The organism is Streptomyces sp. NPDC126497, from assembly GCF_040302425.1.
In the GTDB taxonomy this organism is placed as follows: Bacteria; Actinomycetota; Actinomycetes; order Streptomycetales; family Streptomycetaceae; genus Streptomyces.
On record NZ_JBEORT010000052.1, the window covers coordinates 1 to 46,709 of the forward strand.

The window sequence follows — 46,709 nt, forward strand, 5'->3', positions numbered from 1 at the left end:
CCCGCCGCGCGCCCGCGCCCGCGGTCCGGCGCGTCTGCGGCGACTCCAGCCGCTCCGCCGTGCGCTCGGCGGTCCCGCGGGCCCAGCGGCCCGAGGTCAGGGCGCCCACGACCAGCACCGTGAGCCCGCACCCCGCGAGGATCCACCACCCCGGCCGCGCCGCCGTCACGAACGCGTCCGCGTACGACGACGAGCCCACCCCCGCCGCCAGCACCGCGCCGATCACCGCGACGCCCAGCGCCTGGCCCAGCTGACGGCTGGTGGACGCGACCGCCGAGGCCACCCCCGCCTGCGCGGTCGGCATGCCGGAGACGGCCGTGTTCGTGATCGGGGCGTTCACGAAGCCGAAGCCGACGCCGAACAGGACGTAGCCGAGGAAGAGGGTCGCGTTCGACGTCTCGGCCTCGAAGAGGGCGAAGAGGAGCCCGCTCACCGTCATCACGGTCCCCGCGACCAGCAGCGGCAGGCGCGGGCCCCGGCTGCCGACCAGCCGTCCGGAGAGCGGGGCGCACAGGAAGGTCGGGACGGCCATCGGGAGCATCCACAGACCCGCGTCCAGGGCGCTCAGGCCCCGTACGTTCTGCAGGTACAGCGTGGACAGGAACAGGAAGCCGCCGAGCGCGGCGAACGCGCCCACGGCCGTCACGGTGGCCCCGCTGAACGGGGCGGAGCGGAAGAAGCGCAGGTCGATGAGGGGCTCGCGACGGCGCGGCTCGTACCACAGCAGGGCGAGCAGGGCGATCAGCGCGACGGCGGCGAAGGGGGCGGTCCCCGGGAGGGAGGCGTGCGGGGCTTCGATGATCGCGTACGTCAGGGAGCCGAACAGGACGATCACCAGGAACTGGCCGACCGGGTCCGGGCGGCGGGCCCTCGGGGCGCGGGACTCCGGGACGAAGCGCCAGGTGAGCAGCAGCGCGGCCAGCCCCACCGGCAGGTTGACCCAGAAGATGGAGCGCCAGCCGACCGACTCCACCAGCAGCCCGCCGACCAGCGGTCCCGCGGCCATCGAGATGCCGACGACCGCGCCCCACGCGCCGATCGCGCGGGCCCGCTCGCGGGGGTCGGTGAAGGTGTTGGTGATGATCGACATGGCGACCGGGTTGAGCATCGAGCCGCCCACCGCCTGCACCATCCGGAACACGACCAGCCACGACAGGTCCGGCGCCAGCGAACACAGCACCGAGCCGAGGGTGAAGACCACCAGGCCCGTCATGAACACCCGTCTGCGGCCGGTCCGGTCGGCGGTGGAGCCCGCGAGCATCAGCAGGGAGGCCAGGACGAGCGTGTACGCGTCGACGGTCCACTGCAGTCCCGAGGTGCTCGCGTCGAACTCCCTCTGCAGGGCGGGCAGGGCGACGTTGAGGACCGTGTTGTCCAGGCTCACGATCAACAGGCTCATGCAGCAGATCGAGAGCACCAGCAGGCGTCGGCCGTGGCTGAGCTCGGGCATGGGTGCCATCGTACGGGTGTTTCTGTAGTGCGGTTAACTAATGACCGTTACACGGTCTTCGGGTCCCGGCGTGCCGGGTACCCCTCGGCGTGCGGGACAATGGGGGAATGCCCATGCCCACGACCACGCCGGACACGGCCTCGGACACGGCCCCGGACACGACCCTGCGCATCGGCCCGCACGCGGTGCGGCCGCCCGTGGTGCTCGCCCCCATGGCCGGGATCACCAACGCCCCCTTCCGCACCCTGTGCCGGGAGTTCAGCGGCGGCAAGGGCCTGTTCGTCAGCGAGATGATCACCACCCGGGCGCTGGTCGAGCGCAACGACAAGACCATGCAGCTGATCCGGTTCGACGCGAGCGAGGAGCCGCGCTCCATCCAGCTGTACGGCGTCGACCCGGCGACCGTCGGCAAGGCCGTCCGCATGATCGTGGAGGAGGACCTCGCCGACCACATCGACCTCAACTTCGGCTGCCCGGTCCCCAAGGTGACCCGCAAGGGCGGCGGCTCGGCCCTCCCGTACAAGCGGAACCTGCTGCGGTCCATCCTGCGCGAGGCGGTCGGCGGGGCCGGGGACCTGCCGGTGACGATGAAGATGCGCAAGGGCATCGACGACGACCACCTGACCTACCTGGACGCCGGCCGGATCGCCGTCGAGGAGGGCGTCACCGCCATCGCGCTGCACGGCCGCACCACCGCCCAGCACTACGGCGGCACCGCCGACTGGGACGCCATCGCCCGGCTGAAGGAGCACGTCCCGGAGATCCCGGTGCTCGGCAACGGCGACATCTGGTCGGCCGGGGACGCGCTGCGCATGGTGCGCGAGACCGGCTGCGACGGCGTGGTCGTGGGCCGGGGCTGCCTGGGGCGGCCGTGGCTGTTCGCGGACCTGGTCGCCGCCTTCGAGGGACGCGCCGACTCCTTCGTGCGGCCCACCCTGCGCGAGGTCGCCGACGTCATGGTCCGGCACGCCACGCTGCTGGGGGAGTGGATCGGCGACGAGTCGCGCGGGGTGATCGACTTCCGCAAGCACGTCGCCTGGTACCTGAAGGGCTTCGCGGTCGGCTCGGAGATGCGCAAGCGGCTCGCGGTCACCTCCTCGCTGGAGGAGCTGCGGTCCGGGCTCGACGAGCTGGACCTCGACCAGCCCTGGCCCGCCGGCGCCGACGGCCCCCGCGGCCGTACGTCCGGCAACAACCGGGTGGTGCTGCCGGACGGCTGGCTGAAGGACCCGTACGACTGCGCGGGCGTCGGCGAGGACGCCGAACTGGACACCTCCGGGGGCTGACCGGCCCTCCGTGGGGCGGGGCGTGGAGCCGTAGGCCGTCAGGGAGCGGTCGCGGAAGGAGCTCATCCTCCGCACCGGCGCCTCCCGTGCCGGACGGAGGCCCTCCGTCCGGTTCCAGTCGTCGATCTTCTCCGGCACCTCCGGGTCCCTGGCGACGAGCGGCACCGGCACGTCCCGGCTCGTGCGGTCGCCGCTCACCCGGGCGATGGGCCGGTGGTCGCCGAGGAGGGCGAGGACGGCGTCGTCGGTGCCGTAGCGCTCCAGCCACCGGGTGAGGCCGGTGACCGAGTAGGCGATCGACCTGCCGCACTCCCGTCGGGACGCGGTGGAGTCGGCGATGACGTCGCAGGACTCCTTCCCCGCCTTCCGCACCGCGTCGAAGACCGAGCCCTCGCCGAGCTCGTCCCGGCCGACCGGCTCCGGCAGGGGCGCCCGGGGCCGGCGGCCGGAGGTGAGGATGATCTCCGCCATCGGCGGCCGGTCGCGCCCCCTGCCGTGCTCCAGGCGCCGGAAGGCCTCCAGGGCGTACTGGTCCGGCACGGTCGACCAGCCGGACCTCGGCCCCGCGTAGCCGAGGTCGAAGGCGTCGTAGACCTTGTCGAGGCCGTACCACTCGGCCTCCGGCCAGGTCTTCCGCACGCCCGGCATGACGCCGACGGTGTCCCGGGCGCCGGCCTCGCGGAACGCCCTGGTGGGGACGAGGCGGGCGGCGGCGGTGCGGGAGTCGCGCAGGCGGGCGGGGACAGGCGCCCCGGAGGTTCCTTCCGGGCAGGGCCGGTGGGAGGCGGACCCGGCGTGGGGGTCCGGGTCCGCCGTCGTTCCCTACGGGGAGTACGGGGGAAGGGGACCGCGCGTTCATCCGACCGGGATTTCCGGTGCCGGGCGACGGGGGACGGGGGGCCGGGCGCGGTCCGCATGGTGAAATCCGGCCCGCTGTGGCAGCGTGATTCTCGCCACCCTTGATAAGGGTTGCGCTCAGATGAGCGGATCATGGATGGCTGCACTTCTCAAAGGGTGGCACTCGGTGCCATCCCTTGATCGTTCATCGAGCGAAATCAGACGTGGCTATCACTGCTCATCTGAGCGGTCACGGGGCGAAGGAAAAACTGATGCGTTCAAGAGGTGAAAACATTCGGCCACCCGGGCTTGCCAAGCCTTGACTTTCGATCCGCTGGCGGGGGGCTGGTTACAGGCACATGACACGCAAGTGGACGTACCCAGAAGCCTTTGATCTGGGTACATTCCTCGCCGTCAGGGCAGCCACCGCGTCCTCGAGGAGTCGAGACCCGTGTCGGAAAACAAAGATCCCCAGGTAGCTCAGTCGGGCACGAGCGTTGAGGGCGTGAAGTTCGTCTACGACTTCACCGAGGGCAACAAGGACCTGAAGGACCTGCTGGGCGGCAAGGGGGCCAACCTCGCCGAGATGACCAACCTGGGCCTTCCCGTCCCGCCCGGCTTCACCATCACCACCGAGGCCTGCAAGACCTACCTCGACAGCGGCGAGGAGCCGGCGGCACTGCGTGACGAGGTGAGTGCGCACCTCGACGCCCTCGAGGAGAAGATGGGCAAGAAGCTCGGCCAGACCGACGACCCCCTCCTCGTGTCGGTCCGCTCCGGCGCCAAGTTCTCCATGCCGGGCATGATGGACACCGTCCTCAACATCGGCCTCTCCGACAAGTCCGTGCAGGGCCTGGCCGAGCAGGCCGGCGACGAGCGGTTCGCGTGGGACTCCTACCGGCGCCTCATCCAGATGTTCGGCAAGACCGTCCTCGGCGTCGACGGCGAGCTCTTCGAGGACGCGCTGGACGCGGCGAAGACGGCCAAGAAGGTCACCGTCGACACCGAGCTGGAGGCCGCCGACCTCAAGAAGCTCGTCACCAGGTTCAAGAAGATCGTCAAGGCCGAGGCCGGCCGGGACTTCCCGCAGGACCCGCGCGAGCAGATGGACCTCGCCATCAAGGCCGTCTTCGACTCCTGGAACGGCGACCGCGCCAAGCTCTACCGCCGTCAGGAGCGCATCCCGCACGACCTGGGCACCGCCGTCAACGTCTGCTCCATGGTCTTCGGCAACCTCGGCCCCGACTCCGGCACCGGCGTCGCCTTCACCCGCGACCCCGCCTCCGGACACCAGGGCGTCTACGGCGACTACCTGCAGAACGCGCAGGGCGAGGACGTCGTCGCGGGCATCCGCAACACCGTGCCGCTCGCCGAGCTGGAGTCGATCGACAAGAAGTCGTACGACCAGCTGATGCAGATCATGGAGACCCTGGAGAACCACTACAAGGATCTCTGCGACATCGAGTTCACCATCGAGCGCGGCCGGCTGTGGATGCTCCAGACCCGCGTCGGCAAGCGCACCGCGGGCGCCGCCTTCCGCATCGCCACCCAGCTCGTCGACCAGGGCCTGATCGACGAGGCCGAGGCGCTGACCCGGGTCAACGGCGCCCAGCTCGCCCAGCTGATGTTCCCCCGCTTCGACGACGAGTACGCCCGCCGCGGGGAAGGGGTCGAGCAGGTCGGACGCGGCATCGCCGCCTCCCCGGGCGCGGCGGTCGGCAAGGCGGTCTTCGACTCCTACACCGCCGTCAAGTGGTCGCGTTCCGGCGAGAAGGTCATCCTGATCCGCCGCGAGACCAACCCCGACGACCTGGACGGCATGATCGCGGCCGAGGGCATCCTCACCTCGCGCGGCGGCAAGACCTCCCACGCGGCCGTCGTCGCCCGCGGCATGGGCAAGACCTGTGTCTGCGGCGCCGAGGAGCTCGAGGTCGACACCAAGCGCCGCCGGATGACCGTCCCCGGCGGGCACGTGGTGGAGGAGGGCGACGTCGTCTCCATCGACGGCTCCACCGGCAAGGTCTACCTCGGCGAGGTCCCGGTCGTGCCCTCCCCGGTCGTCGAGTACTTCGAGGGACGGATGCACCCGGGCGCCGACGACGCCGACGAACTGGTCGAGGCCGTGCACCGGATGATGGCCTTCGCCGACCGCAAGCGCCGGCTGCGCGTGCGCGCCAACGCCGACAACGCCGAGGACGCGCTGCGCGCCCGCCGCTTCGGAGCCCAGGGCATCGGTCTGTGCCGCACCGAGCACATGTTCCTCGGTGACCGGCGCGAACTGGTCGAACGCCTGATCCTGGCCGACACCGAGGCCGAGCGCGAGGAGTCCCTCAAGGCGCTGCTGCCGCTGCAGAAGAAGGACTTCGTCGAGCTGTTCGAGGCGATGGACGGTCTCCCGGTCACCATCCGCCTGCTCGACCCGCCGCTGCACGAGTTCCTGCCCGACATCACCGAGCTGTCGGTCCGCGTCGCCCTCGCCGAGTCCCGGCAGGAGCCGCACGAGAACGAGCTGCGCCTGCTGCAGGCCGTGCACCGGCTGCACGAGCAGAACCCGATGCTGGGTCTGCGCGGCGTCCGCCTCGGCCTCGTCATCCCCGGCCTGTTCACCATGCAGGTGCGGGCCATCGCGGAGGCCGCGGCCGAGCGCCGGGCGGCCAAGTGCGACCCGCGCGCGGAGATCATGATCCCGCTGGTCGGCACGGTCCAGGAGCTGGAGATCGTCCGCGAGGAGGCCGACCGGGTCATCGCCGAGGTCGAGCAGACCACCGGCACCCGGCTGAAGCTCGCCATCGGCACGATGATCGAGCTGCCGCGCGCCGCGCTGACCGCCGGCCAGATCGCCGAGGCGGCGGAGTTCTTCTCCTTCGGCACCAACGACCTCACCCAGACGGTGTGGGGCTTCTCCCGGGACGACGTGGAGGCCTCCTTCTTCACGGCGTACCTGGAGAAGGGCATCTTCGGGGTGTCGCCGTTCGAGACGATCGACAAGGACGGCGTCGGCTCCCTGGTGAAGCTCGCCGCCAAGGCCGGCCGGGAGACCCGTCCCGACCTCAAGCTCGGCGTCTGCGGCGAGCACGGCGGCGACCCGGAGTCGGTCCACTTCTTCCACGAGGTCGGCCTGGACTACGTCTCCTGCTCCCCGTTCCGCATCCCGGTCGCCCGTCTGGAGGCCGGCCGCGCGGCCGTCACCTCCGCGGGCAGCGACCACCGCTGAGCCCTCCGGGGCGAGTGGACCCCGGAGCCGTCGTCTGTCACCCGACCACCCTCACCGATCGGCGACGGCTCCGGAGCACGAAGGAGGGGCGGCACCCGTGCGGGGGTGCCGCCCCTTCCCGCGTGCGTGCGGCGGCGGCCCGCCGTCGCGCCCGGTGGGGCGCGCGGTCAGCCGCCGTTGCGGCGCAGCCGGGAGACGAGGAGCAGGGCGCCCCCGGCGAGGACGACGGCGCAGACGCCGATCGTCAGGTACGTCGTGACGTCGTTGCCCGTCTCGGCGAGGTCGTCGCCCCGGGCGGTGGTGCCGGTGTCGGCCGTGGGGGTGGGGTCCCCGCCGATCTCCGTGTGGTCGCGCGGGGTGAAGTCCGCGGGCGGTTCGTCGCAGGCGACGCCGTCGCCGTCGGGGTCGAGCTGCGGATCGTAGTGGTCGTCCCCGCTGGAGATCCCGGAGTACCCGTTTCCGTAGGCCTCCGAGCAGCTCGTGAAGGGGTGGTCCCCGTCGTGGGCCACGGCGGTGGCGGGGAGGGCGGCCAGGGCGAGGGCGGCGAGGACCGTGGTGAAGGAACGCATCGGGTGCATGGCAAGAGCCCCCCAAGTCCGAGTGTGGTGCCGGTGAACGGGCTGTGGCGAGATGAAGTTACTGGGGGGTCGGTACTGCTGCAGAGGGGGAGGAGAGACCTGTGATGTGAACGTGATGTGACGGCCCCGTGGCGGAACGCCACGAACGGAAGGAACCCTTCATCGCGGCGCCCTCTCCGGAGCCCTCGATTCCGCGGGGATCGCCGCCCGGATCCGTCCGGCACGGACCGTCGGGGACCCGGCAGCCGGGCGGCCGCCCCCGGGGTGGGTCAGGCCGTCCGGCCGCCGTCCACCACGAGGTCGGTGCCCACCACCGACGCCGCGCCGTCCGACGCCGGGGAGAGCACCGCCGCCGCGACCTCCTCGACCGCCGGGACGCGGCCGAGCGGCACCTCGCGCCGCACGTGCTCCGCCCGCCCGGCCTCCGTCTCGTCCGGTCGCAGCGACATGTCCGTCGCCGTGGCGCCGGGACTGACGGCGCTGACGCGGATCCCCTCCGAGGCGGGGTCCAGGGCGGCGCCCCGGGTGAGCACGGAGACGGCCGCCCTGGTGGCGGCGTAGGCGGTGGCTCCCGGGCTGCGCTTGTGCGCGCCGAGGGCCGAGGCGGGTGACGAGGTCGGACATCGACGTCGCCTCGTGGCCGCGCCGCCGGAACAGCTCCAGGGCTGCCCGCAGCGCGGCGTCCGGATCGGACTCCTTGGTCCTGGCCACGCGGAGCAGCCCAGGACTTTCTGAAACGGTCGGTCAAGAAACGGTGGTCGGACGGCCTTCACCGGTCAGGCCGCCTTCACCTCGTACGCCGTCACCCGTACCGCCTCGTCGTCCAGGCACTGGCCCGACTCCAGGTCGAAGCGCTGCTTCAGGAGAGGGGAGGCGACGAAGGGGCGGCCCCGGTGGGTGCCGGTCAGGCCGCGGGAGAGGACCGCCGCGCCGGTGAAGGGGTCGCGGTTGTCGATGGCGTACAGGCGGCCGGTGCGGTCGGCGAAGAGGGCGACCTGGCGGCCGTCGGGAAGGAGGACGGCCACCCCGCGGCCGGGGAGCAGCGCGCTCAGGTCGCAGGCCGTGAACCAGTCGTCGGCGAGGCGGAGCCGGACCTTCAGATCGGTGGTCTCGAGTGCCAGGGTCATCGCGTGACGCTTCCTTCCAGGATCTCGTCGGCAGGGCGCAGGCCGATGTTCAGCAGCGGCAGGTCGGGCTTGATCTGGTCGCGCTCGGGGACGAAGGCGACCACCGGGTCGGGGGTGTCGGGGGCGTTCACGAAGGACACGAAGCGGGCCAGCTTCTCCGGGTCGTTGATGGTCTCGGCCCACTCGTCGCGGTAGTGCGAGACGTGGGCGGCCATCAGGGCCTCCAGCTCGTCGCAGATGCCGAGCGAGTCGTGGACGACGACGTCCCGCACGTGGTCCAGGCCGCCGGGGATGCGGTCCAGCCAGACGCTGGTGCGCTCCAGGCGGTCGGCGGTGCGGATGTAGAACATCAGGAACCGGTCGATCAGACGGATCAGCTCGGCGTCCGAGAGGTCCTGCGCGAGCAGGTCGGCGTGGCGCGGGGTGGCGCCGCCGTTGCCGCCGACGTAGAGGTTCCAGCCGCCCGCGGTGGCGATGACGCCGAAGTCCTTCGACCGGGCCTCGGCGCACTCGCGCTGGCAGCCGGAGACCGCGGACTTCAGCTTGTGCGGGGAGCGCAGGCCCCGGTAGCGCAGCTCCAGGTCGATCGCCATGCGGACGGAGTCCTGGACGCCGTAGCGGCACCAGGTCTGTCCGACGCAGGACTTCACCGTGCGCAGCGACTTGCCGTAGGCGTGCCCCGACTCGAAGCCGGCGTCGACCAGGCGGGCCCAGATCACCGGGAGCTGCTCGACCCGCGCGCCGAACATGTCGATCCGCTGGCCGCCGGTGATCTTCGTGTAGAGGCCGAAGTCGCGGGCGATCTCGCCGATCACGATCAGCTTCTCCGGGGCGATCTCGCCGCCGGGGATGCGCGGCACCACCGAGTACGAGCCGTTCTTCTGCAGGTTGGCCAGGAAGTGGTCGTTGGTGTCCTGGAGGGCCGCCTGCTCGCCGTCGAGGACGTGGGTGCTGGCGCCGATCGCCGGGGCGAGGGAGGCGATGATCGAGCCGACCGTCGGCTTGCAGACCTCGCAGCCCTCGCCGCCGCGGGCCTCCTGGCGGCCGTGCCGGTCGAGCAGGTCCCGGAAGGAGGTGACGCGCAGGGCGAGGACGATCTCGTACAGCTCCTCGCGGGTCTGGGAGAAGCAGGCGCACAGGCCCTTGTCGACCTCGACGCCGCTCGCCTCCAGCTCGGCGTTGACGAGCTGGCCGAGGACCTTGACGCAACTGCCGCACGTCGTACCGGCCTTGGTGCACTTCTTCACCTCGGGCACGGTGGTGCACCGGTGCTCGGTGACCGCCTCGCGGATCGTGCCCTTGCGGACGTTGTTGCAGGAGCAGATGATCGCGTCGTCCGGCAGCGCGGACGGGCCGAGCTGGACGGGGCCCCCGGCGCCGGCCGGCAGCACCAGCGACTCGGGCGAGACCGGCGGGACGGAGCCGGTGAAGGCCTTCAGGGTGCCGTACGCCTCCGCGTCGCCGACCAGGACGCCGCCGAGCAGGGTGCCGTCCCGGCCGATGACCAGCTTCTTGTACAGGCCGGAGCGGGAGTCGGAGTAGACGACGTCCAGGCAGTCCCCGGCGGTGCCGTGCGCGTCGCCGAAGGACGCCACGTCCACGCCGAGCAGCTTCAGCTTGGTGGACAGGTCGGCGCCGGTGAAAGCGGACTCGTCCTCGGCGAGGGTCGCGGCGACCGTCTCGGCCTGCTCGTAACCGGGCGCCACCAGGCCGTACACCCGGCCGTCGGCGGCCAGCGCGCACTCGCCGATCGCGAACACGCGCGGGTCGGAGACCGTACGGCACTGCTCGTCGACCGCGATGCCGCCGCGCTCGCCGACGGTGAGGCCGCAGTCCCGGGCCAGCTGGTCGCGGGGGCGGACACCGGCGGAGAACACCACCAGGTCGGTGGAGAGTTCGGAGCCGTCGGAGAGCCTCATGCCGGTGACCGCGCCGTCCTCGCCGACCACGATCTCCTGGGTGCCCACGCCCGTGTGGACGGTCAGGCCCATCTCCTCGACGGTGCGCAGCAGCGCCGCGCCGCCGCCCTCGTCGACCTGGACGGGCATCAGCCGGGGCGCGAACTCCACGATGTGGGAGGTGAGTCCGAGGCCCTTGAGCGCGCCCGCCGCCTCCAGGCCGAGCAGACCGCCGCCGACCACGGCACCGGTCGTGGACTTCCTCGCGTACTCCTCGATCGCGAGCAGGTCCTCGATCGTGCGGTAGACGAAACAGCCCTCGGCGTCCCTGTTCGGCACCGGCGGCACGAACGGGTAGGAGCCGGTGGCCAGCACCAGGACGTCGTAGTCGACGACCAGCCCGGAGCGGGCCGTCACCGTGCGCGCCTCGCGGTCGACGGTCTGCGCCGGGTCACCGACGTGCAGCTCGATGCCGTGCTCCTCGATGAACGCCATGTCCGTCATCGACAGGTCCTCGGGCGTCCTCCCCGAGAAGTACGAGGTGAGCTGGACACGGTCGTACGCCGGGCGCGGCTCCTCGCACAGCACGACCACGCGGTGCGTGGCGGTCAGGCCGCGCTCGGCGAGCGCCTCCAGGAAACGCTGGCCGACCATGCCGTGGCCGATGAGCACGATGGTCGATGTGTCCGTGGACATCAGGAGCCTCCGTCATGGGTGAGCAGGTGGAGCAGGGGGCCGCCGGCGGACGGGAGCGGCTCTGCTCCCTCCCAGGCGCGCGCGAGGGCGCCGACGGTGCCGAGTTCGCCGACCAGGACCCCGCCGACCAGGCGGTCCTCGCGGACGACGACCTTGCGGTAGGTGCCCCGGGTGGCGTCGGCGAGCTGGACGACGTCGTCACCCGGCAGCGCCTCGGTCTCGCCGAACGCGGCCAGGTCGAAGGGGCTGTCGGGGCCGGTGAGGGTGAGCCGGGTCAGCGAGCGGGTGCCGGTGTAGCGGGAGCCGGTGTCCCCGGCGAGCAGCGCGGCGAGCGCGTCGGCCTGCTCCAGCGCGGGGGTGGCCAGCCCGTACACCGTGCCGGCGTGCTGGACGCAGTCGCCGATCGCGTGGATGTACGGGTCGGAGGTGCGCAGCTCGTCGTCGACGACGACGCCCTTGGCCACGTCGAGCCCGGCGGCCTGCGCGAGACCGACCCTCGGGTGCACCCCGCAGGCCAGCACCACCAGGTCGGCGTCGAGGGCGTAGCCGTCGGCCATCTCCACCGAGCGGACCGCGCCGCCGACGCAGCGCACGTCCCGCACCCGGCACTCGGTGTGCACCTCCACGCCGAGGTCGGTCAGATGCCGCCGGACCAGCCTGGACGCGGCCGGGTCGAGCTGGCGTTCCATCAGCCGCTCGGACTGCTGGGCGAGGACGACCTGCGCGCCGCGCACGGCGAGCGCGCGGGCCGCGGAGACCCCGAGCAGCCCGCCGCCGATCACCACCGCCCGCACCCCGGGCCGTACCGCCCCGGCCAGGCCCAGGCAGTCGTCCAGGGTGCGGAACGCGTGCACGCCCTCGGGCAGCTCGTGGTCCTCGGTGAACAGGCCGCGCAGCGGGGGCAGCACGGGGTTGGAGCCGGTGGCCAGGACCAGCCTGTCGTATGCGATCACCGACCCGTCCGCGCAGCCGACGGTCCGTGCCGCGCGGTCGATGCCGGTGACCCGGGCGCGGGTCAGCTCCGCGGGCGCCGGCAGGGCGATCACCTCGGGGCCGTAGCGTCCGGCCAGCACCTCGGCGAGCAGCACCCTGTTGTACGGGCGGTGCTCCTCCTCGCCGATCAGCGTCACGGGCGTGCCGAGCTCGCCGAGCCGCCGGGCGAGTCGTACGCCCGCGAGGCCGGAGCCGATCACCACCACGCGCTCGTTCGAGGTCATGCCCCCGAGCCTGCGGTGCGGGTGTTACCCGTCGGCATCCCTTCTGTTTCCCGTACGGAACGCTGCCCTCAGTGGCGGGACACGGCGGGTGTGAGGAGGCCGACCCCGGCGGCAACCTCAAGTAACGCTCATCTTGATGGACGTGGCATCTATCCCGTCCCTAGGCTCCCGACCATGCCCGACATCTCCCTGACCACGGTCGTCCTGCTCTGTCTGGCCGCCCTCGCCGCCGGCTGGATCGACGCCGTGGTCGGCGGCGGCGGACTGCTGCTCCTGCCCGCCCTGCTGCTCGGCCTGCCCGCCGGCACCCCCGCCGCGCACGCGCTCGGCACCAACAAGGCGGTCGCGATCGTCGGCACCACGGGCGCGGCGGTCACCTACGCCCGCAAGGCGCCGGTCGACGTGAGGACCGCCGTGCGCATCGGCCTCGCGGCCCTCGCCGGATCGTCGGGCGGGGCCTTCTTCGCGGCCGGGATGAGCACCGAGGTCCTCAAACCGGTGATCATGGTGGTACTGCTCGCCGTGGCCGCCTTCGTGATCCTGCGCCCCGCCTTCGGCACGGCCCCCGCCACCGGCCCGGCGACCCGCCGCCAGATCCTCGCCGCGATCGGCCTGGCCGGCCTCGGCATCGGCTTCTACGACGGTCTCATCGGCCCCGGCACCGGCACGTTCCTCGTCCTGGCGCTCACCGCCCTGCTCCACCTCGACCTGGTCACCGCCTCCGCCACCGCCAAGATCGTCAACTGCTGCACCAACGCCGGCGCGCTCGCGATGTTCGCCTGGCAGGGCGCGGTGCTGTGGCAGCTGGCGGTGCTGATGGCGGTGTTCAACCTGGCGGGCGGCACGCTCGGCGCCCACACGGCCCTGAAGAAGGGCAGCGGCTTCGTCCGCGTCGTCCTGCTCACGGTCGTCTTCGCCCTGGTGGCGAACCTGGCGTACGAACAGTGGCTGGCCTGAGCGGTCGAGCCGGCGGCCCCCGGCTCAGCGGACGCCGGTCAGGTGGGCGTACACGACGACGTTGCCCCGGTAGCCGGTGGTCCGGGAGTAACCGCCGCCGCAGGTGATGACCCGCAGCTCGGGGCGGGGCGCCGCGCCGTACACCCTCCCGTCGGGGAAGTCCTCCGCGTCGTACACCTCGACCGCGTCCACCGTGAACACGGCGACGCGGCCGTCGCGGCGGTCCACCTCGACGGTGCCGCCCTTGCGCAGGGCGCCGAGGGCGTAGAAGACGGCGGGGCCGTCGGCGTTGTCGACGTGCCCCGCGATGATCGCGGTGCCCCGCTCGCCGGGGGTGGTGCCGGCCTCGTACCAGCCGGCGAGGTTCTCCCGGTCGGCGGGCGGGGCGTCGAGGCGGCCGGTCTCCGTCAGGCCGAGACCGGTCAGGGGCGCGTCCACGCCGATCGCGGGGATGCGGACGCGGTCGGGCGGGGAGGGCGGCAGGGCGGGGACCTCGGCGCCCGCGCTGCGGTCGTCGTCCCCCGTGTGCGCCTGGGCGGCGGACGGCTGCGGCGGCGCCTGCGCCCCGGTCCCGTCGAGCAGCAGCCACATCCCCGCACACAGCGCGCACACCGTGACGGCGGCTATCACCGTGTTGCCCGGACCCCCGGGCCGGCGGAACCTGCGGCGCATCACGGACGTGACCTCATCTCGGGTGGGCCCCGTCCCCCTCCGGGCCGCGAGGGGCGTCGGACCCGGAGGGGGAGGGGACGTGCGGTACCGGCGGACGGGCAGCGGAGGGTGCCCGTCAGATCCCGTCGCCTCTCGCCCGGCGATGCAGGAGCCAGGTACCGCCCGCGGCGGCGACGGCGAGAGCCGTCACGCCGGCCGCGGTCTGCACGGGGTCGGGGCCCAGTGCGCCCCCGACCCCCGTCTTCACGCTTCCCCGGGGAACCACCTGCCGCGCGTCGGGCGTCAGCGTGACCACCAGGTCACCGGCCACCCGCCGGCCGCTCCCGTCACACGTCGCGACGATCTCGTACGTCCCCGGCTGCGCGCTCGGCGGCACCTGGAACTGCCCGATCACGTCCCGCTCGTGGGCGCTCGGCGCCAGCATGAACAGGCCGGCGCCCACGGCGCTGGAGTCGCCCGCCGCCGTCCCGCCGTCGCCGCACGCCGCGGTGTTCACCGTGACGTGCGCGCCCGGCACGACCGAGGACGGGTACACCTCCAGGTTCCCCGTCGACGGGCCGGCGCTCCCCCCGGCGTACGCGGGCGCGGCGAGCAGCCCCGCGGTGGCCACGGCGAGCGCGGTGCCGGCCGTGCCGGTCAGCAGCCGGGCGGTACGTCGCATCGATGCTCCCTCGGGCGGGGCACGGCCCGCGGCACCCCCATGTGCCGCCGTCGGTCGCGTCCCTGCTCCTTCGAGGTAAGTGCCACCGGCGCGGTACCGCTTCCTGAGGACGTGTCAGGGCGCGGGCCGAACGGGTGCCGGGCCGCACCCGGACGGCCGCCACCCGCACCGCGTTCCAGCAGGTCACCGGTGCCGGACCGGCCGACCGCGGGAGAAGCACCCGAAGAGTGCGGGGCAGGGGGGTGAACGGGTGACCGGCACGTCCGCGAGGATCCCGTGCCGGGAGGCGGACGCGGCGGGAGGAGGCACCGGCGTGCCGCCGGCGGGGTGGGCCCTGGTGCCGAGGACACCGTCGCCGGCGCCGGGGCGCTCGGACCGGTGTGCCGGGAACGGGCGGCGGCCCGTCGGTCCGGCGGCGGCTGCGGGAGGTGCGGACGCGGCGCCCGCACGGCGGCCCCGGACGCGGCCGCGCACCTCTACGGCGAGGGCGGCGCCGAGGACCCGGCGGCCGCGGCGGCCCGGAGCGCGGTCGGGGCGGACCGACCGGTTCCCACCGCCTCCAGGCGCACCGCGCACGCCTTGAACTCCGGCATGCGGGAGGTCGGGTCGAGGGCGGGGTTGGTGAGGGTGTTGGCGCGGCCCTCACCGGCCCAGTGGAACGGCATGAACACCGTGTCGGGGCGGATCGCGGTCGTGATCCTGGCGGGCGCCACCGCCCGCCCCCGCCGGGACACCACGGCCACCGGGTCGCCCTCGGCCGCGCCGAGCCGCTCCGCCAGCCGGGGGTGCAGCTCCACGAACGGGCCGGGCGCGGCGGCGTTCAGCTCCTCCACGCGCCGGGTCTGTGCCCCGGACTGGTACTGCGCCACGACCCGCCCCGTGGTCAGCAGCACGGGGTACTCCTCGTCGGGCTCCTCGGCGACCGCCCGGTGCGAGACCGGAGCGAACCGCGCCCGCCCGTCCTCGGTGGCGAACCGGTCGAGGAAGAGCCGGGGGGTGCCGGGGTGGCCGCCCTCCCCCGGGTCCCCGTCCGCCGGGCACGGCCAGAACACGCCGTTCTCCTCCGCGAGCCTGCGGTAGGTGATCCCGGAGTAGTCCGCGGGCCCGCCCGCACTGGCCCGGCGCAGCTCCTCGAAGACCTCCTCGGGGTCGGTCGGGAACTTCTTCTCCAGGTTCCCCCCGTCGCCCCCCAGCCGCGCGGCCAGCTCGTGCATGACCTCCAGATCGCTGCGGACGCCCTCCGGCGGGGCGACCGCCCGTCGCCGCAGCAGCACCCGCCCCTCCAGGTTCGTCGTCGTCCCCGTCTCCTCCGCCCACTGCGTCACCGGCAGGACGACATCGGCGAGCGCGGCCGTCTCCGACAGCACCACGTCGCACACGGCCAGGAAGTCCAGCGAGCGGATCCGCTCCTCGACGTGCGCGGCGCGCGGCGCCGACACCACCGGGTTGGAGCCCATCAGCAGCAGCGCGCGGACGTCCGTGCCGAGCGCGTCCAGCAGTTCGTACGCGCTGCGCCCGGGCCCCGGCAGCGAGTCGGGGTCCACGCCCCACACCTCGGCGACGTGCGCCCGCGCCGCCGGGTCGGTCAGCTTGCGGTAGCCGGGCAACTGGTCGGCCTTCTGGCCGTGTTCGCGCCCGCCCTGTCCGTTGCCCTGCCCGGTCAGGCACCCGTACCCGGACAGCGGCCGGCCGGCCCGTCCCGTCGCCAGGCACAGGTTGATCCACGCGCCCACCGTGTCGGTGCCCTTGGACTGCTGCTCGGGCCCGCGCGCGGTGAGCACCATCGCGGCCTCCGGCTCGCAGAACAGCCGTACCGCCTCCCGCAGTTCGGGCACGGGGACGCCGGTGATGCGCTCCACGTACTCCGGCCAGTGCGCCATCGCGGCGGCCCGGGTCTCCTCCCAGCCGCTGGTGCGCTCCCGGATGTACGCCTCGTCGGTGCGCCCCTCGGCGACGACCAGGTGCAGCAGGCCCAGCGCCAGCGCGAGATCGGTGCCGGGACGCGGCGCCAGGTGCAGGTCGGCCTGCTCGGCGGTCTTCGTGCGGCGCGGGTCGACGACGATCAGCGTGCCGCCGTTCTCCCGCAGTTCGGTGAAGTACCGCAGCGACGGCGGCATGGTCTCCGCCGGGTTCGACCCGACCAGGATCACGCAGCCCGTCCTCGGGACGTCCTCCAGCGGGAACGGCAGCCCGCGGTCGAGACCGAACGCCCTGCCGCCCGCCGCCGCGGCCGACGACATGCAGAACCGCCCGTTGTAGTCGATCTGGGAGGTCCCCAGCACCACCCGGGCGAACTTCCCCAGGCTGTACGCCTTCTCGTTGGTCAGCCCGCCCCCGCCGAACACCCCGACCGCGTCCGCCCCGTACTGCGCACGCGTCCGCCCGAGCCCCCCGGCGACCCGCCCCAGCGCCTCCTCCCAGGAGGCCGGCTCCAGCGCGCCCCCCGCGGACCGCACCAGCGGCGAGGTCAGCCGCACGCCCGGCGCCAGCACGGCGGCCGCCGTACGCCCCTTGCCGCACAGCGCCCCCCGGTTCACCGGGAAGTCCGGGCGCTCGCTCACCACGACGGCTCTCCCGTCGGGGGCCGGCGTCAGATTCATCCCGCACTGCAGGGCGCAGTAGGGGCAGTGCGTGGGCGTCACGGTCTCTCGCATGCGCCCAGGCTGCGCCGTCGGTGTTACGCACCGCGCCGGCCGCTGTTACGCCCCGGGTACGGCGGCCTCCCCACCGGCCGGGGCCCGCGGTGAGGGGCACGTCAGCCCGTCCGCGCGGCGGCCTCCTCGAGCGCCCGCTCCACCCCCGGCTCCTTCGGGCCGAGGAAGCGCGGGTCCGGGCGGAAGGCGGCGTCCAGGGCGGCCTTGCCCGCCGCGAGGATCTCCCGGACGCCCCCGTAGTACCAGGTCACGTCGTGGCGGTCGTCGACGCCGACGCCGTACGAGGTGATGCCGGCCGTCTCGCACAGGGCCACCGCGCGGCGGATGTGGAAGCCCTGGCTGATCAGCACCGCGCGGTCCACGCCGAAGATCTCCTTCGCGCGGACGCAGGAGTCCCAGGTGTCGAAGCCCGCGTAGTCGCCGACGATCCGCGTGTCGGGCACGCCGTGCCGGGTGAGGTAGGCGCGCATCGCGTCCGGCTCGTCGTACTCCTCGCGGCTGTTGTCGCCGGTGACCAGCACCACCTCGATCCGCCCCGCGCGGTACAGCTCCGCCGCCGCGTCCAGCCGGTGCGCGAGGTACGGCGACGGCTCCCCGTCCCACAGGCCCGCGCCGAAGACCACGGCGACGTCGGTGCGCGGCACGTCGGCGGCGGTGCGCAGCCGGTCGTCCGTGGTCAGGCGCAGCCAGGTCGCCGGCAGCAGCGCCAGCACGCACACCGCCACCACCCCCCGCACCAGCCGCCGCCACCCCGCACGGGTACGCGGCGGACGCGGACGGCGAACGCTGAAACGGCGCATCGGACGGGTCCTCCCCGGTCGGTCCTCGACCGGGAGAGACGCCCCGCCGAGCCCTCCGGTTCGCCGCGCACACCGTGACCGGTTTCACGGACCGGGGGGAGGCCCCGGGCCGGGCGGCCTCACACCCGCCGCCGTCCACCCCGTGAACCGCCGGAAAACACCCGTCACGCCCGCGCAACGGGAAGGCAACGTCCCGCACCCACGATCGGTGCATGACGCCGTACACCATGAACCCCCCCGCCCTCGTCGTCGTGGCCCACGGCAGCCGCGACCCGCGCGCGCTGAGCACCGTACGGCAGCTCCTGGACCGCGTCCGCGCGCTGCGCCCGGACCTGCCCGTGCACCTGGGCCACATCGAGCTGAACGAGCCCCTGCTCCCCGACACCCTCGCCGGGCTGGACGCGCGGGGCGCCCGGGCCGCCGTCCTCGTCCCGCTGCTGCTCAGCCGGGGGTACCACGTCAAGCGGGACATCCCCGGGACGGCCGCCGGGGCGCGGCTGCACACACGCGTGGCCGCCCCGCTCGGCCCGCACCCCCTGCTGGTGGACGCCCTGCACGCCCGCCTCACCGAGGCCGGCTGGCGCACCCCGGAGGACCCGGCGACCCGCCGCGCGAGCGGGGTGGTGCTCGCCGCCGCGGGCTCCCGCGACCCCGAGTCGAGGGCCGACACGGGCCACACCGCACGGCTGCTCGCCCAGCGCCTCGGCGTCCCCGTCGTCCCCGCCTACGCCTCCGCCGCCACCCCCACCGTCCCCGACGCCCTGCGCGCCCTGGCCGCCCGGGGCCGCCACCGCGTCGCCGTCGCCTCCTGCTTCACCGCCCCCGGCCGCTTCGCCGCGGAGTCCGCGGCGGCGGCCCCGTGGATCGTCTCCGCCCCCCTGGGCACCCACCCCGCGATGGCCCGCCTCCTCCTCCACCGCTACGACCGGACCGCGAGGACCCCGTCCCCCGCGCCCCTGGAGCCGGCACCGGCCCTCTGAGGGGCGCAGAAGGCACCCGGGGGGCGCGGGGAACCGCGCACAGGGGGCCGGGGCGCAGTCCCCGGGGACGGGAAGGGGCGGCGGGGACGGAAGGACCCACCGCGCCACGAACCGCCCGAGCACGCCCCGACTGTCACACCTCCCCCTTAATGTTCAGCACATGGAAGGCACCGCACCCCCCACCGCGTACGACCCGACGTCAGTCGCCCGCTGGGCCCCCGAGCCCGACAAACGCCCCGGCCGCACCGCCTTCCAGCGCGACCGCGCCCGCATCCTGCACTCCTCCGCCCTGCGCCGCCTCGCGGGCAAGACGCAGGTCGTCACCCCCGGCGAGCCCAGCCAGGTCTGGGACGCCAGCCCCCGCACCCGCCTCACCCACTCCCTGGAGTGCGCCCAGGTCGGCCGCGAACTCGGCGCCGCCCTCGGCTGCGACCCCGACCTGGTCGAGGCCGCCTGCCTCTCCCACGACCTCGGGCACCCGCCCTTCGGCCACAACGGCGAGCAGGCGCTGAACGAGTTCGCCGAGGACTGCGGCGGCTTCGAGGGCAACGCCCAGTCCCTCCGCCTCCTCACCCGCATCGAACCCAAACGCTTCACCCCCGAGGGCTCCGTCGGCCTCAACCTCACCCGCGCCGCCCTCGACGCCGCCACCAAGTACCCCTGGCCCCGCGGAGCCCACCCCACCGACCCGGCCTCCCCGAAGTTCGGCGTCTACGACGACGACCGTCCCGTCTTCGACTGGATCCGCGAGGGCGCCCCCGGCACCCGCACCTGCTTCGAGGCCCAGGTCATGGACTGGGCCGACGACGTGGCCTACTCGGTGCACGACGTGGAGGACGGCCTGCACGCCGGCCACATCGACCCGGCCTGCCTGCACGCCGAGCCGGAACGCCGGGCCGTCTTCGCCGTCGCCGTCGGCCGCTACGTCCCCGCCGGCACCGACCCGGAAGAACTCGCGGAGGCCCTCGACCGCCTCCTCGCCCAGGAGTGGTGGCCGCACGGCTACGACGGGACCGCCGTCGCCCAGGCCCGGCTCAAGGACGCCACCAGCCAGCTCATCGGCCGCTTCTGCCTCGCCGCCGAGGGCGCCACCCGCCAGGCCTTCGGCGCCGGGCACCTCACCAGGTACGGCGCCGAGCTGGTCGTACCGCGCAGCACCCGCATGGAGTGCGCGGTCCTCAAGGCGGTCGCCGACCGGTACGTCATGCAGCGCGCCGAACAGGAGCTGCTCCGCGCCGACCAGCGGATCGTCGTCCTGGAACTGGCCGACGCGCTCACCGCCCGCGCCCCCGAGGGCCTGGACCCGCAGTTCCGCACCCTGTTCGACCGGGCCCCCGACGACCGTGCCCGCAAACGGGTGATCGTCGACCGGATCGCGTCGCTCACGGACGCCGCGGCCCGCTCGCTCCACGCCCGTCTCACGAGGAGGGCGTGAGCCGTACGGCCGGATCGGGTCGCCTCCCCTTACGGCATCATGCTGTGTGCGGGACGCTCACAGGTGGCGACACCTTCACGAGGAGGCATCACGTGGTCGACGCGGATCAGACATTCGTCATCGTCGGAGGCGGACTGGCGGGCGCCAAGGCGGCCGAGACGCTGAGAGCGGAGGGCTTCACCGGCCGCGTGATACTGATCTGCGACGAGCGCGACCACCCCTACGAGCGTCCGCCCCTGTCCAAGGGCTACCTCCTCGGCAAGGACGAACGCGACAGCGTCTTCGTCCACGAGCCCGCCTGGTACGCGCACCACGACGTCGAGCTGCACCTCGGCCAGACCGTCGACGCCGTCGACCGCGAGGCGAGGACCGTCCGCTTCGGCGACGACGGCACCACCGTCCACTACGACAAACTGCTGCTCGCCACCGGTGCCGAGCCCCGCCGCCTGGACATCCCCGGCACGGACCTCGCGGGCGTCCACCACCTGCGCCGCCTCGCCCACGCCGAACGCCTCAAGGGCGTCCTGACCTCCCTCGGCCGGGACAACGGCCATCTGGTGATCGCCGGCGCCGGCTGGATCGGCCTGGAGATCGCGGCGGCGGCCCGCGGGTACGGCGCGGAGGTCACCGTGGTCCACCGCGGCCGGACCCCGCTGCACTCGGTCCTCGGCCCCGAGCTCGGCCAGATCTTCGCCGAGCTGCACCGCGACCACGGCGTCCGCTTCCACTTCGACGCCACGCTCACCGAGATCACCGGACAGGACGGCATGGTCCTCGCCGCCCGCACCGACGACGGCGAGGAGCACCCCGCGCACGCCGTCCTCGCGGCCATCGGCGCGGCCCCGCGCACCTCCCTCGCGGAGGCGGCGGGCCTGGCGCTGGCCGACCCCGCGGACGGCGGCGGCGTCCTCGTCGACGAGCGGCTGCGCACCTCCGACCCGGACGTCTACGCGGCCGGCGACGTCGCGTCCTTCCCGCACGCCCTCTTCGGCACGCGGCTGCGGGTGGAACACTGGGCCAACGCGCTGAACGGCGGCCCGGCGGCCGCCCGCTCCATGCTGGGCCGGGAGGAGATCTACGATCGCGTTCCCTACTTCTTCACCGACCAGTACGACCTGGGGATGGAGTACTCCGGGTGGGCGCCGCCGGGGTCGTACGACCAGGTGGTGATCCGGGGCGACGCGGGGAAGCGCGAGTTCATCGCGTTCTGGGTCCGGGAAGGGCGCGTGCTGGCGGGGATGAACGTGAACGTGTGGGACGTCACGGAGCCGATCCAGGGTCTGATCCGGTCCGGCGTGCGGGTGGACACGGAGGCGCTGGCGGATCCCCGCGTCCCCCTGGAGGGTCTTCTCGCCTAGGCGTCCGGGCGTCCGCCGGGTGCCGTCGGCCCGCGGGCACCGCGGCACCCGGGGACGTCGGCTCGGCCCCGTAGAATTCACGCGTGGCAGGACGGATCAATGACGAGGACGTGAAGGCGGTTCGGGACGCGGTCCCGATCGACGCCGTCGTGTCCGAGTACCTCCAGCTGCGGAACGCGGGCGGCGGGAACCTCAAGGGACTCTGCCCCTTCCACGACGAGAAGTCGCCGTCCTTCCAGGTCAGCCCGAGCAAGGGACTCTTCCACTGCTTCGGCTGCCAGGAGGGCGGCGACACCCTCACGTTCGTGATGAAGATCGACCACCTCTCCTTCTCGGAGGCGGTCGAGCGCCTCGCCGCCCAGGCCGGCATCACCCTGCGCTACGAGGAGGGCGGGTACAACCCCGCCCACCAGCGCGGGGAGCGCATCCGGCTGGTCGAGGCCCACAAGATCGCCGCCGAGTGGTACGCGGAGCAGCTCGCCACCTCGCCCGAGGCGGACACCGGCCGGGCCTTCCTCGCCGACCGCGGCTTCGACCAGGCCGCCGCCGTCCACTTCGGGGTCGGCTACAGCCCGCAGGGCTGGGACCACCTCACCCGCTTCCTGCGCGGCAAGGGCTTCAGCGACAAGGAGCTGGTCCTCTCCGGTCTCTCCCAGGAGGGCCGCCGCGGCCCCATCGACCGCTTCCGCGGCCGGCTGATGTGGCCCATCCGCGACATCGGCGGGGAGGTCGTCGGCTTCGGCGCCCGCAAGCTGTACGAGGCGGACACCGGCCCCAAGTACCTCAACACCCCCGAGACCGCGATCTACAAGAAGTCCCAGGTCCTCTACGGCATCGACCTGGCGAAGAAGGACATCGCCAAGTCCTCCCGCGCGGTCGTCGTCGAGGGCTACACCGACGTCATGGCCTGCCACCTGGCCGGGGTGACGACGGCCATCGCCACCTGCGGCACCGCCTTCGGCGGCGACCACATCAAGATCCTGCGCCGGCTGCTCATGGACAACGGCAGCGCGCGCGTGATCTTCACCTTCGACGGCGACGCGGCCGGCCAGAAGGCGGCCCTGCGCGCCTTCGAGGACGACCAGAAGTTCGCCGCCGAGACCTACATCGCCATCGCCCCCGACGGCATGGACCCCTGCGACCTGCGTCTCGCCAAGGGCGACGAGGCGATCGCCGACCTGGTCGAACCCCGCACCCCGCTCTTCGAGTTCGCCCTCCGTCAGATCGTCCGCCGCTACGACCTGGACACCCCGGCCGGCCGTGCCGCCGCCCTCGACGAGGCCGCCCCGATCGTGGCGCGGATCAAGAACAGCGGAGCTCAGCACGAGGTCGCCGTGCAGCTCGCCGGCATGCTCGGCATCCTCGACACCCAGTTCGTCGTCAAGCGGGTCGCCCAGCTCGCCCGCTGGGCCCGCGACCGCGGCGGCAAGGGTCCGGAGCCGGACCGCCGGCAGCGCGGCGGCGACCCCCGGCCGTACGCCTCCGTCCCGGACCGGCCGGTCCCGCGCGGCCCCGCCCTCACCCTCCGCAACCCGGTCTTCGCCACCGAACGCGAACTGCTCAAGCTCGCCCTCCAGCGCCCGGAGCTGGTCTCCCCGGCCTTCGACGCGTACGGGGTCGACGAGTTCACCGCCCCGCCCTACGCGGCCGTGCGGCAGGCGATCCTGGACGCGGGCGGCGCGGAGTACGGCGTGCAGGACCCGCAGGAGTACCTGATCCGGGTCCGGGAGGCCGCTCCCGACGACACCGTCCGGGCCATGGTCACCGAACTCGCCGTCGAGGCGATCCTGCTGCACCGGGGCGTCAAGGAGGTCGACGAGACCTACGCGGGCGCCCAGCTGGTCACCGTCCGGCGCCGCGCGGTCGAGCGCCGCATCCGTGACGTCGCCAGCCGCCTCACCCGTCTCAGCACCCACGGCGACCCGGGTGAACTGGCGGCCGTGCAGAACGAGTTGTGGGTCCTCCAGCAGTACGACCAGGCCCTGCGGGAGCACGGCGCGGCCGCGCTGTGAGCGCGGACGGGACCGGGCCCGGGTAATCGGCCGGTCACCGGACGAACGCAAAAAGTCATCGCACGCCCCTCGTGGGGACGATGTGTCGTACCCCACACTGGGGTGCGGTGCCTGAGTCCTCGGAGCGCGGCCGATCCCTCACCGGCGGATCCCGGACGTCCGCGGTGTCGCTCATCGCGTACGGGACGGACAGCGGCGGGGCCGCCGACTCCGTTCCCGAAGTACCGCTGCCCCACCCCCCCCGGCAGCGATCATCCTGGAGGTCGCCCCCGTGCAGACCCAGACCCGGACCCCCACCCAGCCCGACGCCGGCGTCCTCGTCGCCGTGCCCGCGCGGAGCCGCGTCGCACACCACCCCGAGACACCGCCCGAGCCGGCCGGATCCGCCGAGCCGGCCGACCCCGCCGAATCCGCCGGGCCGGCCGAGCCCGTGGAGCAGGCTGAGCCCGCCGCGCCGGCCGCGCCCGTCCGCCCCGAGACCGGGGGCCCCTCCTCGGACCTGTTCCGGCAGTACCTGCGCGAGATCGGGCGCATCCCGCTGCTGACCGCCGCCGAGGAGGTCGAACTCGCCCGTCGTGTCGAGGCGGGGCTGTTCGCCGAGGAGAAACTGCGGCTGGCCCCCGATCTGGACAGCAGGCTCGCCGGCGACCTGGACCGGCTCGTCGTCATGGGCCGGATGGCCAAGCGGCGGCTGATCGAGGCGAACCTTCGGCTCGTCGTCTCCGTCGCCAAGCGGTACGTGGGCCGCGGGCTGACCATGCTGGACCTGGTCCAGGAGGGCAACCTCGGGCTGATCCGGGCGGTGGAGAAGTTCGACTACGCGCGGGGCTACAAGTTCTCCACGTACGCCACCTGGTGGATCCGGCAGGCCATGTCGCGCGCGCTGGCCGACCAGGCCCGGACCATCCGCGTCCCCGTGCACGTGGTGGAGCTCATCAACCGGGTGGTGCGGGTGCAGCGGCGGATCCTGCAGGAGCGGGGGTACGAGCCGACGCCGGAGGAGGTCGCCGCGCACCTGGACCTGCCGCCCGAGCGGGTCGGCGAGGTGCTGCGGCTGGCGCAGGAACCGGTGTCGCTGCACGCGCCGGTGGGGGAGGAGGAGGACGTCGCGCTCGGCGATCTCATCGAGGACGGGGACGCGGCGAGTCCCGTGGAGTCGGCGGCGTTCCTGCTGTTGCGGGAGCACCTGGAGGCGGTGCTGTCGACGCTGGGGGAGCGGGAGCGGAAGGTGGTCCAGCTGCGGTACGGGCTGGTCGACGGGCGTCCCCGGACGCTGGAGGAGATCGGGCGGCTCTTCGGCGTCACGCGCGAGCGCATACGGCAGATCGAGTCCAAGACGCTGAACAAGCTCCGCGACCACACCTTCGCCGACCAGCTGCGCGGCTACCTGGACTGACCCCTCGCCGCCGCCCCGGCCCGGGGCTCCGCCCGGACCCCGCTCCCCGAGCGCCGGAGGGGGCCGGACCTCGGCCCCTCCGGCGCTCGACGCGCCTCAGTCGACCTCCGCCACCGCCCGGGCGAACTGGGCCTGGTACAGGCGGGCGTACGCGCCGTCCGCCGCCAGCAGCTCCTTGTGCGCGCCCTGCTCGACGATCGAGCCGTTCTCCATCACCAGGATCGTGTCCGCGTCCCGGATCGTGGACAGCCGGTGCGCGATCACGAACGACGTGCGTCCGTGCGCCAGTTGCGCCATCGCCTTCTGGATCAGCACCTCGGTACGGGTGTCCACGGAGCTCGTCGCCTCGTCCAGCACCAGGATCACCGGGTCGGACAGGAACGCCCGGGCGATCGTGATGAGCTGCTTCTCGCCCGCGCTCACCCCGCCGCCCTCGTCGTCGATCACCGTGTCGTACCCGTCGGGCAGCGTCCGGACGAACCGGTCGGCGTGCGCCGCCCGGGCCGCCTCCTCGATCTCCTCCCGGGTGACCTCACGGGACGCCCCGTACGCGATGTTCTCCGCGATGGTGCCGCCGAACAGCCAGGTGTCCTGCAGCACCATGCCGATCCGGGACCGCAGTTCGTCCCGGGACATCCTCGCCATGTCGACGCCGTCGAGCGTGATCCGTCCGCCGGACACCTCGTAGAACCGCATCAGCAGGTTCACCAGCGTCGTCTTGCCGGCCCCCGTCGGACCGACGATCGCCACCGTGTGGCCCGGCTCGACCGTCAGCGACAGGTCCTCGATCAGCGGCTTCTCGGGGTCGTACCGGAACGACACGTGCTCCAGCGCCACCCGTCCGCGCAGCCGCTCGGGCTTCTCGGCCGGTGAGACGTCCGCCTCCTGCTCCTCGGCGTCGAGCAGTTCGAAGACCCGCTCCGCCGAGGCGACACCCGACTGCACCAGGTTCGCCATCGAGGCGACCTGGGTCAGCGGCATGGAGAACTGCCGCGAGTACTGGATGAACGCCTGCACGTCACCGATGGACAGCGCGCCCGACGCGACCCGCAGGCCCCCGACGACCGCCACCAGCACGTAGTTGATGTTCGAGACGAAGAACATCAGCGGCTGCATGATGCCGCTGTTGAACTGCGCCTTGAACCCGGCCTCGTACAGCGCGTCGTTCTCCTCGGCGAACTTCCGCGCCGACTCCTCCTGACGCCCGAACACCTTCACCAGGGTGTGTCCGGTGTACATCTCCTCGATGTGCGCGTTGAGGGTGCCGGTGGAGCGCCACTGCTGCACGAAGTGCGGCTGCGACCGCTTGCCCACGCGGGTGGCGACGACGAACGACAGCGGCACCGTCACCAGCGCGACCAGTGCCAGGATCCACGAGACGTAGAACATCATCGCGAGCACGCCGATGATGGTGAGCAGCGAGTTGATCAGCTGGCCCATCGACTGCTGGAGCGTCTGCCCGATGTTGTCGATGTCGTTGGTGGCGCGGCTGAGCACCTCACCGCGCTGCCGCTTGTCGAAGTACGACAGCGGCAGCCGCGACAGCTTCGTCTGCACGTCCTCGCGCATCCGGAACACGGTGTGGTTGACCGCCCGGTTCACCAGCCGGGTCGCCATCGCCATCAGCAGGCCGGCGGCCCCGAACACCGCCAGCGCGACCAGCAGGACGTTGCCCACGGCCGTGAAGTCGATGCCCTCGCCGGGGGTGAAGTCGGTGCCGCGGAGCATGTCGGCGACGTCGCCCTCGCCGCGCTCCCGCATCGAGTCCAGCACCTGCTCCCTGGTGTCGCCCTCCGGCATCTCCCGCCCGACGATGCCGGAGAAGACCAGGTCGGTCGCCTCGCCGAGGATCTTCGGCCCGATCACGGTCAGCCCCACGCTGAGCACGACACAGGCCAGCAGCCCGTAGATCGTCAGGCGCTCCGGTGCGAACCGGGCGATCAGCCGTCTGCTCGACCCCTTGAAGTCGATCGACCGCTGGTCGGGGCCGCCCCCGGCCATCATCCGTCCTCCGGGCCCGGCCATCAGGCAGCCTCCGCTTCCGTCAGCTGGGAGAGCACGATCTCCCGGTAGGTGTCGTTGTCCGCCATCAGTTCGTGGTGCCGGCCGGTGCCGACGACCCGGCCCTCGTCCAGGACCACGATCCGGTCGGCGTCCCGGATGGTCGCCACCCGCTGGGCGACGATCACCACGGTCGCCCCGGCCGTCTCCCGTCCGAGGGCCGCCCGCAGGGCCGCGTCGGTGGCGTAGTCGAGCGCGGAGAAGGAGTCGTCGAAGAGGTAGATCTCCGGGCGCTGCACCAGCGTCCGGGCGATCGCGAGGCGCTGGCGCTGACCGCCGGAGACGTTCGTCCCGCCCTGCGCGATCGGCGCGTCGAGGCCGCCCTCGAGCCGCTCCACGAAGTCCTTGCCCTGCGCCACCTCCAGCGCGTGCCACAGCTCCTCGTCGGTGGCGTCCGGGTTGCCGTAGCGCAGGTTCGTCGCCACCGTGCCCGCGAAGAGGTAGGGCTTCTGCGGCACGAGCCCGACCGTCCTCGCCAGCAGCGCCGGATCGAGGTCCGCCACCGGCACCCCGTCGACCAGCACCTCCCCGTCGGTCGCGTCGAACAGCCGGGGGACGAGACCGAGCAGCGTGGACTTGCCGCTGCCGGTCGAGCCGATCACGGCGGTGACCTCGCCGGGCCGCGCCACCAGGTCGACGGCCCTCAGCACCGGCTCCTCGGCGCCCGGGTAGCGGAAGCCCGCGCCCCGGATCTCCAGATGGCCGTGCCGGCGCAGCTCGGTGACGGGCGCGACGGGCGGCACCACGCTGGAGGAGGTGTCCAGCACCTCGTGGATGCGCTCGGCGCAGACCTCGGCGCGCGGCACCATCATGAACATGAAGGTGGCCATCATCACGGACATGACGATCTGCATCAGGTAGGCGAGGAACGCGGTCAGGTCACCGATCTGCATCCCGCCGCTGTCGATGCGGTGCGCGCCGAACCACACCACCGCGATCGACGACAGGTTCACCACCGTCATGACCACCGGGAACATCAGCGCGAGCAGGTTGCCCGCGCGCAGCGACACGTCGGTCAGCTCGGTGTTGGACCTCCTGAACCGCTCCTGCTCGTACGCGTCCCGCACGAAGGCGCGGATCACCCGGTTGCCGGTGATCTGCTCGCGCAGCACCCGGTTCACCGTGTCGAGCCGCCCCTGCATCGTCCGGAACAGCGGACGCAGCCGCCGTACGATCAGCGTCACGCAGACGCCCAGCACCGGCACCACCGCGACCAGCACCCCGGACAGCGGGACGTCCAGGCCGAGCGCCATCACGATGCCGCCCACGCACATGATGGGCGCCGACACCATCAGGGTGAACGTCATCAGGACCAGCATCTGCACCTGCTGGACGTCGTTCGTCGTACGGGTGATCAGCGAGGGCGCGCCGAAGTGGTTCACTTCACGCGCGGAGAACGACTGCACCCGGTCGAACACGGCGGCGCGCACGTCCCGCCCCAGTGCCGACGCGGTCCGGGCGCCGTAGTGGACGGCGCCGATGTTGCACACGACCTGGGCCAGCGAGATGCCGGTCATCAGGACGCCGTGGCCCAGGATGTAACCGGTGTCGCCCTCGACGACACCCCGGTCGATGATGTCCGCGTTGAGCGTGGGCAGGTAGAGCGAGGCGCAGGTCTGCAGGAACTGCAGCAGCACCAGCAGGGCGATGGGTCTCTTGTAGGGCTCGAGGTGGGTCCGCAGGAGTCGTATGAGCACGCTGAATCTCTCGGAGTGGTCGACGGGGGCGTTGGCTGTCCGTGGCCCCCATCGTCGAACACTCCACCCGCGTTACCTCAACCGAATTAACCGGCCGGAACCCGCCGTTGCGCTACGGGCGGAAGGCTCCGGGGTGCGTCTGCTCGCGCACCGACACGTACTGCTGGCGCACCGCCTGGCCCACCGCCAGCTCCTCCCCGGGATCCAGCACCTGCGCCACCGGGCCCGGCCAGACGGGCGGGGTGCGCGGATCGAGAGCGCCCTGCGACACGCCGAGCGCCCAGGCCGCCTGCCGGGCCGCGCCGATCGCCGCGTAGTCCGCGGGCTGCGGCACCACCACCTGCGCCCCGAACAGCGCGGGCGCCGCCGACTGCACGGCCGGCAACTCCGCGGCCGGACCCAGCAGGAAGACCCGCCGCACCTCCACGCCCCGGCCGCGCAGCACGTCCAGCGCGTCCGCGAGCCCGCACAGCATGCCCTCGAACGCGGCCCGCGCCAGGTGCTCCGGCTTCATCGACTCGCGCCGCAGCCCCGCCAGGGTCCCGGCGGTGTGCGGCAGGCTCGGGGTGCGCTCGCCCTCCAGGTACGGCAGCAGCACCAGACCGTGCGACCCCGGCGTCGACTTCATCGCCAGGTCGGACAGGCTCTCCAGGTCGGGCACCCCGAGCAGTTCGGCGGTCCCGCGCAGGGCGCGCACGGCGTTCAGGGTGGTGACGACGGGCAGGTGCATGCCGGTCGCGTCCGCCAGGGAGGTGATCATCCCGTGCTGGTCGACGAGCGCCTCGGGGTGCACCGCCATCACCGATCCGGACGCGCCCAGCGACACCACCGCGTCGCCCAGCCCGATCCCGAGTCCGAACGCCGCCGCCATCGTCTCGCCCGTGCCGGCGGAGATCAGCAGCCCCTCCGGGGTCGTACCGGCCGCGTCCGCCGGGCCGATCACCTCGGGCAGCATCGCCTGGTGACCGAGCGCCAGCTCCACCAGATCGGGCCGATAACCGCCGGTGGCCGCCGCCCAGTAGCCGGTGCCGGAGGCCCCGCCCCGGTCGGTGGTGCGCCGCACCGGCCTGCCGAGGAGCTGCCACACCAGCCAGTCGTGCGCCTGCAGCAGGACGGCGGTGCGCGCCGCGTTCTCCGGTTCGCTGCGGGCCATCCAGCGCAGCTTGGTCACCGACTGCGCGGCCCCCGGCACACAGCCCACGGCTTGCGCCCACGCCTCGCGCCCGCCGAACGCGTCGACCAGATCGGCCGCCGCGACCTGCGCCCGCTTGTCGCCGCCGGTCATCGCCGGGCGCACGGTGTTGCCCTGCGCGTCCAGCGGCACCAGCGCGTTCGCCTGCGCGGAGACGCCGATGGCCTGCACGCCCTCCAGCAGGCCGCCGCCCGCCGCCTCCCCGAGGGACAGCAGCCAGGCCTGCGGGTCGACGTCGGAGGGACGGCCGCCGTCGGCACCCTGGACCGGATGCTGGGCGTACCCCTGTCTGAGCACGGCTCCGGTGTCCGTGTCACAGACGACGATGCGAGTGAAGTCTGGCGCGCTGTCCAGTCCGGCGACTATCCCCATACGGCGAATTTTGCCGCATGCGGAGGGGTGGGTGGGGCCTGGGCGCCTCCGAGGGGCCCCTAGGTGTTGCTGGTGCCCCAGTCGTCCTCCGCCGGGCCGTGGGCCGTGCGTTCGCGGAGGGTGCGGACCCGCTGGGCGACCGAGTCGGGCATGCGGTCGCCGACCTTGTGGCTCACCGCCTGGTAGGCCTTGTCCGCGAACTCGCGGCTCTGCTGCGCCGCGCTCTCCGCGGTGTTGCGCACCGCGGGGTTCCGGGTGAGCTGCTGCGCGGACCTCCGCAGCTGCTCGTACCGCTCCCGGCCGGCTTTCGTGCCCAGGACGTAGCCCAGGGCTGCTCCGGCGACGAACGTGAGCCGGTACTTCATGGCGGCCACCCTTCCGTTGTTCCGGTCTGTGAAGGTCCCGCGACGCGCTGACCGCGCCGGGGAGTACCGATTGGCGGAGCACCCCCCTGCTTGCGCTAATGTATGTGTCGCAGCGAGCGAGCGCCCCCTGGCGGATACCCAGGCGGACACGTTCGATGCAACGAGTCATTCCTCCGTAGCTCAATTGGCAGAGCAGCCGGCTGTTAACCGGCAGGTTACTGGTTCGAGTCCAGTCGGGGGAGCTCGGTCCTCCGTAGCTCAATTGGCAGAGCAGCCGGCTGTTAACCGGCAGGTTACTGGTTCGAGTCCAGTCGGGGGAGCATGGTGAACGAGGACCCCGTAGGGGTCCTTTTTCATGTCCGGGGGAACCGCGCGGGGTGCGGCGCAGTCTCCATGGTCACGAAGACCGTGGGCAGCCGACCATCCGAAGCAGGAGATCGTATGAGCGGCTATGCTGCGGCAGACGGCGCGCACACATGTACGCGACACGCCGTTATGGGGCGGTAGCTCAGCCGGTTAGAGCAGCGGACTCATAATCCGTCGGCCGTGGGTTCGAGTCCCACCCGCCCCACCAGACGCCTCGGCCCCGGGAGCGTCCTGACCTCCTGCCGGAGGGGCCGCGTCCGCCTCCGGGCGGACCGCGGAGCCGACTCGGTCGGCGAGGTGGTCACGGAGTGGTCGCACAGATCCTCCGGGACGCGCGCCGCCACCCGCTCCGTGCCCTTCCGCGCCGCACCGGGCGGCGGACACGCGTACACCTTCGACGTGATCCGCATCCCGGCATGCCCGAGCACCCCCGGCGCCGTCTCCGACCGCACGCCACCGGCGAGCAGCGGCGGCGCGTACCCGTGGCGCGGGTCGAGCGGTCGCACCCGACGCAGGCCGCCCTCGTCGACGAGGGCGGCGAACGCGCGCGCCGCCTCGTCGGGCCGCATCGGGGTGCCGTCCTCCTCGGCGGACCAAGCCGTTGACCAGCGGTTCCAAGCCCTGCTCAAGACTTTCCGCAGGATTTCCGACGGCCGCCGGATCACGGTGGGACACGCCCTGGCCGTCCGGGACGGCCGCACGCCGCGTGCCGCGTCCCGGCCGTGCCCTTCGGGCTCCAGGGCGACACGGCCAGCCAGTCACCCGGTACCACCGAAGGAGGGGACGGTTCTGTTGCAGACCGTGTACCGCAGCGAGGACGCGCCCGCGCAGGAACGGCTTGACCGGCGGCGGGGGCCGACCGCCGGCACACACGGACCGACGGACACCACCGGGGAGCACGCGGACGACGTCGGGGCGGCACCGCTCACCCTGGAACTCGGGCCCCCGTCCCCGGTCCCCCGGGCCCTCGGGCCGCTCCTGGTGCTGCGCACCCCGAGACTGATCCGCGGATCCGATCCCGAGCTGTACCAGTTGGCGCTCCCCGTGCGCGGCTGCCACAGAGTCACCCACGCCGGCCGGGACACCGTGCTCGGGGCAGGAGAGATGGTCCTGCACGACGGTTCCCGGCCGCTCCACTCGGTGGCCGCCGCACCGCAGGGCTCCGCCGAACTCATCCAGGTGCAGATTCCCAAGGCGCGACTGCCCTTGTCACCCGGCAGCGTGGACCGGCTCGTCGGCAGGCGGCTGTCCGGCCGCGACGGGATCGGCGCGCTGCTGTCGGGCTTCCTCACCGGACTGGTCCGGGACGCCGATCGCTACCGCCCGGCCGACACCGCCCGGCTGGGCGGCGTCCTGCTCGACCTGCTGACCGCCCTGCTCGTCCACGCACTGGAAGCCGAGAGGTCCGCACCGTCCGAGTCGCACCGGCGTGCGCTGATGCTGCGCGTCCAGGGCTTCATCGAGCGCCACCTCGGAGACGCCCGGCTCTCCCCCCAGGCCATCGCGGCGGCTCATCAGATCTCCACCCGCAGTCTGTACAAGCTCTTCCAGGAAGAAGGGCTGACGGTCGCGGCCTGGGTCCGGGAGCGACGCCTGGAGAACTGTCGCCGCGCCCTGGCCGACCCCGCCCTGAACAGCCGTCCGGTGCACGCCATCGCCGCTCGCTGGGGCTTCACCGACAGCGCCCACTTCAGCCGCGCTTTCCGTGCCGCCTACGGAATGCCGCCCAAGGAGTACCGACGGCTGACTCGGCTCGGTGCCGACGTGCGAGAACCGTCAAGAAGCGTGCAGGGCCAGTCAACGACTTCATGAGGCCGGACCGGCAGTCTTCCACCTGTGCCCATTCGGGCAGCACGTCCACCGCGTCAATTCCCGAAGGAGTTGAAAAACATGAACACGACAGCCTGCTACGAGGCGCCCGCGCTGTTCGAGATCGGCGGATTCCTCCAGAGGACCCGTTGGGCCGGTGTGGGACGGCTTCCGGACCTCATTCACGCGTCGTACGCCCTCTGACCCCCCGCGGCCGGCGTCGACGCGGGCCACCGGCACATCCCGGACTCCCGGCACCGCTCGCAGAGGTTCGCGCGGTGCGAGAAACCGACAGGATCGCGGACCGCGCCGAAGGCTTCTTCACCGCGGTCCGCGGAACGTGAACCCGTACCGAAACCGAGAAAGGAACCGCAGGGACATGGACAAGGCGAATTGCTACGAGGCGCCCGCGCTGTTCGAGATCGGCGAATTCCTCCAGAAGACCCGTTGGAGCGGCGGGGGATGGCTTCCGGACCTCTTCTACACGTACCACTAATGACCCCCTGACCGCGGCCGACGTCGACGCGGGCCACCTGCACCGTTGGGAGCCGTCCATGGAATTCGTCATTCTGCCCGACCACCCCGCCGCGGACGGGGTGAGCGCCCGGCTCCCCGAGGAGTACCGGAAGAACACGATCCGCCATCATTCCGGCCGTCCCTGGCTGGTGGGGAACTGGCCGGCGGACGCTGCCGTCTGCGTCCAGGCCGGTCCGTCGAAGCTCGTACTCTTCGGTGCCGCGCACACCACGGAACCCGAACTCCTGGCACTGCTCGGGAAAGTCCGCACGGTGCGAGAACTCGACAGGATCGTGGACCGCACCGAAGGCTCCTTCCACCTGGTCGCCTCCGTCGACGGTTTCGTCAGGGCGCAAGGCAGTCTCTCCGGCGCGCGGGAGCTCTTCTCCACGTCGTGCGCCGGTATCACGGTGGCGGCGAACCGGCTGTCCGCACTGGGCGAACTGCGACGGCTGACCCTGGCCGAGGATCAGCTCGCGATGCATCTGCTCGCCTTCACCCCACCGTGGCCGTTGAGCGAGCGCAGTGTGTGGCGGGAGGTCGACTCCCTTCCCTTTGCGCATTACCTGTCTCTGCGTCCCGACGGAACCGCCGAGCCGGTCCGGTGGTGGACTCCTCCGGAACCGGAGCTTCCGGTCGATGCGGCCGCTCCCGAGTTCCGTAAGGCGCTGGTCGCGGCGGTCGCGGCGCGAGCGGGCACGTCACCGGTCATCGGGGCCGATCTCTCCGGCGGAATGGACTCGACGAGCCTGTGTTTCCTCGCCGCCGGGCAGGGCGGTCGGCTCGTGACCATACGACGCCGGCTCATGGACCCGATGAACTGCGACGACTCCGTGGCCGACCGGGCCGCGGCGGACCTCCCCGGTGCCGAGCACATCGTCCTCGACAAGGACACGGCATCGCCGTACTACGACTCCGTGGACCGCGACGACCTGGCGGTGGACGAACCACCGCCGTTCATCGCCATGACGAGCCACATGGAGGACGTCGCCCGGATCATGGCCTCGCACGGGGTCACCAGACACCTCCAGGGCCACGGCAGCGATGAACTGGCGGCCACCGGAACGACCCATGCCAACGCCATGGCTCAGCGGAGTCTGCTCGGATCCCTGGGCATGGTCCGCGCGATGCGCGCCCGGCGACGCTGGTCCCTCGCCACGACCCTGCGCGTCGTCCGGGCCTTTCCGCCCTACGCCGAATGGTTGCACCGATCCGCTGACGCACTGCTCTCCCCGCCCGAAATCGAATCGGAAGTGGGCTGGGAGCCCGCCCCGCGACTCCCTCCGTGGGCTTCCCGGGAAGCCGCCGCACTGGTCCAGGAAACGATGCGCGCCACGGCGGCGGAGAACCCCCAGCCGATGTCGTCGATTCCCGCGCACCACGAGATACTGCGCTGCATCCGCCTGAACGGTTGGATCGTTCGCTTCGCGAACACTTTCGGGGAGCGTTCCGGTGTGAGTTTCGAGGCTCCCTTCCTCGACGACCGGGTGGTGGAGACGGCGCTGTCCGTCCGGCTGGAGGACCGGTATGTGGCCGGCCGTCACAAACCCGTCCTGGCGGCCGCCCTGCGCGGAACGGTGCCGGATTACGTCCTCGATCGGACCACCAAGAGCCATTTCACCAGGGACACCTACGAGGGCCGGAAGCGCAACCTCCCAAGGATGCGAGAGATCTGTGAGGAGTCGCGCCTTGCCGATCTGGGGCTGATCGGTCGCGAAGGCTTCCGCCGCGCACTCTCGGGCATCATGCCGGACCCCATGCACATCGGACCGCTCGAGAAGACCATGGCCTGCGAGGCATGGCTCCGTTCCCTGCCGACGAAGGTCGGCCCCAAGCCGCGCTGACACCACGAACCAGGAGGCTCCGGATGACAGGCATAGCCCTCTCCCCCTTCGTCACGATGATCGAGTCCGAGGACGGAATAGTGTTCCTCCACAAGCGGACGGGACGATACTGGCAGCTGAACGGCACGGGGTCCGAGGTCGTCCGTCTGCTGCTGAGCGGCGAGACCGTGGAGTCGGCGGCGAGCCGACTCCAGGAGAAGTACCCCGGCGCGTCGGAGCAGACCGTGTCGGACGTCCACACACTGGTGCGCCAGCTCCAGGCTGCGAAGTTGCTCGTCCGATGAGCGTTTCGATGGTCAACGAGCGGGCGGTCTCGCAGCCGCCGCTGTGGATCCGCCCGCTGGCGGGGGTCGCGGTCCTCCTCGCCCGGGGCATCGCGAAGCTGTCGCCCGAGCGTCAGTTCGCTCTGCTCGGAGCGTTCCGCCGCGGCGCGCGTGCGAGTCGTCCGGAGGAAGCCCACCGGGCCCGCAACGCCGTCCTCTTCGTCAGCGTGATGTGCACGGGGCCGTGGTGCCTGCAGCGGTCGATCGCCACCGCGCTGTTGTGCCGCATGTGCGGCACCTGGCCCGAATGGTGTGTGGGAGTGCGCACGGAGCCCTTCACCGCTCATGCCTGGGTCCAGGTGGACGGCATCCCGATAGACGAGGACACCGAGCAGCTCGAGCACTTCCACAGAATGGTCGTCATCCGGCCGCGATCGTGAGAGGAACCGTCGCAATGACGAGGGCACGCGCGTTCGACCTGCTGACCGCCGAGGGATCGGACATGGAGACGGTCTGGGGGAAGCGGACGAGTCCGCTGTCCATCGCACCCTCCTTTCTCTCCTCCCTCGACCGCATCACGATCGACCGGCTGCTGGAGGAGAGGTCGCTGCGCCCGCCGCGCATCTCCTTCGCCCGGGACGGCAGACAGCTTCCGGACCGGGAGGTGGTCATCGGGGGAGCGCCGTCGGCGGACTCGGACCCCGGGCTCCTGGACCGGGCGAAGGCCCGGCGTCTGGTGGCCGAAGGGGCCACCGTGATGGTCTACCAGGCCCACCAGCTCATCGACTCGCTCGGCGCGATGGCCGCGCACATGGCGTCGGCGTTGCGCGCCTCCTGCGGCGCGACCATGTTCCACACGCCGGCGCACAACCCTGGACTCGGCTGGCACCGGGACGGCCAGCACGTGGTGGCCGTGCAGATCGCCGGCTCGAAACAGTGGCTCGTGGAGAAGAACCCACCATCGGCCTGGTGGTCGACCGGCGCCCTCGTCGGAGCGGGTCCCGGCACCGGCGTCGCGGACTTCACCCTTCGTCGGGGCGAGGCGCTCTACATGCCTCCCGGGGTCGCGCACACCGCACGTGCGACCGACAGGTCGAGTACACACGTGTCGTTCGTCATCCAGGAGCCGGAGACGAAGGACCTCGCCCTCGCGATGTTCGAACGCGCGTCGCGGGACGTCAGGGCCAGGATCGAGGAGGGGCCGCTCACGGAGCGGAGGGCGCGAGCGGCGGCTGTGGCACGCGAGCTCGCCTCGGCCATCCACCAGCTCGACGTCGACGAGTTGCTCAGGATGGTGGAGGAAGACGCCATGGAGACGTTCTTCCCGGCCTGAGCCGCAGAAACGCCGGAACCAGAAGCGGAGGGGAGGGGTGAGAGCCGCCGAGGTCCCCGAAGGGCGCGCCCTCACCCCCGGCGGTTCAGCCGCCCCCCGGCGCTGTCGTCGGACGCGGCGGGCGCGTCCGCGGAGTCGCGTTCGCCCTCCGCCTGGGACGGGGTGGAGTGCGGGACCTCGGGGGTGGTCCACTCGTCGTCGTCCCGGTCGCCCTCGGCCTGGGACGGAGTGTGCTCGCTCAGCTCGCTCATGGTGCTGCCTCCCGTTCGCGGGGCCGGTGGTCGTCCGTCGCCGGGTACCCCGCACGGGCCGATGTCATCGTGCCGGACGGCGGGCCAGGGCCCGGGCCAGGGCGGAGCGGACCTCCTCGGGCAGGGGGGCGCCCTGCGCCCCCGCGCCGGCGGTGAGCGCCTCCGCGACCGCGCGGAGCTTGGTGTTGGACAGCTGGGACGCCTCCCGCAGGATGTGCCAGGCCTCGTCCGAGGTGCACCCGTGCGTCGCCATCAGGATGCCGCGGGCCTGGTCGATCACCGGGCGCGAGGCGATCGCCCGCCGCAGCTGCCGCACCTCCTCCTGGAGCAGGTGCAGCCGCTCCTCCCGTTCCAGCGCCACCGCCGAGACGGTGCGCGGCGGCACGTCCTCCGGCGCCGGGGAGCGCAGCGGGTCCGCGACGTCGAGGCCGGCGAGCTCCAGGATGCGGCGCGGCTGGCCGCTCCAGCGGACGGTCGTGACCGGCACCGACCGCTTCCGGCCGTGGTCGCGCAGCACCTCCAGGAATTCCAGCCCCGCCGTGTCCATGAAGTGCACGCCGCTCATGTCCACGTCGACCCGGGCCGTGCCGGCGGGCAGCCGCGCCAGCTTCTCGGCCAGGGCCTGGGCGCATCCGCGGACCAGCTCGCCGCGCGGGGCGAGCAGCGCCCGGCCCGCGTCCGTGTGAGCGCCGATGACCAAGGTGTCCAGCCTTCCGAGGAGGGGGAGGGGTGCCGCGAAGGTCATGTCACCGCCTTGTCGGTCCTCGTGGGGGGTCGGGACGTCCGGGTGGGGTTCGGCCGGCACCGGAGCGGTAGGCTGCCCGGGGTCCCGGCTGCGCCGAGGGTGCGCCTGCCCGCCCCGCGGCGTACTACACACCGTGCCGGGGAATGGCCGGGAACCAACGGGGTACCGTACAGGCCCGGGAGCGTGGGGAGACGGGTGTTGGGGCACAGCCACCGGGCGCCGTACGGGTCCGGGACCACGACGTCGTGTCTGACGGTGCGCCCGCTGGAGGGCGGCCGTGGTGTCCGCGCGGCCGGGGAGATCGGCCTGGCCACGCATACGATCTGGGAGCGCGTGCTGGAGCAGGCGGTGCGCGAGGGTGAGGCCGTGTACCACCTGGAACTGTCCGAGGTGACGTTCGTCGACGTCGCCGGCGCCGGTGCGCTCGCGGCGGCCGCCGGACGGCTCGGGGACGGCCGCCGGTTCGTGGTGCGCCGCCCGCCGCCCGCCCTGCGCAGGGTGCTGGAGACGTTCTGGCCCGACCTGTCGACGATCGAGGTGTCGATGTCATGAGTGCCGCGGCCGAACCCCTGGAAACACCTCCCGGTCCCTTCGTCCACCCCGCCCTCTTCTACCGGGACGACCGGGAGTACCTGGAGGGCACCGTCCCCTTCGTGCGCGAGGCGCTCGCGGCCGGCGAGCCCGTGGCGGTCGCCGTGCCCGGCGACCGGCTGCGGCTGATCCGGGACGCGCTCGGCGACGACGCGGACACCGTCCGCCTCCTCGACATGCGCGAGGCCGGACGCAATCCCGGCCGGATCATCCCCGGCGTGCTGCGCGCCTTCGCCGACGCCCACCCGGCCGGACAGCGGGTGCGGATCATCGGCGAACCCGTCTGGGCCGGCCGCTCGGCGGCCGAGTACCCCGCCTGCGTCCAGCACGAGGCACTGATCAACGCCGCCTTCCACGGCCGCACGGTCACGATCCTGTGCCCCTACGACGCGGCACGCCTGCCCGCGTACGTCCTCGCCGACGCCCACGCCACCCACCCCGTCGTCGTCCCGGCCGGCTCCCGCCCGGCGCGGGACAGCGGGACGTACGCCCCCGACGCGGTCGTCGCCCGCTACAACGAGCCGCTGCCGCCGGTGGCGGACGCGATGACCTTCCCGTTCGTCGCCGGATCGCTGGCCTCGGCCCGGCACGCCGCCTCCGACGAGGGACGGCGGCTCGGCCTCACCGGCGTCACCCTGGAGGACCTGGCCCTCGCCACGGCCGAGCTGACCACGAACAGCGTGGTGCACGGCGGCGGTTCGGGGGTGCTGCGGGTCTGGGCCGAGGACGGTCACGTGCTGTGCGAGGTGCGTGACGGGGGCCGGATGACCGATCCCCTCGCGGGGCGCCGTCCCGCCTCCCGCGACCAGCGCGGCGGACGCGGCCTGCTGATGGTCAACCTGATCGCCGACCTGGTGCGCGTGCACACCGGGGACGAGGGCACGACGATCAGGTGCTGGTTCCCCCGCTGACGGCCCGTCCGGCCGCCCGCGCGGCTCAGGCGCGCAGCGGGTCCAGCACGATCGGCGCGATCCTGCCCTCCAGCATCTCGCCCAGCCCCTGCACGGCGCAGAGCTCCGGCTGCTCGGCGATGTGCACCGGCATGCCCGTCGCCTGACGCAGCATCTGGTCGAAGCCCGGCAGCAGGGCGCTCCCGCCGACCATCATGATCCCCCGGTCGACCAGGTCGGCGACCAGGTCGGGCGGGCACTCCCGCAGCACCCTGCCGATGCCGTCGAGGACGGCGGTGAGCGGTGTCTGGATGGCCTGCCGCACGGCGGCCGTGTCGACCCGCACGGACCGGGCCAGCCCGGTGGCCACGTCCCGCCCGTGGATCTCCGTCGACTCCGGCCCCTGCGGGGTGAGCCCGTTGCCGTGCAGGGCGAGCTGCAGGGGCCGTACGGACTGGCTGGGCAGCACCAGCTCGTGCTGGTGGCGCAGGTGCTGCACGATCGCGTTGTCCACGGCCTCGCCGCCGACGGGGACCCGCTCCGCCGTCACGATCGCCCCGAGGGAGAGCACGGCCACCTGGGTGGCCGCCGCACCGCACACCATGATCATGGTGGCTTCGGGCCGCTCCACCGGCAGACCGCAGCCGACGGCGGCGGCGATGAGCGTGTCGACCAGTTCCACCCGGCGGGCGCCGAGACCGACCAGGGTCTCGATCGCGGCGCGCTGGGCGAGCGGATCGGCGTCGTGCGGAACGCAGGCGGCGGCCCGCAGCCGGGGCTTGCGGCGCAGGGTGCGGCGCATCCGGTCGCCGATCAGCTGCCGCAGCATGCGCTGGGCCATCTCGATGTCGACGACCGTGCCGCCGGAGACCGGACGCACGACGCGGATGTAGTCCGGCGTGCGGCCCGTCATCCTCTCCGCGAACTCCCCGACCGCCATCAGCGCTCCGGTGCGGGTGTTCACGGCGGCGGTGGACGGCTGGTCGACGACGAGTCCGACGCCCTTGACGTACACCCGGGTGCGGGCCGCGCCCAGGTCGACGGCGAAGTGGCAGCGGCGCAGCTGCTCCAGACTGGCGGTCACGGCAGTTCCTCCCGAGTGCGCGCCCAGTGGCCCGCCGGGCGGCGGACCTCTCAGGCATCCTGCGCGGCGGGCGGGGGCGGGCGCCTTTCCTGGGGGGCCGGGTGGGGGGCCGCCGAACGGGGGCCCTCCGGCGCGGGGGCGCGGTCCGCCGGTCCCACGACCCCCCGGACCACCCCCAGCTCCACCAGGTCCTGGGGGCGCAGCCGGAGCCGGTCCGCCGTGCTCTCCACCTCCTCCGGCGGCCGCTTGAGGATGGCCGCCGCGAGCTCCGGGGCGATCACCGAGAAGTAGCCGTCCGGGGCGACCCAGGTGTTGCCGGGGGCCGCGAGGGCCAGCGCCCCGCCGGAGCCGCCCTCGCCGACGACCAGCGTGGTGACCGGCGTCCGGGCGGCGGCCACGGCGCCGAACAGGTCGGCGATGGCGGCCCCCGCGCCCTGCCGCTCCGCCTCCGCGTCGTTCGCCGCGCCCGGCGTGTCCACCAGCGTCAGCACCGGGATGCCGAGCCGGTCCGCGAGCCGGACCAGCCGGGCGGCCGTGCGGTACCCGGCGGGGCGGGTGGCCCTCCCGGTCTGCGCCGCGTAGGCGACCGTACGGCCCTCCTGCTCGCCGAAGCCGCAGAGCATGCCGTCCGGGTCCGTGCCGCCGCAGCGGTCGCCGCCGAGGACGACGCGGGAGGTGAGGCAGGCGTCCAGGTAGGCGGTGGCGCGCGGGCGTTCGGGGGAGCGGGCGCGGCGGACGGCGTCCCAGCCGGTGGCCGGCAGGTCCGTCCTGCCCAGCGGGGGCGGCGGCGGGACCGGCGCGGCGGAGGGCCGGGTCAGCAGCCGCAGCCAGCGGCCCAGCGTCCCCCGCAGCTCCCGCGGCCGCACCAGCGCGTCCACCGCGCCCGCCGCCACCTGCGCCTCGGCCGTGTACGCCGCCGGGTCCGCGTCCGCGGGCCGCACCCGCGAGCCGGCGAAACCGACCTGCGCGCCGGGCAGCGCGAGGACCACGTCGGCGCCCGCGCCCAGGGTGGCCCAGCCGCCGCCGGTCGTCGGGTCCCGCACCACCGCGATCTGCGGCAGCCCGGCCTCCCGGGTGAGCGCCGACTCCCGCGCCACCCGCTGGAGCTGGGTGAGGGCGAGCATGCCCTCCTGCATCCGGCTGCCGCCGGTGGCGACCAGCGGCACCACCGGCAGCCGGTGCGCGCGGGCGTGGGCGTACGCCGCCACCAGCCGGTCGCCGGTGCGCGAGCCCAGCGAGCCGCCCAGGAAGCCGAACTCGAAGGCGACGACGACCGCCCGGGTGCCCTCGATCCGTGCCGTGCCGCAGACCACGGACTCCTGCTCGCCGGTGCGTTCGGCGGCGCGGGCGCGGGCGGCGCCGTAACCGGGCCAGCCGAGCGGGCCGTCGGGGGAGGACCGCCGTGCCGGGTGGGGCAGTTCGGTGAAGTCGTCGGTGACGAGGGCGAGGACCGCGCGTGCGGACAGGCGGTCAGCCACGGGTCAGCGCCCGCTTCATGATCTTCCCCATGTCGTTGCGGGGGAGCGCGTCGAGGTGGTGGAGCACGCGCGGGCGCTTGTGCGGGGCGAGGCGCCCGGCGACATGTCCGGCCAGCTCCTCCAGACCGGGCGGTGACTGCGGATCGGCCGGCACCACCCACGCCACGATCCGCTCGCCCAGATCGGCGTCCGGCTCCCCGGTCACCGCGGCCTCCCGCACCCCCGGGTGCTCCAGCAGCGCGTTCTCGATCTCACCCGCGCCGATCTTGTACCCGCCGCTCTTGATCAGGTCGGTGGCCCTGCGGCCGACGATCCGGACACAGCCGTCGGGGTCGCGCACCGCCATGTCCCCGGTGCGGAACCAGCCGTCGGCGGTGAACGCGGCGGCCGTCGCGTCCGGCCGGTTCAGGTACCCGGTGAACAGGTTCGGGCCGCGCACCTGGATCTCGCCGACCGTCTCCCCGTCGTACGACGCCACGGGCGAGCCGTCCTCCTCCACCAGCCGCAGCTCCACCCCCGGCAGCGGCACGCCCACCGTGCCGGGGCGGGCCCCGCCGTCGGCGCGGACGCCGGCCCGGGGGTCCGGGGGTGTCCACCGGGACGAGCACAGCATCAGGGTCTCCGTCATGCCGTACCGCTCGACGACCCGGCGTCCGGTCGCCGCGGCGATCCGCTCGTGGTCGTGCACGGGCAGCGCGGCCGAGCCCGACACCAGCAGCCGCGCCCCGGCCAGCGCCGTCACCAGCCCGGGGTCGCCGGGCAGGGCCTCCGCGAGCCGGTGGTACATCGTCGGCACGCCGAACAGCACGGTCGCGCCGGCGCCCAGTTCGCGCGCCACGCCCTCGGGGGTGAATCTCCCCAGGTGGCGCACGGAGCCGCCGCGGCGCAGCGGGCCGAGGACGCCGAGGACGAGGCCGTGCACGTGGAACAGCGGCAGCCCGTGCACCAGCACGTCGTCGCCGGTCCACCGCCAGGCCTCGGCGAGGGCGTCCAGGGTGGCGGCGATCGCGCGGCGGGGGAGGACGGCGCCCTTGGGCGGACCGGTGGTGCCGGAGGTGTAGACGATCAGGGCGGGGTCCTCCGGGTCCCGCGCGCGGTCGTCCGGGGGCGTCCCCGCGGCCGCCGGGTCCACGCCGACGCGGGGCAGCCCGTCCAGCGGGGCGGGGAGCTCGTCGCCGGGCGCGGTGAGCACCAGGTCCGGGGCGCTGTCGGTCAGGATGTGGCCGAGTTCCCTCCCTCCCGACCTCGGGTTGAGCGGCACCACGGGCACCCCGGCGAGCAGCGCCCCGGTGACCGCGACCGCGGTCTCCAGGGTCGGCGTGGCCCACACGGCGACCCGGCGTGCCCGGGTCAGGCCCCCGGCCACCGCTCCGGCCGCCGGGGCGAGTTCCCCGTACGTCAGTGAGCGCTCGCCGAAGCGCAGGGCGGGCCGGCCGGCCGGTCCGCCGGTCAGGGGCGGGAAGAGAGAGGACACGTGGCGTACTCCTTGCTCCTTGGCTCGTGGTCCGAAGACTGCCAGGTGTGCGCGCCGTCCGGGACCCGTCCCCGCCCGGGCACGGCCGTCACCGGCCACACCGCCGCCGGGCCCGCCTCCCGCCCGTCGAGCGGCCTGTCGCGGCTCCCCGCGCGGCTGTAGCCTGCCCGTCGATCAACTGTTCGCAGGAGAAGGGAGACGCCGTGCCCCGTATCGCGCTGGTGACCTGCCGGCCCGGCCCCGAGGTCGCCGAGGACCGGGACCTGCCGGGGCTGGTGCGGGCGCTGGAGGAGGCCGGCGCCGAGGCGTCCGCCGAGGTGTGGGACGACGGCGCCGTCGACTGGGCCCGCTTCGACCTCGTCGTGATCCGCTCCACCTGGGACTACAGCTGGCGGGCGGCGGAGTTCACCGCGTGGGCCGAGCGGTGCGGCGCGCTCACCCGGCTGGCCAATCCGGCGGACGTGGTGCGCTGGAACACCGACAAGCGCTACCTCGGGGACCTCGCCGCCGCCGGGGTGCCGGTGGTCGACACCCGCTACCTGGCGCCCGGGGACGCCCTCGGCCTCCCGGACGACCACGAGTACGTCGTCAAGCCCGCCTCCGGCGCCGGCGCCCGGTTCGCCGCCCGCTACACGCCCCGGGAACACGACACGGCCGTACGGCACGTCCGGCGCATGCACGCCGAGGGGTTCACCGCGATGGTGCAGCCCTATGTGCACGGCATCGACACCGCCGGCGAGCGGGCGCTGCAGTACTTCGGCGGGAAGCTGCTGCACGCGAGCCGCAAGGGGCCCGTCCTCGCCCCCGGTACGCCCTACGACCGGCGCAAGGTGGCCCACCCCGGGCTGACCGACTGGACGCCGACCCCCGAGGAGTCCGCCGTCGCCGGGAAGGCGCTGGCCTCCGTGCCGGGCGGGCCCGAGCTGCTGTACGCGCGCGTCGACCTCGTGGACGGGGAGGACGGCCGGCCCCGCGTGATGGAGCTGGAGCTGGTCGAGCCGAACCTGTTCCTGTGGCTGCACCCGGAGTCGGTGCCGCGCGTGGTGGAGGGGATCCTCGAGGCCGCCGCCCGCTGACCGCCGTACGCCGGGGCAGGCCCCGGGCGAACTCCGCGCCGACGGACGGGGACGGCCGTCCCATTGCCCGGGGCGGGCCCGAATGGCTAGCCTGTGTGTTCGCCATTCCGATCGCCTGTTGAAATCTCGAACGACCGCAGGCGCCTGAGACACATAGGGAGGGGGCCGGTCGTGGGACGCCTCGTACCAGCCGTGACCCGGGCTCTCGACATTCTCGAGCTCTTCCTCGACGGGGACGGGACGCTCTCCGCCCCCGACATCGTGCGCAGGCTGCAGCTGCCGCGCACCACCGTGCACGAGCTGGTGACCACGCTCGCCGCCCGGAAGTACATCGTCCCGGTGGCGGGCCAGCCCGGACGCTACCGGCTCGGCGTGCGCCCGTACCAGCTCGGCGCCCGCTACGCCGAGCACCTCGACCTCGCCGCCGAGGGCCAGCAGGTGGCCCGCTCGGTCGCCGAGACCTGCGACGAGACGGTGCACGTGGCGATCCTGGAGGAGACCGACGTCATCTACATCGCCAAGGTGGACTCCACCCACGCGGTGCGGATGGTGTCGGCGGCCGGCCGCCGGCTGCCCGCCCACTGCACCTCCGTCGGCAAGATGCTGCTGGCCTCCCTTCCCGAGCACGAACTCGCCGCGCGCATCCCCGACGGCGCCGAGCTGTCCGCGATGACCCCCAACAGCATCACCGACGTGGCCGCCCTGCGCGAGGCCCTCGCGGAGATCCGCGCCCGGGGCGTCGCCGTGGAGAGCCGCGAGTCCAACCCGGACGTCTCCTGCGTCGCCGCGCCGGTGCGCGACCGCACGGGGCAGGTGGTCGCCGCGCTGTCCATCTCCGTACCGATGATCCGCTGGAGCGACGACCGCCTCGGCGAGCTGGAAGGGCTCGCCGCGAAGGGCGCCGCCGAACTGTCCGAGCGCCTGGGCCACCGGAGCACACCATGACACACACCTATGACGTCGCCGTCCGCGCGGAGGCGGCCCTGGGCGAGGGCCCCACCTGGGACCCGGCCACCGGCCGCCTGCTGTGGATCGACATCCTCGGCTCCCGCGTGCACACCTACGACCCGGCCACCGGCCGGCGCACGGTCCTCCGCACCGACCAGCACGTGGGCGCCGTCAAGCCCCGCGCGGGCGGCGGCCTCGTCCTCAACCTGCGGGACGGCATCGGCCTGCTCGACGCCGACGGCACCTTCCGCTGGCTGCACCGTGAGGTCGTCCCCGGACGCCGCGGCAACGACGCCGCCGTCGCCCCCGACGGCAGCCTCTTCGCGGGCACCATGCGCTACGACGAGGCGCCGTGCGGCGGCACGCTGTCCCGGGTCACCGGCGACGGCACGGCCAAGGTCCTCCTCGACGACGTGGCGGTGAGCAACGGCACCGGCTGGAGCCCCGACGGGCGGCTGATGTACTACATCGACTCGCCGACCCGCCGCATCGACGTCTTCGACGTCGGCGAGGCGGACGGCAGGATCACGAACCGCCGCTCGTTCGCCGTGATCGAGGACGGGGCGGGCTTCCCCGACGGTCTGTGCGTCGACGCCGACGGCTGCGTGTGGGTGGCCCTGTGGGACGGGGGCGCGGTGCGCCGCTACACCCCCTCCGGGGAACTGGACCGGGTGATCCCCCTCCCCGTTCCCCTCGTCACGGCCTGTGCCTTCGGCGGCCCCGATCTGACGGACCTCTACGTCACCACGGCCCGCGTGGGCCTGACGGCCCCGCACCCGCTGGCGGGCTCCCTGCTGGTGGTGCCGGGCGCGGGCAAGGGGGTACCCCAGCCGCCGTTCGCGGGGTGACCCCTCCTCGCCCCCGGCTCAAACCCCCGTACGGTCGAGCCCCCGCAGGACCTCGCGTTCGCCCGGGGTCAGCGGGGGCTCGACCGACGGCGGCAGCGGGGACCCGGCCACGGCCGCCAGCACCGCGGAGGGCCGGAGCACCCGGCCGGGGGAGGCGCGCAGGCTCGTGACGTCCCACACCGCCGAGGCCGCCGCGTAGGACCCCGTCGCCGCCCTCGTCAGGCGCCGCGTGTACGCCGCCAGCACGCGGTCGGCCGCGGTCGGCCGGCCGCCCCGCA

37 protein-coding genes, 3 tRNA genes and 5 pseudogenes are annotated in these 46,709 nt (G+C 73.3%); 23 read left to right on the forward strand and 22 right to left on the reverse strand.

What is annotated here, in order from left to right; translation table 11 throughout:
• On the reverse strand, nt 1-1,450 hold a 1,450-nt coding region (locus tag ABTY20_RS21355), incomplete at its 3' end, for an MFS transporter (RefSeq protein ID WP_351998595.1).
• A gap of 113 nt (nt 1,451-1,563) precedes the next feature.
• Here ABTY20_RS21355 and dusB point away from each other — a divergent pair.
• A complete protein-coding gene (gene dusB, locus ABTY20_RS21360; RefSeq protein WP_351998596.1) occupies nt 1,564-2,736 on the forward strand; it encodes a tRNA dihydrouridine synthase DusB in 1,173 nt (390 codons plus the stop codon).
• 3 nt (nt 2,737-2,739) lie between these two features.
• On the opposite strand, the pseudogene ABTY20_RS21365 reads toward dusB, so the two are convergent.
• Nucleotides 2,740-3,453 (reverse strand): annotated as a pseudogene (locus ABTY20_RS21365) (CDP-alcohol phosphatidyltransferase); the annotation flags it as partial.
• Between the two features lie 571 nt (nt 3,454-4,024).
• Between ABTY20_RS21365 and ppdK the strand changes: the two are divergent.
• On the forward strand, nt 4,025-6,787 hold the full coding sequence (gene ppdK, locus ABTY20_RS21370; protein ID WP_351998597.1) for a pyruvate, phosphate dikinase: 2,763 nt from the start codon (nt 4,025-4,027) through the stop codon (nt 6,785-6,787).
• 167 nt (nt 6,788-6,954) lie between these two features.
• On the opposite strand, the gene ABTY20_RS21375 is transcribed toward ppdK, so the two are convergent.
• From ABTY20_RS21375 to ABTY20_RS21400, 6 genes and pseudogenes are all read right to left on the reverse strand, one after another.
• On the reverse strand, nt 6,955-7,365 hold the full coding sequence (locus ABTY20_RS21375; protein ID WP_351998598.1) for an excalibur calcium-binding domain-containing protein: 411 nt from the start codon (nt 7,363-7,365) through the stop codon (nt 6,955-6,957).
• Nucleotides 7,366-7,634: 269 nt separating this feature from the next.
• Nucleotides 7,635-7,970 (reverse strand): annotated as a pseudogene (locus ABTY20_RS21380) (SDR family oxidoreductase); the annotation flags it as partial.
• Nucleotides 7,951-8,076, reverse strand: a pseudogene (locus ABTY20_RS21385) (TetR family transcriptional regulator); the annotation flags it as partial. The pseudogenes ABTY20_RS21385 and ABTY20_RS21380, both read right to left, overlap by 20 nt.
• Nucleotides 8,077-8,141: 65 nt before the next feature.
• Complete coding sequence (gene nirD, locus ABTY20_RS21390) at nt 8,142-8,492, reverse strand: nitrite reductase small subunit NirD (protein WP_351998599.1); 351 nt, start codon at nt 8,490-8,492, stop codon at nt 8,142-8,144.
• Nucleotides 8,489-11,086 carry a nitrite reductase large subunit NirB gene (nirB, locus tag ABTY20_RS21395; RefSeq protein WP_351998600.1) on the reverse strand — a complete coding sequence of 866 codons (2,598 nt, stop codon included), beginning with the start codon at nt 11,084-11,086 and terminating at the stop codon, nt 8,489-8,491. Before nirB ends, nirD begins: the two co-directional genes overlap by 4 nt.
• On the reverse strand, nt 11,086-12,303 hold the full coding sequence (locus tag ABTY20_RS21400; protein ID WP_351998601.1) for an NAD(P)/FAD-dependent oxidoreductase: 1,218 nt from the start codon (nt 12,301-12,303) through the stop codon (nt 11,086-11,088). The genes nirB and ABTY20_RS21400 overlap by 1 nt, the downstream gene beginning before the upstream one ends.
• Nucleotides 12,304-12,477: 174 nt before the next feature.
• Between ABTY20_RS21400 and ABTY20_RS21405 the strand changes: the two genes are divergently transcribed.
• Nucleotides 12,478-13,260 carry a sulfite exporter TauE/SafE family protein gene (locus ABTY20_RS21405; protein WP_351998602.1) on the forward strand — a complete coding sequence of 261 codons (783 nt, stop codon included), beginning with the start codon at nt 12,478-12,480 and terminating at the stop codon, nt 13,258-13,260.
• Nucleotides 13,261-13,284: 24 nt separating this feature from the next.
• Here ABTY20_RS21405 and ABTY20_RS21410 read toward each other — a convergent pair whose 3' ends face one another.
• The 4 genes from ABTY20_RS21410 to ABTY20_RS21425 form a co-directional block, all read right to left on the reverse strand.
• Nucleotides 13,285-13,932, reverse strand: a complete 648-nt coding sequence (locus ABTY20_RS21410) for a class F sortase (protein ID WP_351998603.1) — start codon at nt 13,930-13,932, stop codon at nt 13,285-13,287.
• Nucleotides 13,933-14,047: 115 nt separating this feature from the next.
• Nucleotides 14,048-14,593 (reverse strand): hypothetical protein, encoded by a 546-nt coding sequence (locus tag ABTY20_RS21415; RefSeq protein WP_351998604.1) that lies wholly within the window; start codon nt 14,591-14,593, stop codon nt 14,048-14,050.
• Nucleotides 14,594-15,069: 476 nt separating this feature from the next.
• A complete protein-coding gene (locus tag ABTY20_RS21420; protein WP_351998605.1) occupies nt 15,070-17,247 on the reverse strand; it encodes a molybdopterin oxidoreductase family protein in 2,178 nt (725 codons plus the stop codon).
• 101 nt (nt 17,248-17,348) lie between these two features.
• A complete protein-coding gene (locus ABTY20_RS21425) occupies nt 17,349-18,047 on the reverse strand; it encodes a SanA/YdcF family protein (RefSeq protein WP_351998606.1) in 699 nt (232 codons plus the stop codon).
• Between the two features lie 212 nt (nt 18,048-18,259).
• Here ABTY20_RS21425 and ABTY20_RS21430 point away from each other — a divergent pair, with 212 nt between their 5' ends.
• From ABTY20_RS21430 to ABTY20_RS21450, 5 genes and pseudogenes are all read left to right on the forward strand, one after another.
• Nucleotides 18,260-19,027, forward strand: a complete 768-nt coding sequence (locus tag ABTY20_RS21430; RefSeq protein ID WP_351998607.1) for a sirohydrochlorin chelatase — start codon at nt 18,260-18,262, stop codon at nt 19,025-19,027.
• 160 nt (nt 19,028-19,187) lie between these two features.
• Nucleotides 19,188-20,462 (forward strand): deoxyguanosinetriphosphate triphosphohydrolase, encoded by a 1,275-nt coding sequence (locus ABTY20_RS21435; protein ID WP_351998608.1) that lies wholly within the window; start codon nt 19,188-19,190, stop codon nt 20,460-20,462.
• A gap of 92 nt (nt 20,463-20,554) precedes the next feature.
• Nucleotides 20,555-21,820: an NAD(P)/FAD-dependent oxidoreductase gene (locus ABTY20_RS21440; RefSeq protein ID WP_351998609.1), complete on the forward strand. Its 1,266-nt coding sequence runs from the start codon at nt 20,555-20,557 to the stop codon at nt 21,818-21,820.
• An 83-nt stretch (nt 21,821-21,903) separates the two neighbouring features.
• Nucleotides 21,904-23,832 carry a DNA primase gene (dnaG, locus tag ABTY20_RS21445; RefSeq protein ID WP_351998610.1) on the forward strand — a complete coding sequence of 643 codons (1,929 nt, stop codon included), beginning with the start codon at nt 21,904-21,906 and terminating at the stop codon, nt 23,830-23,832.
• 107 nt (nt 23,833-23,939) lie between these two features.
• Nucleotides 23,940-25,228 (forward strand): annotated as a pseudogene (locus tag ABTY20_RS21450) (RNA polymerase sigma factor).
• Between the two features lie 96 nt (nt 25,229-25,324).
• On the opposite strand, the gene ABTY20_RS21455 reads toward ABTY20_RS21450, so the two are convergent.
• The 4 genes from ABTY20_RS21455 to ABTY20_RS21470 form a co-directional block, all read right to left on the reverse strand.
• Nucleotides 25,325-27,253 carry an ABC transporter ATP-binding protein gene (locus tag ABTY20_RS21455; protein WP_351998611.1) on the reverse strand — a complete coding sequence of 643 codons (1,929 nt, stop codon included), beginning with the start codon at nt 27,251-27,253 and terminating at the stop codon, nt 25,325-25,327.
• Complete coding sequence (locus ABTY20_RS21460) at nt 27,253-28,986, reverse strand: ABC transporter ATP-binding protein (RefSeq protein WP_351998612.1); 1,734 nt, start codon at nt 28,984-28,986, stop codon at nt 27,253-27,255. Before ABTY20_RS21460 ends, ABTY20_RS21455 begins: the two co-directional genes overlap by 1 nt.
• Nucleotides 28,987-29,098: 112 nt before the next feature.
• Entirely contained in the window at nt 29,099-30,550 is a 1,452-nt protein-coding gene (locus ABTY20_RS21465) for an FGGY family carbohydrate kinase (protein ID WP_351998613.1), read from the reverse strand.
• Between the two features lie 59 nt (nt 30,551-30,609).
• On the reverse strand, nt 30,610-30,915 hold the full coding sequence (locus ABTY20_RS21470; protein WP_351998614.1) for a YtxH domain-containing protein: 306 nt from the start codon (nt 30,913-30,915) through the stop codon (nt 30,610-30,612).
• A gap of 169 nt (nt 30,916-31,084) precedes the next feature.
• Between ABTY20_RS21470 and ABTY20_RS21475 the strand changes: the two genes are divergently transcribed.
• From ABTY20_RS21475 to ABTY20_RS21520, 10 genes are all read left to right on the forward strand, one after another.
• Nucleotides 31,085-31,157, forward strand: a tRNA-Asn gene (locus ABTY20_RS21475).
• 5 nt (nt 31,158-31,162) lie between these two features.
• A tRNA-Asn gene (locus tag ABTY20_RS21480) sits at nt 31,163-31,235 on the forward strand.
• Nucleotides 31,236-31,412: 177 nt separating this feature from the next.
• A tRNA-Ile gene (locus tag ABTY20_RS21485) sits at nt 31,413-31,489 on the forward strand.
• A 208-nt stretch (nt 31,490-31,697) separates the two neighbouring features.
• The gene (locus tag ABTY20_RS21490) at nt 31,698-31,886 is read left to right on the forward strand and encodes a hypothetical protein (RefSeq protein ID WP_351998615.1); all 189 of its coding nucleotides are present in this window, start codon (nt 31,698-31,700) and stop codon (nt 31,884-31,886) included.
• A 196-nt stretch (nt 31,887-32,082) separates the two neighbouring features.
• Nucleotides 32,083-33,093, forward strand: coding sequence for a helix-turn-helix domain-containing protein (locus ABTY20_RS21495; RefSeq protein ID WP_351998631.1), 1,011 nt, complete (start codon nt 32,083-32,085; stop codon nt 33,091-33,093).
• A 78-nt stretch (nt 33,094-33,171) separates the two neighbouring features.
• Nucleotides 33,172-33,294 (forward strand): hypothetical protein, encoded by a 123-nt coding sequence (locus ABTY20_RS21500; protein ID WP_351998616.1) that lies wholly within the window; start codon nt 33,172-33,174, stop codon nt 33,292-33,294.
• Between the two features lie 392 nt (nt 33,295-33,686).
• Nucleotides 33,687-35,450: an asparagine synthase-related protein gene (locus tag ABTY20_RS21505; RefSeq protein ID WP_351998617.1), complete on the forward strand. Its 1,764-nt coding sequence runs from the start codon at nt 33,687-33,689 to the stop codon at nt 35,448-35,450.
• Nucleotides 35,451-35,473: 23 nt separating this feature from the next.
• Nucleotides 35,474-35,734: a lasso peptide biosynthesis PqqD family chaperone gene (locus ABTY20_RS21510; RefSeq protein WP_351998618.1), complete on the forward strand. Its 261-nt coding sequence runs from the start codon at nt 35,474-35,476 to the stop codon at nt 35,732-35,734.
• Entirely contained in the window at nt 35,731-36,153 is a 423-nt protein-coding gene (locus ABTY20_RS21515; RefSeq protein ID WP_351998619.1) for a lasso peptide biosynthesis B2 protein, read from the forward strand. Before ABTY20_RS21510 ends, ABTY20_RS21515 begins: the two co-directional genes overlap by 4 nt.
• Nucleotides 36,154-36,167: 14 nt before the next feature.
• Nucleotides 36,168-37,046, forward strand: a complete 879-nt coding sequence (locus ABTY20_RS21520) for a JmjC domain-containing protein (RefSeq protein ID WP_351998620.1) — start codon at nt 36,168-36,170, stop codon at nt 37,044-37,046.
• A 71-nt stretch (nt 37,047-37,117) separates the two neighbouring features.
• Here ABTY20_RS21520 and ABTY20_RS21525 read toward each other — a convergent pair whose 3' ends face one another.
• A complete protein-coding gene (locus tag ABTY20_RS21525; RefSeq protein ID WP_351998621.1) occupies nt 37,118-37,297 on the reverse strand; it encodes a hypothetical protein in 180 nt (59 codons plus the stop codon).
• Between the two features lie 64 nt (nt 37,298-37,361).
• Complete coding sequence (locus tag ABTY20_RS21530) at nt 37,362-38,042, reverse strand: ANTAR domain-containing response regulator (RefSeq protein ID WP_351998622.1); 681 nt, start codon at nt 38,040-38,042, stop codon at nt 37,362-37,364.
• A gap of 198 nt (nt 38,043-38,240) precedes the next feature.
• Here ABTY20_RS21530 and ABTY20_RS21535 point away from each other — a divergent pair, with 198 nt between their 5' ends.
• Both ABTY20_RS21535 and ABTY20_RS21540 read left to right on the forward strand, forming a co-directional pair.
• Nucleotides 38,241-38,594, forward strand: a complete 354-nt coding sequence (locus ABTY20_RS21535; RefSeq protein ID WP_502991855.1) for an STAS domain-containing protein — start codon at nt 38,241-38,243, stop codon at nt 38,592-38,594.
• A complete protein-coding gene (locus ABTY20_RS21540; RefSeq protein WP_351998624.1) occupies nt 38,591-39,544 on the forward strand; it encodes an anti-sigma factor RsbA family regulatory protein in 954 nt (317 codons plus the stop codon). Before ABTY20_RS21535 ends, ABTY20_RS21540 begins: the two co-directional genes overlap by 4 nt.
• Before the next feature lie 25 nt (nt 39,545-39,569).
• On the opposite strand, the gene ABTY20_RS21545 is transcribed toward ABTY20_RS21540, so the two are convergent.
• Genes ABTY20_RS21545 through ABTY20_RS21555 form a run of 3 tightly spaced genes read right to left on the reverse strand, consistent with a single transcriptional unit; the run spans nt 39,570 to nt 43,559 of the window.
• Nucleotides 39,570-40,607, reverse strand: a complete 1,038-nt coding sequence (locus tag ABTY20_RS21545; protein ID WP_351998625.1) for a rod shape-determining protein — start codon at nt 40,605-40,607, stop codon at nt 39,570-39,572.
• 50 nt (nt 40,608-40,657) lie between these two features.
• Nucleotides 40,658-42,085 carry a carboxyl transferase domain-containing protein gene (locus ABTY20_RS21550; RefSeq protein WP_351998626.1) on the reverse strand — a complete coding sequence of 476 codons (1,428 nt, stop codon included), beginning with the start codon at nt 42,083-42,085 and terminating at the stop codon, nt 40,658-40,660.
• Complete coding sequence (locus ABTY20_RS21555; protein WP_351998627.1) at nt 42,078-43,559, reverse strand: acyl-CoA synthetase; 1,482 nt, start codon at nt 43,557-43,559, stop codon at nt 42,078-42,080. Before ABTY20_RS21555 ends, ABTY20_RS21550 begins: the two co-directional genes overlap by 8 nt.
• Before the next feature lie 203 nt (nt 43,560-43,762).
• Here ABTY20_RS21555 and ABTY20_RS21560 point away from each other — a divergent pair, with 203 nt between their 5' ends.
• The 3 genes from ABTY20_RS21560 to ABTY20_RS21570 all read left to right on the forward strand — a co-directional run bounded on the left by ABTY20_RS21560 (nt 43,763) and on the right by ABTY20_RS21570 (nt 46,431).
• The gene (locus tag ABTY20_RS21560) at nt 43,763-44,635 is read left to right on the forward strand and encodes an ATP-grasp domain-containing protein (protein WP_351998628.1); all 873 of its coding nucleotides are present in this window, start codon (nt 43,763-43,765) and stop codon (nt 44,633-44,635) included.
• Nucleotides 44,636-44,806: 171 nt separating this feature from the next.
• Nucleotides 44,807-45,580: an IclR family transcriptional regulator gene (locus tag ABTY20_RS21565; RefSeq protein ID WP_351998629.1), complete on the forward strand. Its 774-nt coding sequence runs from the start codon at nt 44,807-44,809 to the stop codon at nt 45,578-45,580.
• The gene (locus ABTY20_RS21570) at nt 45,577-46,431 is read left to right on the forward strand and encodes an SMP-30/gluconolactonase/LRE family protein (protein WP_351998630.1); all 855 of its coding nucleotides are present in this window, start codon (nt 45,577-45,579) and stop codon (nt 46,429-46,431) included. The genes ABTY20_RS21565 and ABTY20_RS21570 overlap by 4 nt, the downstream gene beginning before the upstream one ends.
• 18 nt (nt 46,432-46,449) lie before the next feature.
• Here the strand turns inward: ABTY20_RS21570 and ABTY20_RS21575 are convergent.
• A pseudogene (locus tag ABTY20_RS21575) lies at nt 46,450-46,709 on the reverse strand (pyridine nucleotide-disulfide oxidoreductase); the annotation flags it as partial.

Coding starts and splice junctions, on each gene's coding strand:
- dusB (WP_351998596.1), top strand. CDS start 1,564: ATGCCCACGACCACGCCGGACACGGCCTCGGACACGGCCCCGGACACG.
- ABTY20_RS21375 (WP_351998598.1), bottom strand. CDS start 7,365: ATGCACCCGATGCGTTCCTTCACCACGGTCCTCGCCGCCCTCGCCCTG.
- nirD (WP_351998599.1), bottom strand. CDS start 8,492: ATGACCCTGGCACTCGAGACCACCGATCTGAAGGTCCGGCTCCGCCTC.
- nirB (WP_351998600.1), bottom strand. CDS start 11,086: ATGTCCACGGACACATCGACCATCGTGCTCATCGGCCACGGCATGGTC.
- ABTY20_RS21400 (WP_351998601.1), bottom strand. CDS start 12,303: ATGACCTCGAACGAGCGCGTGGTGGTGATCGGCTCCGGCCTCGCGGGC.
- ABTY20_RS21405 (WP_351998602.1), top strand. CDS start 12,478: ATGCCCGACATCTCCCTGACCACGGTCGTCCTGCTCTGTCTGGCCGCC.
- ABTY20_RS21410 (WP_351998603.1), bottom strand. CDS start 13,932: ATGCGCCGCAGGTTCCGCCGGCCCGGGGGTCCGGGCAACACGGTGATA.
- ABTY20_RS21415 (WP_351998604.1), bottom strand. CDS start 14,593: ATGCGACGTACCGCCCGGCTGCTGACCGGCACGGCCGGCACCGCGCTC.
- ABTY20_RS21420 (WP_351998605.1), bottom strand. CDS start 17,247: ATGCGAGAGACCGTGACGCCCACGCACTGCCCCTACTGCGCCCTGCAG.
- ABTY20_RS21425 (WP_351998606.1), bottom strand. CDS start 18,047: ATGCGCCGTTTCAGCGTTCGCCGTCCGCGTCCGCCGCGTACCCGTGCG.
- ABTY20_RS21430 (WP_351998607.1), top strand. CDS start 18,260: ATGACGCCGTACACCATGAACCCCCCCGCCCTCGTCGTCGTGGCCCAC.
- ABTY20_RS21435 (WP_351998608.1), top strand. CDS start 19,188: ATGGAAGGCACCGCACCCCCCACCGCGTACGACCCGACGTCAGTCGCC.
- ABTY20_RS21455 (WP_351998611.1), bottom strand. CDS start 27,253: ATGGCCGGGCCCGGAGGACGGATGATGGCCGGGGGCGGCCCCGACCAG.
- ABTY20_RS21465 (WP_351998613.1), bottom strand. CDS start 30,550: ATGGGGATAGTCGCCGGACTGGACAGCGCGCCAGACTTCACTCGCATC.
- ABTY20_RS21470 (WP_351998614.1), bottom strand. CDS start 30,915: ATGAAGTACCGGCTCACGTTCGTCGCCGGAGCAGCCCTGGGCTACGTC.
- ABTY20_RS21490 (WP_351998615.1), top strand. CDS start 31,698: ATGCCCGAGCACCCCCGGCGCCGTCTCCGACCGCACGCCACCGGCGAG.
- ABTY20_RS21500 (WP_351998616.1), top strand. CDS start 33,172: ATGAACACGACAGCCTGCTACGAGGCGCCCGCGCTGTTCGAGATCGGC.
- ABTY20_RS21510 (WP_351998618.1), top strand. CDS start 35,474: ATGACAGGCATAGCCCTCTCCCCCTTCGTCACGATGATCGAGTCCGAG.
- ABTY20_RS21515 (WP_351998619.1), top strand. CDS start 35,731: ATGAGCGTTTCGATGGTCAACGAGCGGGCGGTCTCGCAGCCGCCGCTG.
- ABTY20_RS21520 (WP_351998620.1), top strand. CDS start 36,168: ATGACGAGGGCACGCGCGTTCGACCTGCTGACCGCCGAGGGATCGGAC.
- ABTY20_RS21525 (WP_351998621.1), bottom strand. CDS start 37,297: ATGAGCGAGCTGAGCGAGCACACTCCGTCCCAGGCCGAGGGCGACCGG.
- ABTY20_RS21530 (WP_351998622.1), bottom strand. CDS start 38,042: ATGACCTTCGCGGCACCCCTCCCCCTCCTCGGAAGGCTGGACACCTTG.
- ABTY20_RS21540 (WP_351998624.1), top strand. CDS start 38,591: ATGAGTGCCGCGGCCGAACCCCTGGAAACACCTCCCGGTCCCTTCGTC.
- ABTY20_RS21570 (WP_351998630.1), top strand. CDS start 45,577: ATGACACACACCTATGACGTCGCCGTCCGCGCGGAGGCGGCCCTGGGC.